The sequence below is a fragment of the Nostocoides jenkinsii Ben 74 genome (assembly GCF_001046875.1).
Lineage (GTDB): Bacteria > Actinomycetota > Actinomycetes > Actinomycetales > Dermatophilaceae > Nostocoides_A > Nostocoides_A jenkinsii.
In genome coordinates this window covers 1-56,367 of the sequence record NZ_HF571038.1, presented here as the reverse complement: position 1 = coordinate 56,367, position 56,367 = coordinate 1, and the positions used below count along the sequence as shown (strand labels likewise).

Annotated in this window: 51 protein-coding genes and 1 pseudogene (1 of these 52 only partly in view); 24 read left to right on the top strand and 28 right to left on the bottom strand. The window is 68.5% G+C overall.

The features are described 5' to 3' along the window. Positions 1–382: the 3' portion of a heat shock protein transcriptional repressor HspR gene (locus tag BN13_RS00250; RefSeq protein WP_048543484.1), read on the top strand. 65 nt of this gene lie to the left of the window's left edge; only the last 382 of its 447 coding nucleotides appear in the window; its start codon lies off the left edge, out of view; its stop codon occupies positions 380–382. Positions 383–401: 19 nt separating this feature from the next. Here the strand turns inward: BN13_RS00250 and BN13_RS00245 are convergent, their stop codons facing one another. After that, on the bottom strand, positions 402–1,199 hold the full coding sequence (locus BN13_RS00245) for a polysaccharide deacetylase family protein (protein WP_048543482.1): 798 nt from the start codon (positions 1,197–1,199) through the stop codon (positions 402–404). 72 nt (positions 1,200–1,271) lie between these two features. Between BN13_RS00245 and BN13_RS00240 the strand changes: the two genes are divergently transcribed. Beyond that, positions 1,272–2,558 carry a glycoside hydrolase family 15 protein gene (locus BN13_RS00240; protein WP_157038345.1) on the top strand — a complete coding sequence of 429 codons (1,287 nt, stop codon included), beginning with the start codon at positions 1,272–1,274 and terminating at the stop codon, positions 2,556–2,558. 65 nt (positions 2,559–2,623) lie between these two features. Here BN13_RS00240 and BN13_RS00235 read toward each other — a convergent pair whose 3' ends face one another. Further along, positions 2,624–3,313, bottom strand: a complete 690-nt coding sequence (locus tag BN13_RS00235; protein WP_084733464.1) for a DUF4230 domain-containing protein — start codon at positions 3,311–3,313, stop codon at positions 2,624–2,626. Positions 3,314–3,353: 40 nt separating this feature from the next. Between BN13_RS00235 and BN13_RS00230 the strand changes: the two genes are divergently transcribed. From BN13_RS00230 to BN13_RS00215, 4 genes are all read left to right on the top strand, one after another. Then, positions 3,354–4,043, top strand: coding sequence for a response regulator transcription factor (locus BN13_RS00230; RefSeq protein ID WP_053079849.1), 690 nt, complete (start codon positions 3,354–3,356; stop codon positions 4,041–4,043). Beyond that, on the top strand, positions 4,040–5,044 hold the full coding sequence (locus tag BN13_RS00225; protein WP_048543473.1) for a sensor histidine kinase: 1,005 nt from the start codon (positions 4,040–4,042) through the stop codon (positions 5,042–5,044). Before BN13_RS00230 ends, BN13_RS00225 begins: the two co-directional genes overlap by 4 nt. 104 nt (positions 5,045–5,148) lie before the next feature. Then, positions 5,149–5,643, top strand: a complete 495-nt coding sequence (locus BN13_RS00220; RefSeq protein WP_048543471.1) for a thioredoxin family protein — start codon at positions 5,149–5,151, stop codon at positions 5,641–5,643. Between the two features lie 3 nt (positions 5,644–5,646). After that, positions 5,647–6,381 (top strand): cytochrome c biogenesis protein CcdA, encoded by a 735-nt coding sequence (locus BN13_RS00215; protein WP_235433878.1) that lies wholly within the window; start codon positions 5,647–5,649, stop codon positions 6,379–6,381. Here the strand turns inward: BN13_RS00215 and BN13_RS00210 are convergent. Beyond that, complete coding sequence (locus BN13_RS00210; protein WP_048543469.1) at positions 6,372–6,974, bottom strand: MOSC domain-containing protein; 603 nt, start codon at positions 6,972–6,974, stop codon at positions 6,372–6,374. The two genes, BN13_RS00215 and BN13_RS00210, sit on opposite strands and share 10 nt — an antisense overlap. A 51-nt stretch (positions 6,975–7,025) precedes the next feature. Here BN13_RS00210 and BN13_RS00205 point away from each other — a divergent pair, with 51 nt between their 5' ends. From BN13_RS00205 to BN13_RS00195, 3 genes are all read left to right on the top strand, one after another. Continuing rightward, on the top strand, positions 7,026–7,301 hold the full coding sequence (locus BN13_RS00205) for a hypothetical protein (protein WP_048543467.1): 276 nt from the start codon (positions 7,026–7,028) through the stop codon (positions 7,299–7,301). Between the two features lie 89 nt (positions 7,302–7,390). Further along, positions 7,391–9,073: an FAD-dependent oxidoreductase gene (locus tag BN13_RS00200; RefSeq protein ID WP_235433877.1), complete on the top strand. Its 1,683-nt coding sequence runs from the start codon at positions 7,391–7,393 to the stop codon at positions 9,071–9,073. An 84-nt stretch (positions 9,074–9,157) separates the two neighbouring features. Next, positions 9,158–10,561 (top strand): glycoside-pentoside-hexuronide (GPH):cation symporter, encoded by a 1,404-nt coding sequence (locus BN13_RS00195; protein WP_048543465.1) that lies wholly within the window; start codon positions 9,158–9,160, stop codon positions 10,559–10,561. Positions 10,562–10,597: 36 nt separating this feature from the next. Here BN13_RS00195 and BN13_RS00190 read toward each other — a convergent pair whose 3' ends face one another. The 4 genes from BN13_RS00190 to BN13_RS00175 all read right to left on the bottom strand — a co-directional run bounded on the left by BN13_RS00190 (position 10,598) and on the right by BN13_RS00175 (position 14,093). Beyond that, positions 10,598–10,801 carry a PIN domain-containing protein gene (locus BN13_RS00190; RefSeq protein ID WP_053079671.1) on the bottom strand — a complete coding sequence of 68 codons (204 nt, stop codon included), beginning with the start codon at positions 10,799–10,801 and terminating at the stop codon, positions 10,598–10,600. A 24-nt stretch (positions 10,802–10,825) separates the two neighbouring features. Continuing rightward, positions 10,826–11,215: a DUF779 domain-containing protein gene (locus tag BN13_RS00185; RefSeq protein ID WP_201329028.1), complete on the bottom strand. Its 390-nt coding sequence runs from the start codon at positions 11,213–11,215 to the stop codon at positions 10,826–10,828. Between the two features lie 109 nt (positions 11,216–11,324). Beyond that, a complete protein-coding gene (gene adh / locus BN13_RS00180; RefSeq protein ID WP_048543463.1) occupies positions 11,325–12,848 on the bottom strand; it encodes an aldehyde dehydrogenase in 1,524 nt (507 codons plus the stop codon). Between the two features lie 105 nt (positions 12,849–12,953). Beyond that, positions 12,954–14,093, bottom strand: coding sequence for a helix-turn-helix domain-containing protein (locus tag BN13_RS00175; RefSeq protein ID WP_048543462.1), 1,140 nt, complete (start codon positions 14,091–14,093; stop codon positions 12,954–12,956). 195 nt (positions 14,094–14,288) lie between these two features. Between BN13_RS00175 and clpB the strand changes: the two genes are divergently transcribed. Further along, on the top strand, positions 14,289–16,847 hold the full coding sequence (clpB, locus tag BN13_RS00170) for an ATP-dependent chaperone ClpB (protein WP_048543460.1): 2,559 nt from the start codon (positions 14,289–14,291) through the stop codon (positions 16,845–16,847). Positions 16,848–16,871: 24 nt separating this feature from the next. On the opposite strand, the gene BN13_RS00165 is transcribed toward clpB, so the two are convergent. Both BN13_RS00165 and BN13_RS00160 read right to left on the bottom strand, forming a co-directional pair. Further along, positions 16,872–17,837, bottom strand: a complete 966-nt coding sequence (locus BN13_RS00165; RefSeq protein ID WP_084733463.1) for an NAD-dependent epimerase/dehydratase family protein — start codon at positions 17,835–17,837, stop codon at positions 16,872–16,874. A gap of 30 nt (positions 17,838–17,867) precedes the next feature. Beyond that, positions 17,868–21,035 (bottom strand): hypothetical protein, encoded by a 3,168-nt coding sequence (locus BN13_RS00160; protein WP_157038344.1) that lies wholly within the window; start codon positions 21,033–21,035, stop codon positions 17,868–17,870. A gap of 87 nt (positions 21,036–21,122) precedes the next feature. Between BN13_RS00160 and BN13_RS00155 the strand changes: the two genes are divergently transcribed. The 3 genes from BN13_RS00155 (at position 21,123) to BN13_RS18420 (ending at position 24,331) form a co-directional block, all read left to right on the top strand. Next, positions 21,123–21,815, top strand: coding sequence for an LppX_LprAFG lipoprotein (locus tag BN13_RS00155; protein WP_157038343.1), 693 nt, complete (start codon positions 21,123–21,125; stop codon positions 21,813–21,815). Between the two features lie 64 nt (positions 21,816–21,879). Next, positions 21,880–23,601, top strand: a complete 1,722-nt coding sequence (locus tag BN13_RS00150) for an MFS transporter (RefSeq protein ID WP_084733462.1) — start codon at positions 21,880–21,882, stop codon at positions 23,599–23,601. A gap of 79 nt (positions 23,602–23,680) precedes the next feature. Next, positions 23,681–24,331, top strand: a complete 651-nt coding sequence (locus tag BN13_RS18420) for an META domain-containing protein (protein WP_162199886.1) — start codon at positions 23,681–23,683, stop codon at positions 24,329–24,331. Between the two features lie 72 nt (positions 24,332–24,403). Here the strand turns inward: BN13_RS18420 and BN13_RS20110 are convergent, their stop codons facing one another. Next, positions 24,404–24,565 (bottom strand): hypothetical protein, encoded by a 162-nt coding sequence (locus BN13_RS20110; protein ID WP_235433876.1) that lies wholly within the window; start codon positions 24,563–24,565, stop codon positions 24,404–24,406. A 61-nt stretch (positions 24,566–24,626) separates the two neighbouring features. Beyond that, positions 24,627–24,929, bottom strand: a pseudogene (locus tag BN13_RS20835) (LLM class flavin-dependent oxidoreductase); the annotation flags it as partial. 52 nt (positions 24,930–24,981) lie between these two features. Here BN13_RS20835 and BN13_RS00140 point away from each other — a divergent pair. Beyond that, a complete protein-coding gene (locus BN13_RS00140; RefSeq protein ID WP_048543453.1) occupies positions 24,982–25,902 on the top strand; it encodes an intradiol ring-cleavage dioxygenase in 921 nt (306 codons plus the stop codon). A 9-nt stretch (positions 25,903–25,911) separates the two neighbouring features. Here BN13_RS00140 and BN13_RS00135 read toward each other — a convergent pair whose 3' ends face one another. Together BN13_RS00135 and BN13_RS00130 are read right to left on the bottom strand one after the other, a co-directional pair. After that, positions 25,912–26,778, bottom strand: a complete 867-nt coding sequence (locus tag BN13_RS00135; RefSeq protein ID WP_235433875.1) for an alpha/beta fold hydrolase — start codon at positions 26,776–26,778, stop codon at positions 25,912–25,914. Beyond that, on the bottom strand, positions 26,771–27,580 hold the full coding sequence (locus BN13_RS00130; RefSeq protein ID WP_048543451.1) for an exodeoxyribonuclease III: 810 nt from the start codon (positions 27,578–27,580) through the stop codon (positions 26,771–26,773). Before BN13_RS00130 ends, BN13_RS00135 begins: the two co-directional genes overlap by 8 nt. A gap of 50 nt (positions 27,581–27,630) precedes the next feature. On the opposite strand from BN13_RS00130, the gene BN13_RS00125 reads away from it, so the two are divergent. The 3 genes from BN13_RS00125 (at position 27,631) to BN13_RS00115 (ending at position 29,898) form a co-directional block, all read left to right on the top strand. Further along, positions 27,631–28,488, top strand: coding sequence for an SDR family NAD(P)-dependent oxidoreductase (locus BN13_RS00125; protein WP_407667830.1), 858 nt, complete (start codon positions 27,631–27,633; stop codon positions 28,486–28,488). Between the two features lie 87 nt (positions 28,489–28,575). Continuing rightward, on the top strand, positions 28,576–29,190 hold the full coding sequence (pyrE, locus tag BN13_RS00120; RefSeq protein ID WP_235433874.1) for an orotate phosphoribosyltransferase: 615 nt from the start codon (positions 28,576–28,578) through the stop codon (positions 29,188–29,190). Between the two features lie 39 nt (positions 29,191–29,229). Further along, positions 29,230–29,898 (top strand): LemA family protein, encoded by a 669-nt coding sequence (locus BN13_RS00115; protein WP_084733460.1) that lies wholly within the window; start codon positions 29,230–29,232, stop codon positions 29,896–29,898. A 49-nt stretch (positions 29,899–29,947) separates the two neighbouring features. Here BN13_RS00115 and BN13_RS00110 read toward each other — a convergent pair whose 3' ends face one another. Together BN13_RS00110 and BN13_RS00105 are read right to left on the bottom strand one after the other, a co-directional pair. Continuing rightward, positions 29,948–30,748 carry a PIG-L deacetylase family protein gene (locus BN13_RS00110; RefSeq protein WP_048543449.1) on the bottom strand — a complete coding sequence of 267 codons (801 nt, stop codon included), beginning with the start codon at positions 30,746–30,748 and terminating at the stop codon, positions 29,948–29,950. 19 nt (positions 30,749–30,767) lie between these two features. Beyond that, entirely contained in the window at positions 30,768–31,187 is a 420-nt protein-coding gene (locus BN13_RS00105; protein ID WP_048543447.1) for a MarR family winged helix-turn-helix transcriptional regulator, read from the bottom strand. 100 nt (positions 31,188–31,287) lie between these two features. Between BN13_RS00105 and BN13_RS00100 the strand changes: the two genes are divergently transcribed. Further along, positions 31,288–33,156: an ABC transporter ATP-binding protein gene (locus tag BN13_RS00100; protein WP_048543445.1), complete on the top strand. Its 1,869-nt coding sequence runs from the start codon at positions 31,288–31,290 to the stop codon at positions 33,154–33,156. A 56-nt stretch (positions 33,157–33,212) separates the two neighbouring features. On the opposite strand, the gene BN13_RS00095 is transcribed toward BN13_RS00100, so the two are convergent. Genes BN13_RS00095 through purB form a run of 4 tightly spaced genes read right to left on the bottom strand, consistent with a single transcriptional unit; the run spans position 33,213 to position 37,688 of the window. Next, the gene (locus tag BN13_RS00095; protein ID WP_048543443.1) at positions 33,213–34,397 is read right to left on the bottom strand and encodes an acyl-CoA dehydrogenase family protein; all 1,185 of its coding nucleotides are present in this window, start codon (positions 34,395–34,397) and stop codon (positions 33,213–33,215) included. A gap of 1 nt (position 34,398) precedes the next feature. Further along, complete coding sequence (locus tag BN13_RS00090; RefSeq protein WP_048543441.1) at positions 34,399–35,571, bottom strand: CaiB/BaiF CoA transferase family protein; 1,173 nt, start codon at positions 35,569–35,571, stop codon at positions 34,399–34,401. A 33-nt stretch (positions 35,572–35,604) separates the two neighbouring features. After that, entirely contained in the window at positions 35,605–36,240 is a 636-nt protein-coding gene (locus tag BN13_RS00085) for a VOC family protein (RefSeq protein ID WP_048543440.1), read from the bottom strand. 20 nt (positions 36,241–36,260) lie between these two features. Continuing rightward, on the bottom strand, positions 36,261–37,688 hold the full coding sequence (gene purB / locus BN13_RS00080; protein WP_048543438.1) for an adenylosuccinate lyase: 1,428 nt from the start codon (positions 37,686–37,688) through the stop codon (positions 36,261–36,263). Between the two features lie 78 nt (positions 37,689–37,766). On the opposite strand from purB, the gene BN13_RS00075 reads away from it, so the two are divergent. After that, on the top strand, positions 37,767–38,804 hold the full coding sequence (locus BN13_RS00075) for an alcohol dehydrogenase catalytic domain-containing protein (protein ID WP_321162884.1): 1,038 nt from the start codon (positions 37,767–37,769) through the stop codon (positions 38,802–38,804). A gap of 191 nt (positions 38,805–38,995) precedes the next feature. Here the strand turns inward: BN13_RS00075 and BN13_RS00070 are convergent, their stop codons facing one another. After that, the gene (locus BN13_RS00070; RefSeq protein ID WP_048543436.1) at positions 38,996–39,796 is read right to left on the bottom strand and encodes a VOC family protein; all 801 of its coding nucleotides are present in this window, start codon (positions 39,794–39,796) and stop codon (positions 38,996–38,998) included. A gap of 145 nt (positions 39,797–39,941) precedes the next feature. On the opposite strand from BN13_RS00070, the gene BN13_RS00065 reads away from it, so the two are divergent. Together BN13_RS00065 and BN13_RS00060 are read left to right on the top strand one after the other, a co-directional pair. Next, on the top strand, positions 39,942–40,448 hold the full coding sequence (locus tag BN13_RS00065) for an SRPBCC family protein (RefSeq protein ID WP_048543434.1): 507 nt from the start codon (positions 39,942–39,944) through the stop codon (positions 40,446–40,448). A 31-nt stretch (positions 40,449–40,479) separates the two neighbouring features. Continuing rightward, positions 40,480–41,238, top strand: coding sequence for a GNAT family N-acetyltransferase (locus tag BN13_RS00060; RefSeq protein ID WP_162199885.1), 759 nt, complete (start codon positions 40,480–40,482; stop codon positions 41,236–41,238). Positions 41,239–41,256: 18 nt separating this feature from the next. On the opposite strand, the gene BN13_RS00055 is transcribed toward BN13_RS00060, so the two are convergent. From BN13_RS00055 to BN13_RS00030, 6 genes are all read right to left on the bottom strand, one after another. Then, entirely contained in the window at positions 41,257–41,757 is a 501-nt protein-coding gene (locus BN13_RS00055) for a low molecular weight protein-tyrosine-phosphatase (protein WP_048543432.1), read from the bottom strand. Positions 41,758–41,806: 49 nt separating this feature from the next. Continuing rightward, the gene (gene cydC / locus BN13_RS00050) at positions 41,807–43,438 is read right to left on the bottom strand and encodes a thiol reductant ABC exporter subunit CydC (protein WP_048543431.1); all 1,632 of its coding nucleotides are present in this window, start codon (positions 43,436–43,438) and stop codon (positions 41,807–41,809) included. Continuing rightward, a complete protein-coding gene (gene cydD, locus BN13_RS00045) occupies positions 43,435–45,108 on the bottom strand; it encodes a thiol reductant ABC exporter subunit CydD (protein WP_048548624.1) in 1,674 nt (557 codons plus the stop codon). Before cydD ends, cydC begins: the two co-directional genes overlap by 4 nt. A gap of 5 nt (positions 45,109–45,113) precedes the next feature. Next, positions 45,114–46,166, bottom strand: coding sequence for a cytochrome d ubiquinol oxidase subunit II (gene cydB, locus BN13_RS00040; protein WP_048543430.1), 1,053 nt, complete (start codon positions 46,164–46,166; stop codon positions 45,114–45,116). Positions 46,167–46,183: 17 nt separating this feature from the next. After that, positions 46,184–47,620: a cytochrome ubiquinol oxidase subunit I gene (locus tag BN13_RS00035; protein ID WP_048543429.1), complete on the bottom strand. Its 1,437-nt coding sequence runs from the start codon at positions 47,618–47,620 to the stop codon at positions 46,184–46,186. A 148-nt stretch (positions 47,621–47,768) separates the two neighbouring features. Then, positions 47,769–49,964 (bottom strand): molybdopterin-dependent oxidoreductase, encoded by a 2,196-nt coding sequence (locus BN13_RS00030; RefSeq protein WP_048543428.1) that lies wholly within the window; start codon positions 49,962–49,964, stop codon positions 47,769–47,771. 55 nt (positions 49,965–50,019) lie between these two features. Between BN13_RS00030 and BN13_RS19020 the strand changes: the two genes are divergently transcribed. The 3 genes from BN13_RS19020 to BN13_RS00015 all read left to right on the top strand — a co-directional run bounded on the left by BN13_RS19020 (position 50,020) and on the right by BN13_RS00015 (position 54,173). Further along, complete coding sequence (locus BN13_RS19020; protein ID WP_048543427.1) at positions 50,020–50,412, top strand: hypothetical protein; 393 nt, start codon at positions 50,020–50,022, stop codon at positions 50,410–50,412. A gap of 560 nt (positions 50,413–50,972) precedes the next feature. After that, complete coding sequence (locus BN13_RS00020) at positions 50,973–53,069, top strand: HNH endonuclease signature motif containing protein (RefSeq protein WP_048543426.1); 2,097 nt, start codon at positions 50,973–50,975, stop codon at positions 53,067–53,069. A 213-nt stretch (positions 53,070–53,282) separates the two neighbouring features. Continuing rightward, complete coding sequence (locus BN13_RS00015) at positions 53,283–54,173, top strand: alpha/beta fold hydrolase (RefSeq protein WP_048543425.1); 891 nt, start codon at positions 53,283–53,285, stop codon at positions 54,171–54,173. Between the two features lie 42 nt (positions 54,174–54,215). Here BN13_RS00015 and BN13_RS00010 read toward each other — a convergent pair whose 3' ends face one another. Both BN13_RS00010 and galE read right to left on the bottom strand, forming a co-directional pair. Further along, positions 54,216–55,046 (bottom strand): alpha/beta hydrolase, encoded by an 831-nt coding sequence (locus BN13_RS00010; RefSeq protein WP_048543424.1) that lies wholly within the window; start codon positions 55,044–55,046, stop codon positions 54,216–54,218. 116 nt (positions 55,047–55,162) lie between these two features. Next, positions 55,163–56,182 carry a UDP-glucose 4-epimerase GalE gene (gene galE, locus BN13_RS00005; protein ID WP_048543423.1) on the bottom strand — a complete coding sequence of 340 codons (1,020 nt, stop codon included), beginning with the start codon at positions 56,180–56,182 and terminating at the stop codon, positions 55,163–55,165. Between the last annotated feature and the right edge of the window lie 185 nt (positions 56,183–56,367).

Sequence of the window (56,367 nt, the reverse complement as noted above, 5' to 3'; positions counted from 1 at the left end):
GCTCGCGGGTATGCACGCCCAGACGCTCCGGCAGTATGACCGGCTTGGCCTCGTCACCCCTTCACGCACGCAGGGCGGCGGTCGCCGCTATTCGGCGCGCGATGTTGCCCGACTCCGGGAGGTGCAGCGGCTCTCCCAGGAGGAGGGGGTGAGCCTCGCGGGCATACATCGCATCCTCGCCCTGGAAAATCAGGTCGACGCCCTCCGCGGCCGTGTCGAGGAGTTGTCGGCGGCGCTCATGGCGGCCCAAATGAGCTCCGGCAGTAGGATTTTTGCGGTCGGCCCGGCCGGGGACGCGGTGATGATGCGGCCCGGGCAGCGGCCGAGGCAGCATACGTCTCAAGCACTGGTCCGCTGGTCGCGCTCGATCCTGGACGTCTGACCGGGGGTTGGACCCGCGGTCAGGCGCCGACCCCGCCGAGCAACTCGCTCACCGTCACAAACCGCCAGCCTTCGGATTGCATCTTGTCGATGAGCGGCGCCAGGATGCGCACGGAGTGAATGCGGTCGGGCGTGCCCGTGTCGTGCCCGAGGAAGATCGTCCCCGGCCGCATCTGGCCGATGGAATCCTGCAACAGCCCGTCCGGGTCGGTGTGAAACGAACTCTCCCGGAAGCGCCCTCCCCACAGCACCGTCGTCATCCCCGCCGCCGCCGCGGCCAGGAGTGCTGCCCCGGAGGAATGCCCATAGGGCGGCCGAAACAGGGTGGGCGTTTTGCCGTATGCCGTGGCCATCGCCTCGCTGCATCGGCCGATCTCGTTCTGGGCGGCAGCGAGATCGAGCCGGGCGAGGTCGGTGTGGCTGTAGGTGTGATTGCCGAGTTCATGGCGGGCCAGCGAGTCAGCGTGCAGGGACCCGTGTGCCGCGACATTGTCGCCGCGAAGGAAGAACGTGGCCGGCACGCCTGCCGAGTCGAGCGCCGCGAGGACGAGCGGGGTCCACTCGGGGTGCGGACCGTCGTCAAAGGTCAAGGCGACGACCCGCTCGGAGGTGGGCGCGCCCCATACAAGCCGCAGGTCGGTCGCGATGGGCGTGTCCGGGTCGGGGGCCGGGAGGAGCGAGGCCGGGCCCCCATAGAACGGGAGCGGACTCTCGTTCTCCAGCGCGCGCCGAGCCGCCAGGGTGCCGCCGACGCCGGCCGCCGCGGCACCGGCTGCAATGACCGCGTCGCGCCGCCGCACTCCGCGCCCCTCTGCCATGTCGTGAAGGTTAGATCACCGTCTCGCCGAGTCCATTGCATCGGTGCGGACCCCCGGGTTAGGTTCCCGAGCATGGGGCAGTCACCGACGCGGCGAGGGGTCATGCTCGGCGTCGGGGCGATCGGAGTGGGGCTCGCCGGGCAGGCCTATCGGGAGCGGCACGGCTGGGTCGGCCTGCTCTCCGAGACGGTCGCCATCAGCGGTGATGGTCAGCGCCACCTGCTCCATGCCGCGGATCTTCCACGGCTTCGACCCGGCAGCCGCTGCCTGGATACGGCCTCGATGCTCGTGCGTGCCGCCGAGCGGCGCCATCTGGACGCGCTGCCCGACTGGGTGCACCGCGGCGGTGAGCACCAGGATCTGCTGATCAGCGCCCTGCTCGATCTGTGGGTGCTGTCCGAGGGGCTGCCGGCGAGCGTCGCCGCCTGGTCCCCATACTGGCGGTTCGTATGGGCGCGCGACGCCGCCCACGTGGCCGTCGCCTTCGCGGCCATCGGCCAGCTCGATCGGGCGTTGGCGCAACTGGTCTTCCTCGCGCGCGTGCAGGAGGAGTCGGGGTGGTTCGCTCCGCGCTACGACCCCTGGACCGAGGCTCCGCCGGACAACCGCACCCGCCAGCTCGACTCGACGGCGTGGGTGGTGTGGGCGGCTGATCGGCTGTGTGCCCTGCACCCGGACGAGACGGACCGCATCCACCACATCTCCGGTCGTATGGTGCGCCGTTCCACCGCGCTGCTGGCCAGCCTTCTCGACGACTCGGGTTTGCCCCCGGCCACGCCTGACTATTGGGAGGTCAAGGCGCCGGCCCTCTCCTTGGGCATCGCAGCGCCCGTGGTGGCCGCTCTCGATGCCGCCGCGCGCCTTGGCGACGTCTGGACCGACCGTCGGCTCGCCGACCTCGCCGGCGAGGCGGGCGCGCGGTGCCGCGCGGAGGTGACACGGTCATACGAGCCCAGGGGATGGCCGCGCTATCTCGGCGGGCGGGGATTGGACGCGTCGATGACCTTCATGGCGCCGCCCTATCAGGCGACCACGCCGCCGGGTTTGTCGGCGGCGCTGGATCGCTATCGTCGGCTGGCCCGCCGGCCGGCGGGCGGTGTCGCACCCGGGTCGACGTGGCGCAATGATGGCATCAGCTGGACCCCGGCCACGGCCGTGCTGGCGCAGGCCTACGCGCATACCGGCAGAGCGGGATCGGCGCGAACGCTGTTGACCTGGTTGGAGAATCACCGCACGGCGGCCGGGTCGTTGCCGGAGAAGGTCTTGCACAACGGCGAGCCCGCGGCGGTCGCGCCACTGGCCTGGACCGCCGCCGTAGTGGTCACGACGATCGGCCACCTGCGGTCACGGCCTGACTAAGCCTTGGGTGTCCGGATTCACGTATCGACGATGCGGAGGAATACACCCACGATTCCTTCCCCGGCCTACGGCAACGCGCCGGGCTCGTCGGCATACACGATGGTCACTGTCGCGAAGCCCAACTGATGGCCGAGCGCCGTCAGGAAGTCGCGACCGTTCTCGCGCGCTGTCGCTTGGAGCCCGGACTCCGCAGCCGCCTGCTGCAATGCCTGAACGGCCGCCTGGTCGAGGGCCTGGCGTTGCTCCAAGGGGGCGCTGGCGAAGAAGTCGCCGACGCGCGTACCGATGCCGCGCTGCTGGGCCACGATGCGCGACTTGGTCAGGTCGATCTTGGGTGTGGTGAGCGCCGGCGTCGGCACCGTGATCGTCAACGTCCCGGCGGCCTTGTCGGCCGTGATATTCCTGTCCTGCAAGGCTTTCAGATCGATCAGCGCATCGATCGATCCTTGATAGATGGCGACGCCGCTGTTCTCATCGATGACATCCGGGACGATCTTGCGGAGCAATCCCTTGTCCTCGTCGAAGCCGTAATACACCGGTACGGAGAACGACCCGGTCGCCGCCCGCAGCTCCGCCGTTTTGCGGATCTCGAGCAGGGTCGTGTCGCCGGGGGCGGGCGCCGCATCGGTGCCGAACAATGCATCGCGCAGCGAGCCCAGCGCTCCGGCAAACAGGATCGACAGCGCCAAGACGCCCACGGCGACCACCGCGAGCGGCATCCACGTCCGTTGACGCAGGGAGGGAGGGCTCGTCATACGCCCCACTGTGCCAGGCCGATCGCCTAGCGTGGCTGTCGTGGTGCGCGTGCTACTCGTCGAGGACGACGCGACGGTCCGTGAGGCCCTCGCTCGGCACTTGACCCACGCCGGTATGACCGTGACCGTCGCCCCCACCGGTCCCGACGCGCTGGAGTCGTATGCCGCGCAGCCGGCCGATGTCGTCCTGCTCGACTTGATGCTCCCCGGCCTTGGTGGTCTGGAGGTATGTCGGCGGCTGCGCGGCATCCGTCCGGATTTGCCGGTGCTCATGGTGACCGCACGCGGTGAGGAGCACGAGCGAGTCCAGGGCCTGCAGGTCGGCGCGGATGACTATGTGGTCAAGCCGTTCAGTGCCCGAGAGGTGGAGTTGCGGATTCGGGCGGTCCTTCGACGACGGGAGCCCAGCGGGCCAGCGGTTTCTCCTGCCCTCGCAGACGGCGATCTGAGCCTGGACCCGGCCGCCCGGGCGGCGCGGCGCGGCGATGCGCCCCTGGCGTTGACCGCCCGCGAGTTCGACCTGCTCGCCCACTTCATGCGTTACCCCGGACGCGTCTTCTCGCGTGAGGAACTACTGGAACGCGTGTGGGGTTGGCATGTCGGCGACGAATCGACGGTGACGGTGCACGTGCGGCGGCTACGCGAAAAGATCGAGGTCGACCCGGGCGCGCCGATCGCCCTCGTGACGGTATTCGGCAAGGGCTATCGCTGGGATGGGCTGACCCGGTGAACCCACAGGCCGGCGCTGTCGCGGTGTCCATCGGCGTCACGGGTCTCGTCGCGGTCCTCGGCGCCCTCGCGCTGATCCGGGCCGCGGAGCGACGCCCGTCGATCGCCGCCCTCGGCGCCCCGATCGTCCTTGTCGCGTCCCTCGCCGCCGGAGTCGCGGCCGCGACGCGGTCAATGCTGGTCGCCAAAGACGACTACCGCACACTGCTTTTCGTGCTGCTCGCCGGTGCACCGATGGCGCTTCTCGTCGGTATGGTGCTGGCCCGCCGCGTCCAGCGCTGGGAGCGGCGCGCGGCGCGAGAGAGCGCCGAGCAGCAGCGCCTCGCCGAGGTGGAAGCGTCTCGACGCGACACGATCGGCTGGCTGTCGCACGACCTGCGCACCCCAATCACGGGCATCCGGCTGCTCGCCGAAGGGCTCGCCGATCGGCATGCCGAGGACGCCGGCACCAGTGCTGACCTGAACCGGCTGGTTCGAGAGGTCGACCGCGTCGATGCCCTGGTCGGGGACATCGCCGAGATGAGTCGCTTGCAGGGCCCGGGGCCCAGGGTCCGGTCCGCGGTCGACCTGACCGATGTCCTCTCCGATGCCGTGGCGGCGGTCAGCGCCGAGGCCGAGGCGGCAAAGGTCTCGATCATCGCGGGCGCCGTCACCGGTGCGACGGTGCTGGGCGACGTCCGGGCGTTGACGCGCGCGGTCACCAATCTCGTGCGAAACGCAGTGCAACATACGCCGGCAGGGGAACAGGTGGTTGTGTCCATCGAGGGCACACGCGTTGACGTCGAGGACCGGTGCGGCGGCATACGGGAAGAGGATCTGGACCGCCTCATGGAGGCGGGTTGGCGCGGGGATTCCGCGCGGTCCCGGTCTGGTGCCGGATTCGGGCTGGCCATCGCAGCCGCGGTCGCCCGCGACCACGACGGTGAGTTGACCGTGACCAATCTTGCGAGCGGCAACGGCTGCCTGGCCCGCCTGTCGGTCGGAGACCTTACGGACCGCTGACGGTCCGGCGCTCGGCCTGGCACCTGGCCCCCTCGTCGCGATGAACTGGCGGAGCCCGCACCTCACATCCGTGCCTCGCGCACTTCGTGGAAGGACCACCCGCCATGCCTGCTCTGCTGTCCCGTAGCCACATCGTCGCCACCGCGCTCGTCCTTAGCCTCGCCGGCAGCATCTCCGCGTGCTCGGGGGGCGACATGACGGACAGCGACAGTCACGCCATGACCAGCTCCGCTGGAGCGAGCTCGACCAGCACCGCAGGGGCGTCGGACGCGTCGAGCATGACGATGGCGAAAGGCGCTTACCTCTCCCTTGCGGACTACGAGAAGCAGATGGCGGACCGATCGGGCAGCACGGTCGTCTACTTCTTCCACGCCTCCTGGTGCCCCGATTGCAAGGCAACCGACGCCGCGCTGATGTCGCAGGGGGTGCCGGACGGGCTGACCGTCGTCAAGGTCGACTACGACACGGCGACGGAGCTGAAGAAGAAGTATGACGTGACCATCCAGCACACCTTCGTCGCCGTGGATTCCTCCGGGATGGCAACCAAGAAGTGGACCGGTGCCAAGGATGGCGCTGCCATCAAAGCGATGGCCGGCTAGGGCGTGCTCGCCACCCTGGGTGCTCTGCTCGGCGCCGTCCTCGCGGGCGCCTTGACGACGTTGGCGCCCTGCTCGCTCTCGCTGGTCCCCGTGATCGTCGGCGGCTCGATCAGTGACCTCCCGGGTCGGCCTTGGCTCCGGCCGCTCGTCGTGGCCGCCTCGTTGGGGGCGTCGGTGATTGCTTTCACCCTGCTCCTCCGCGCGGGTACCGCGCTCATCGACGTGCCAACTGACGTCTGGCGCTGGCTCAGCGGCGGCTTGCTGGTGACGCTCGGGTTCCTCGCCGCCGTGCCCGAGGTGTGGGAGCGACTCATGGTCGCTTCCGGAGTCAACGCACGCTCCGCGACGGCGCTTTCTCGCTCGCGAGCCCGAACCGGCCTCGGCGGAGCCATGCTCACCGGTGCCGCCCTCGGCCCGGTCTTCACCTCGTGCAGCCCCCTCTACGGATACGTGGTCGTCACGGTCTTACCCGCCGATCTCGGCCGTGGCCTCGCCCTACTTCTGGCGTATGCCGCGGGCCTCGTCGGCGTCCTGCTGGCCGTTGCCGTCCTCGGCCGCTCCCTGGTGCAGCGGCTGCGGTGGGCGAGTGATCCCCATACGCCCTGGCGCCGGGCGCTCGGACTGCTCTTCATCGGGATCGGCGTCCTGATCGGTACCGGTGGCATGCTGGCCGTCGAGACATGGCTAGTCGAGAACAGCCCGCTGCGACCCTGGGAGTGGGGACCCGGTCAGCCCTGAGCGTCCCCTGGCCGGCGCACGGTGACCGGGTCACCGGGGCGAACCTCGCCGGGCTGGACCACGCGCGCGTTAAGTCCGCGTAGGCGCCGGGGGCGGCCGGTCCGGCCGTTGACGAAGCGCATCGCCTCCTCACCGAAGCGCTCGATGAATTTGGCGCACCCGGTGTGCGGCTGGTCGGTGACCTGGATGACGGCGGTCGGGGCCGTCGGGTCGCCGAAGCTCAGATAGGTCCACGCGGGCAAATTCTCTTCGGAGAGATCGAGATCCACATAGAGCTGGTCACCCGCGAGCGGTTCGATCGCCGGGTCGTCGGCGAGGAAGGCCACCATCCGGTGGCTCATGACGTTCAACTGCATGTCGGGGTGGGACGAGCCGTCCTCGGTGCGCTTGGACCCACGCTCGATCCAGGTGTCCCCCTCCAGGCCGTATGCCGCGTCGAGCCTCCCGACGTCCAGCACCTCCCGCTCGCCCACGGCGGGGCGACGCACCACGAGGTTGAGCGTGCCGGTGTCCTTCGGTGCGGCGTCCAGAACGGGGACGAAGTCGAGCAACTCGTCGGTGGTGCGGTAGCGAGCGGAGCGGGTGGGGGCCATGGGCACAGGGTGTCAAAGTTGGCTGAGTGGCGATGGTTAGGGTGTCGTCCCATGTCCGAACATCTCTTGGTCTTCCCCGAGCGCGACGACGCTGACGAGGTCGCCGAGGAATTACGCGAGGAAGGCTTCACCGAAGTTCGCGTCATCCGCCAACCACTGGCGGGGGAGGACGACGCCGAGTCGGATGAGTGGGCTGTCTACGTCCGGGAAGCCAATGTCGCCGACGAGACGGGTCCGGTCGCCAAGGGGCTGGCCGATCGCTTTCAGGCCGTGGTCGACGACCGTGGCGGCTGGTACGACCCGGAGCCGACGCCCCGCTATTCCTGATCAGTCCGACCACCCACCTGCTTGACGGTGGGGTTGCGCGGACGTGGAGGTTCGCGACGGCGGCGGCGGCGCGGCATACGATCACGGCTGTGACTGAGGTGGCGCAGGGGACCCGGCCGGCGATCGTGCTCGTCTCGGCGGAGCATTGCGAGCGACTCGCCGACGAGTTCGGCAGGTATGGCCGCGACTACGACCTCGTGACCGCGCGCTCGGCCGATGAGGCGATGGCCGCGACCATGCGGGTGGTCCGGCGCGGGGGCGAGATCGCGATGTTCGTGGCGGAGTCACGGCTGCCAGACATGCACGCGATGGTCGGCATCAGCATGTTGCGGTCGGCGATGCCGACGGCGCGGCGGGTCATCGTCGCCGAATGGGCCAACTTCCGCGAGGACTCGGTCGCGCTACGGCCGGGCCTGGCGAAGGGGAAGTTCGACGCCTTCCTGCTGATGCCGCGCGGCGCTCGGGACGAAGATTTCCACACCGCCATCTGCGAATTGCTGTCGGAGTGGGGCGCGACGGTCCCTGTGCCCTTAGTCGATTCGGTGCAGATCGTCTCCGACACCAGCGGCGGCCTGACGCTGGCGTTGCGCGACTACCTCGACCGGGTCGGCTCGCCGAACCGCCTCTATGGCACCAACACGGAGGTCGGCCGCGACCTGATCGCGGCCTTCCCCGGGGAGCCGACCTTCCCGTTGCTGCGCCTCTACAACACCACCGATGTCTTCGCGCCGACGTCCGTGCGCGATATCGCCTCCCGGCTGTATGGCCGTCCGGCCGACATCGACGTCGACACGATCGTCGATCTCATGGTCATCGGCGGTGGTCCCGCAGGTCTCGCGACGGCCGTGTACGGCGCAAGCGAAGGCCTCTCCACCGTCCTGATCGAGTCGGAAGCCATTGGGGGACAGGCCGGTACGTCTTCGATGATCCGCAACTACCTGGGCTTCCCGCGAGGCATCTCCGGCGGCAAGCTGGCTCAGCGGGCGCGGACGCAGGCGTTGCGCTTCGGGACCCGGTTCTTCACCGGCTGGCCTGTGACCGCGATCCGACCCGGGGAGCCGGGGGAGCCGCATACGGTCGTCACCGACGGCGGGGAGGTGCGGGCTCGCACCATCGTGATCGCGACGGGCGTGGACTACCGGCGGATCGGCATACCCGTGATCGATGAGTTGGTTGGGCGCGGCGTGAACTATGGCGCGGCGATGACGGCGGCGCGCGAGATGGAGGATCAGCCGGTCTTCGTCGTCGGTGGAGGCAACTCGGCGGGGCAGGCCGCGGTGCACCTCGCCCGCTTCGCCCGTTCGGTGACGATCCTGATCCGGCGCGCGGATCTGAGCGCGACGATGTCCCGCTACCTGATCGACGAGATCGACCACAACCCGCGAATTGCGGTGCGGGGCAACGTAACCGTGGTCGACGGCGGCGGCGAGGAGTCGCTGGAGTGGATCGAGGTCGAGGACACCCGCAGTGGGGCGCGGGAGCGACTGGCAGCGCGCGGCCTGTTCCTGCTGCTCGGCGCCGAGCCGCACTGCGAGTTCCTGCCCGAGCAGGTGCGCATGGACGAGCACGGGTTCGTGCTCACCGGGCGAGAGGTGCCGATGGAAGAGTGGGTCGACAACTGCCCGCCCGAGGCTCTAGCCACGTCGGTGCCTGGCATCTTCGCCGTCGGCGACATCCGCTCCGGCTCGATGAAGCGGGTGGCGAGCGCCGCCGGGGAGGGGGCGAGCGTCATACCCCTGGTTCACCGCTTCCTCGAAGCCCCCGCCGACTGACGACTCCCGGGTCGGGACCGTCCGGGGCGGGCAGACGTTCCTTGGCCCGCCCAAGCCGTCCTACCGACCGGTAATCTGCCCGCCATGAGTGCTCAGACCCCCGCCGACCTGCGCACATCCGTGTCGCCGGACTTTCGTCGCAACCAGTGGACGTATGGGGTGGGGACCCTCGGGCGGGATGCGGTCTACACCCTGTTCAGCTTCTATCTCGTCGTCTATCTGACCGACGTGCTCGACCTGCCCGACTCCACCATGTGGTGGGTCTCCGGGGTGTTGTTGGGCGCGCGACTGCTCGATGCGGTCCTGGATCCGGTGGTCGGGGCGCTCGTCGACAGCACCCGGAGCCGGTATGGGCAGTTCAAGCCCTGGCTGCTCTTCGGTGGCCTCGCGTCCGGCGCGGCGACGATCCTGCTGTTCGCCGACGTCGGCCTGAGCGGTGGCGCTTTCGTCGCCGTCTTCGGGATCGTCGTCCTCCTTTGGGGGCTGATGTGGTCGGCCCACGACATTGCCTACTGGGGCATGTTGCCCGCCCTGTCCATCAACCCGGGCGAGCGCGAGCGCTTGGCGGCCGTCGCCAAGACCTTCGCCTCGATCGGACAGTTCGCGGCTGTCGCGGGGGTGCCTGTCGCCGTCGCCGCCCTCGCCAGCGGCGTCGAAGGCGGCACGACGGGCTCATGGCGGACCGTCGCGATCGTCCTCGCGGTGGTCATGGTCGCCCTCATGTTGGTGCCGATCCTCGCCGTCCGGGAGCGGACCGATGTCGATCTCGACGGCGAACGCACGGGGCTCCGGGAACTCCTGCGCGCGCTCTTCCGCAACGACCAATTGCTCTGGGCCGCAACGGCATACCTGCTCTTCATGCTCGGCTATGGCACGACCGGAGCGTTCGGTTGGTACTTCTTCAAGTACGCCTATGGCGACGAGGCCGTCTTTCCGGTCTTTGCGCTCTTCGTCGGTCTCGGCCAAATCGCCGGCCTTGCCACCTTCCCGCTCGCCCGCCGACGGTGGTCCCGCGGCCAGCTCTTCACCTGGTCGACAGCGCTCATCGTCGTGACGTATGCCGTGTTCTTCGTTGCGCCGATGAATATCGTCGTCCTCGGCGGGCTCGCGTTCGTGATGTTCTTCCTGGCGAGCTTCATCATGCTGCTCATGCTCGTCTTCCAGGCCGACACGATCGAGTATGGGCAGTGGAAGCTCGGCCGCCGCAACAACGCCGTGACCTTCGCCCTGCAGCCGTTCATCAACAAGACCTCGGCCGCGATGAACACCTGGATCGTGTCCGCGACGGTGATCATCGCGGGGATCAACGAGGCGGATACCGCCGCCGATGTCACCCCCGGCGGGATCACGATGATGAAGGTCGCAATGCTGCTCATCCCGGCGCTTCTCATTATCGCTGGGTATGCCGTGTGGCGCCGCAAGTTCGTCATCGACGAGGGCTTCCACGCCCGCATCGTCGCCGAGTTAGAGCCCGAACTGCGCGCCTAGGACAGTTGAGCCCGACTCCGGGCATCGCCCGCGCGGTCAGAGAACGCGAGTCACCGGCTGCCCCGTGATCGTGGAAATGGCAACGTAGTCTCGATCGTCGGTCAGTTGGTTCACACCGGCCGCTTCGGCGGTTGCGGCGATGACCAAATCAACCGCTTTCGCCGAGCGATGCTGGCCCAATTCCGTGAGGAACAGCTGCACCTCCTGGGCGCGCTCGAAGGCGCGCTCGTGTATCGGCATCCAGGCAAAGGCATCGCGCCCGGGTCAGAGCAGTCCGAGGCCGATCAGTTCATCCTCGGTGAAGATTCGGGATCGGATCAGGAAGCGCACCCCTTCGGGTGCCTCGAGGGAGAAGCCGCTGCCGCGACCGGGGACCACATCGACGGTCAGATGGGTGTGCTTCCAGTACTCGTATTGCGACTGGCTCATATAGAAGGGGATGGGTTCTTCGATCCCGTCGATCTGCAATTGCTGCAGCAGCACGTCGACATCGCCGACGATGAAGTCGCCGAGCGGGTAACACATCGGGGCGCTGCCGTCGCAGCAGCCGCCGGACTGATGGAACATCACCGGACCATGCCGGCTCACCAGGCTGCGCAGCAGGTCCTGCGCGGCCGGCGTGCAGGCGACCTTCTCGATCGTGTCCTGAGTCACGGGGGATCACCCTTCCGGTGAAATGCCGATGCTGGTGGCCGGCACGGGTCTCGCGCCGGCCACCAGCATCAGGTCTAACTGGTGGGGCTGTCGAACAGCGAACTGTCGATCAGAAGAAGCCCAGAGCGTCCGGGCTGTAGGAGACCAGCAGATTCTTGGTCTGCTGGTAGTGGTCGAGCATCATCTTGTGGTTCTCACGTCCGATGCCCGACTGCTTGTAGCCACCGAAGGCGGCATGCGCGGGGTACTGGTGGTAGCAGTTGGTCCAGACTCGACCGGCCTTGATCCCGCGACCCATGCGGTAGGCGATGCCGCTGTCGCGCGACCAGACGCCGGCGCCAAGGCCGTAGAGGGTGTTGTTGGCGATCTTCAGGGCGTCGGCCTCGTCGTCGAAGGTGGTCACCGAGACGACCGGACCGAAGATCTCCTCCTGGAAGATGCGCATCGAGTTGTCGCCCTGGAAGACGGTGGGCTGGACGTAGTAGCCGCCGGAGAGGTCTCCGCCCAGATCGGCGGCGTCACCGCCGGTGAGCACCTTGGCGCCCTCCTGCTTGCCGATCTCCAGGTAGCTCTTGATCTTCTCCAACTGGTCGTTGGAGGCCTGCGCACCCATGGTGGTCTCGGTGTCGAGCGGGTTGCCCATCTTGATCTGCTCGACCCGAGCCACGGCGTCCTTGATGAAGTCGCTGTAGATGGTGCTCTGGATCAGCGAACGCGAGGGGCAGGTGCAGATCTCGCCCTGGTTGAGGGCGAACATCGCGAAGCCCTCGAGCGATTTGTTGTAGAAGGCGTCGTTCTGGGAGGCGACGTCTTCGAAGAAGATGTTGGGCGACTTGCCACCCAGTTCCAGGGTGACCGGGATCAGGTTCTGGCTGGCGTACTGCATGATCAGACGCCCGGTGGTGGTCTCCCCGGTGAAGGCGATCTTGGCGATCCGCGGGCTGGAGGCCAACGGCTTGCCCGCCTCGGTGCCGAAACCGTTGACGATATTGAGCACACCGGCCGGCAACAGGTCGCCGATCAACTCGGCCAGCTTCAGGATCGACCACGGGGTCTGCTCGGCGGGCTTGAGCACGACGGCGTTGCCGCCGGCCAGGGCCGGGGCGAGCTTCCATACCGCCATCAGAATCGGGAAGTTCCACGGGATGATCTGGCCGACCACGCCCAGCGGCTCGTGGAAGTGGTAGGCGACCGTGTTCTCGTCGATCTCGCTGATGCTGCCCTCTTGGGCGCGCAAGGCGCCGGCGAAATAGCGGAAGTGATCGATCGCCAGGGGAATGTCAGCGGCCAGGGTCTCGCGGACGGCCTTGCCATTGTCCCAGCTCTCGATGACCGCGAGGTCTTCGAGGTTCTGCTCCATCCGGTCCGCGATGCGCAGCAGAATGTTGGAGCGGTCGGTGGCCGAGGTGCGTCCCCAGGCGTCCGCGGCATTGTGGGCGGCATCCAAGGCCGCCTCGATGTCCGCAGCATTGCCCCGGGCGACCTGCGTGAATACCTGTCCGGTCTGCGGGGCGTAGTTGTCGAAGTACTCCCCCGAGCTCGGCGGGACGAACTCGCCGCCGATGTAGTGGCCGTAGCGGTCGCTGACCTTGATATTGGATCCGGCGGATCCCGGCCGTTCAAATACAGCCATCGCTGCTCCCATCGTCGTTGGTAGGTGACGACGATGATGACTAGCCCACCGTTGCAACAACGTTGCATCCCTGGTGGGGAGGGGTGCGCTGCCGAGGGGGCTCGCTCAGAGCAGGCGGTGCACATTCGCCCGCGCGACGGCCGCGAGCGGTGAGGTCATCGGCAGCATCAGGGCAAGTGCCTCCCACGCCCGGGCGTCCTGGGACCCCCACGGCTGACGCGTCCAGGCGGAGAGCAGGTCGGCTCGTCCGCTGGTGCGCACCCCGGCGGCGACCGCCTCATGGATCTCGTCGCGCAGGTCGGCGATCGCCGGTGCCAGGGAGCGCGGCAGCAGTGGCCCGGAGTATGCCTGCGCCGCCGCGGCGATATCGCCCTCCGCCAGTCGATCCAGGACGGTGGCCCAGTCGGCCCGCACGGGCTCGAGCAGGCGATAGGGGCGCGATCCGAGCAGGTCCTCGCCGAGCACGGCACGCAGCCGCAACAACTCGGCGCGGATCGTGGACTCACTGGCCTCGGATTCGTAGAGACCGCAAGCCAATTCGCTGCCGGTGAGGCCGCCCGGGTGGTTGACCAGCAGGGCGACGATCTCGCTGTGCCGCGGGCTGAGCGACAGCGTGCGGGCGCCGGTGGTGACCACGGCACTGTCGACGCCGAGGGCGCTCACCCGTGGCCGGTTCGCGCCCGGATTCTCGCTGCGCAGCAGTTCGATCTCGGCGAGTCGAGCCGCAGCCCGCAGCATTGCCATCGTCTGCGGCACGATCAGTTCGTCCGCGCCGGTGACATCGACCGCGCCGATGATCCCGCCATGACGCAGGTCGCGGATCGGCACTGCCACGCAGGACCAGCGGTGCACCGACTCCATGAAGTGCTCCTCCTGGCGCACAACCACCGGCGTCCCCAAGGCGAGTGAGGTCCCGGGGGCGTTGGTGCCCACCAGCCGCTCGTCCCAGGAGGCTCCCTCGGCGAAGCCGATCTGCTCCACTCGGGAGAGGGCGGAGTTGCTGCCGCGCACGAAGAGCAACTGGCCATACTCATCCGCGACCGCGAGCACGGCGTCGCAGTCCAGCACGGCCTGCTCGAGCACGTCATAGAGGACCGGCATCGCCTGCCAGAGGGGATGGGCCCGACGGTAGTCCTGCAGGGCATCGCCGGGGATGGCCAGCGGCGCCTGAGTGATCGAGGGTCGCACACCGGCTGCCTGCGATCGACGCCAGGACTCGGCGACGACTGGACGGACGATGGCCATGCCCAAGTGAATAACGAGAGGCCGCTCCAGGGGAACGGTTTGGCCAGGAAAGCCCTACTTGAGCTTTCTCGACGACCGCTGTGGAACCCATGGCCCAGCCCCCGCTAGCGGTGCCAACTTGAGCGGAATAGACTCAACTTAACGATCGTTGCCCTGAGTGAACCCATTACCCTGCTTCAAAGGAGTCCTTTCTTCATGGAACTCAAGCCGACCACCAAGGTTGCCGAGATCCTGGCGATCGCCCAGCGTTCGGCCCAGACGGCCGGCAATCCCGAGATCACCCCTGCCCACCTGGCGCTGGCCGCGGTCGAGGTGCCCGAGACCACCGTGCCCGCCCTGCTGGCCGCCGGTGGCACCAGCCCCGAGGCGGTGGCCGCTGCCGCCCGCGTCGAGATCGCCAAACTGCCCAAGGTCAGCGGATCGAGCAATGGACCCGGCTTCGGCCAGTCCGTCCTGCCCGTGCTCAACCAGGCCGACACCCTGATGAAGGCGTGGGGCGACACCTATATGTCCGTCGACGCGCTGGTCCTCGCGCTCGCCGAAAAAGGTGCTCTCAAGGGTGTCGACGCAAAGGCCGTCGAGGCGCAGATCGAGCATCTGCGCGCCGGCCGGAAGGTCACGACCGAGAACCCGGATGCCACCAGCGAGGCACTCGACAAATACTCCACCGACCTGACCCAGGCCGCCCGCGACGGCAAGCTCGACCCGGTCATCGGCCGCGACACCGAGATCCGCCGCGTCGTCCAGGTCCTCTCGCGGCGCACCAAGAACAATCCCGTCCTCATCGGCGAGCCCGGCGTCGGCAAGACCGCCGTCGTCGAAGGACTAGCGCAGCGCATTGTCGACGGTGACGTCCCGGAATCGTTGCGGGACAAGCGACTTCTCTCCCTCGACCTCGGGGCGATGGTTGCTGGCGCGAAGTATCGCGGCGAGTTCGAGGAGCGGCTCAAGGCCGTTCTGGAGGAGATCAAGGCCAGCGACGGCCAGATCATCACCTTCATCGACGAACTGCACACCGTCGTCGGCGCAGGGGCCACTGGCGAAGGCGCGATGGACGCGGGCAACATGCTCAAGCCGCTCCTCGCCCGCGGCGAGCTGCGGCTTGTCGGCGCGACGACTCTCGACGAATACCGCAAGCACATCGAGAAAGACCCCGCCCTGGAGCGCCGCTTCCAGCAGGTCTTCGTCGGCGAGCCGAGCGTCGAAGACACCATCGCGATCCTGCGCGGCCTGAAGGAACGCTACGAAGCGCACCACAAGGTCGAGATCGAGGACAGCGCCCTCGTGGCCGCGGCCTCGCTGTCCGACCGCTACATCAGCGGCCGGCAACTGCCGGACAAGGCCATCGACCTCGTCGACGAGGCGGCCTCACGCCTGCGGATGGAGATCGACTCCAGCCCGGTCGAGATCGACCAGCTACGGCGGTCCGTCGACCGGATGAAGATGGAAGAACTCCACCTCGCCCGCGAGACTGACGACGCCTCCAAGGAGCGGCTGGCCAAGCTGCGCAAGGACCTCGCCGACTCCACCGAGGAGTTGGGCGCCCTCGAATCCCGTTGGGAGGCAGAGAAGTCTGGCCTCAACAAGGTCGGTGACCTCAAGGTTCGCCTCGACGACCTGCGCACGCAGGCCGAGCGGCTGCAGCGGGAGGGCAACTACGAGCAGGCGTCGCGGCTGATGTATGGCGAGATTCCCGCCCTCGAGAAGGACCTCGCCAAGGCCAATGAGGACGAGATCGCCCGTGGCACAGCGGATTTGATGGTCAAGGAGCGCGTTGGCCCCGACGACATCGCCGAGGTCATCTCCGCGTGGACCGGCATCCCCGCAGGTCGGCTCCTTCAAGGCGAGACCGAGAAGCTGCTGTCGATGGAGTCGATCATCGGCGCGCGCCTGATCGGCCAGGGCGGCGCCGTACAGGCGGTCTCCGATGCGGTGCGCCGCAGCCGGGCCGGCCTCGCCGATCCCGACCGCCCGACCGGCTCCTTCCTCTTCCTCGGCCCGACCGGTGTCGGCAAGACCGAGCTCGCCAAGTCGTTGGCGGACTTCCTCTTTGACGACGAGCGCGCCATGGTCCGCATCGACATGAGCGAGTATGCCGAGCGGCACGCCGTCGCGCGCCTCATCGGCGCGCCCCCCGGCTATGTCGGGTACGACGAGGGCGGGCAGCTGACCGAGGCGGTGCGCCGACGGCCATACAGCGTGGTCTTGCTGGATGAGGTGGAGAAGGCGCACCCGGAGACCTTCGACATCCTGCTGCAGGTGCTCGACGACGGGCGCCTGACCGACGGGCAGGGCCGCACGGTGGATTTCCGCAATGTCATCCTCGTGCTGACCTCCAATATCGGCAGCCAGTTCCTCATCGACCCGACCCTGTCGCAGGAGCAGAAGAAGGACGCCGTCATGTCGAGCGTCCGCGCCGCCTTCAAACCGGAGTTCCTCAACCGGCTCGATGACGTCATCCTCTTCGACGCCCTGAGCCAGGACGAGTTGGCGCACATCGTCGACCTGCAGGTGCGCCAGCTGGCGACCCGCCTGCGCGACCGGCGCATCACCCTCGACGTCACCGACGCTGCCCGCGACTGGCTGGCCAAGACCGGCTACGACCCGGCGTATGGCGCTCGCCCCCTTCGCCGCCTGGTGCAGCGCGAGATCGGCGACCGGCTGGCCCGCGCGGTCCTCGCCGGCCAGGTCCGCGATGGCGACACCGTCACGGTCGGTCTCGACGCCGCCGGGGACACGCTCACGCTCGCCTGAGGGCGCGGCATACGCTCGCCGAGATCAGGCGAGCGACGCCGCGACGGTTGCGCGGACGGCATCGTCCAGTGAGCGGGGGGTCAGGCCCAACACCGGGGCGTATGCCGCGGGGTCCAGCCCGAGGTCCCGCGCCAGAATGTCTCGGGCGAGCCGACTCGTGGTGAGACCCGCGCCGGCGCCGGTCAGGCGCCGGCGCGCCTGCTCCCCGCGCAGCCCCGCGGCGAGCAGTCCGGTCGGAATTGTCACCACCGGACGGCGTGGCCGATCGAGCGCCTCGACGATCACCCGGTTGAGGCGCTCGAAGGTGTAGTTGTCGGTGACGACCGGGTGATCCCCGGCCGGGATCCACCCCTCGACCAGGCCCGAAACGGCCTGCGCGACATCGAGATTGGTTGCCGCGGCGTTCCGTCCGGCCGGCGAGAACACAACCGGGAACCGGCGGGCCGGGTCGATGAGATAGGACTTCCACATCGGCACGATCCCCGGCAGAGAACCAAAGACGAAGGGAATCTCCAGCACCGACGTGCTCGCGGCGCCCGCATCGGCGTGAACGCGCCGCTGTTGGTCCGCCCGCGCCTTGATATAGGGATGGCGCGCACTCAGTTGCCACACCGGGTGGAGTCGGTCGAAGGCAGTGAAGTAGGACCCGAGGACAACGAATCGCGCCACGCCGCAGCGCCGCACGGCATACGCCACCCGCTCGGTCGGCGCGACGAGAAGGCGTTGGAAGAAGGTCGTGGCGGGACGCGGAATGCGTACGCGCTCATCGGGTCCCAGGCAATACACGACTGCATCGGCGCCGGCCAAGCAGGCGTCCAAGTCACTGTCGCTCGCCGCCACCACATCCAATGAGTCGTATGCCGCGGCCGGGGCCTCCGGGCACGGCGCACCTTCGCGGGAGTAGCCGACAACCGCGTGACCCCTCCGCGCTAACTCGGCCACGATCGTGCGCCCGAGGAAACCGGTGGAGCCGAGCACTACCGCACGCATCAGGCAGCGACCTTTCGTCAGTGACTCGGCCTACTCACCAAAGAGGCTGCCGAGGTCTGTCAGGCTGCCATACCCCTTCTCTTGCATCACGCCAAGCCCGCTCGCGGGGCTCTGATCGGCCGGGGTGTCACCCTTACGCGCAAGACGGGGCTGGTTCTTCGCAGCCCTTTCCAGCGCTTTGTAACTCGCTTCGGACAGAACCCACCCCAGCGGGGCAGAGGTCGAGGGTGCAGTGGCCTGATAGGCGACATAAGTCGTCGTTGGTCGCCATTTGTTCACCGCGGTGATCGCGGCAGCGCTGCCGCGACCGGCAAAGAGTTGGTCGGCCGCGAACAACTGCTGCACCCGACGCAATTGCGCGTCGGCGCCAAACAGGACCTTGGTGCCCCCGAGGTAGGTCTTCGGCGGGACCAAGAACTCCTGAGTGCGGCTGCTGGGCCGGGCGGCCAGGTCACTTCCGCGGCCGTTGTCGAAATACACCAGCACCGGCACCCACAGGGTGCCGGAGCGCATCGAAAGCACGCGCGAGTTGTGGTTCCGGACCAGCGGGAGCCACTGCGGCGCGAGATCCGCCACGGTCCCGACTCCGGTGTTCTCGATATAGCCGCCGTCAACGAGTTGCTGGTTGGCGGCCGCGGAGCACAAGGCCGCGGACGGGGTCACGAACGGGAAACGCGCCGCCAGCATCGCCGCCGTGCTGGTACTCAGCGAGATGCCGCACGCGTCCGTCAGGCGAACCACGTCCAGGCTCGCTGGCGACCGGCCCGTGGCGGTGCAGTCATCGATAGGGCTCTTGGCCGGTGTGCCCGATGAAGGGTCCTTGATCCCGCTCAATTCGACCTGCGACACGAGGGCCCGGCATCGATTCGTGGCCGAGGTCGAGTTGAGGACCAGCGCGCCCGTGATGCCAGACGGCGCTGCCGTGCTGAGGAACGGCGACTCCAGTTTGGGGACCGCTCGTTCCCACGCCATCTCCATCTGCCCCGCGCGATCAAGCCAGCGCCAATCAGCTCCCACGCGGGCCGGGATTGGGACGCCGGTCGCGGCATACACGATGTCTGTAACGGTCAGGCCGACCGTCGCCACGGACAGCGCCTCGGGCCCGCTCATGCTCTCGGTTGCGGCTGCTGCGTGACCGGGCGGGAGGACGCTGGCGACGGCCAGGCCCACCGCGCCCCCACTGGCGCCGGACGACATGAGGGCCGTGGTGCATCCTGGCTTCCCCATGCTGGCGAGCCTGTCGAGGGCGAGCGATGTCCACACGGCGGCGCGGATCCCGCCGCCTTCCGCGGCATACACAAAGAGGGGGCGAACGTTGTAGTTCGTGTCCGGTAGGGGAATGTCGCAGGTGTTGGCGCGGGCCCAGTTCGCCAGCACCTGGCTCCAGGAATGACGTTGCGTCGGAACGAAATCGGGGAGGGTTCGGATGCCGTGGACGTCATCGCCGCCGCCCCGCACCGTGCCGAGAATTGTGGCAAGGATCAGCAATGTGGTCACGGGGGCCGAGGCTCGACGGACCAGGGGGAGCCAAAAGAACTCGGGCGCCCCTCCTTGTTGGAGGATGACGACGACCGTTCCGACGAGGCCCGAGATGATCGTGACGCCGACGAGAAAGGTCGCGATCGGGCCGAGGATCTGCGAGACATCCGCTGCGTACGAGCCGAAGGGAATCACCGCGAGCACCAAAATGCCGAGGAGGACTGGAGCCAGCCACTGTCGTGACGTCGTAAGCCCAGGAGTCAGGATGCGCAAGATGGCCGCCCAGACTCTGCGCGCTGGCATGGGCGCGCTCGAGGCGTGATTGAGGCGGTCGATGGCGAAGGCAGCGATCGGCCAGCCGAACACGCAGATGACGATGCCGAGGGCGAGGAGCCACGATGCCATGGCCGGTCGGTCCCCGAGGGCCACTTCGCCGGCGAATGCGCGGATGAGTCCAACGCCCGGGAGCATGATCAGGGCGATGGCCAGGCCGTCACCCAGGGCAATCGCTCGTTGTGCTTGTTCGATCGACGCTGACGGCTTTGTCTTGCGGGACACCCACGTTGGGAGGTCGCTCGCGGTTGTCATGCGACCGGTGGCGTCAGGGCAAAAGGTGTAATTGACCCATCGCACGGCGGTTGACACGGCAGCGATGACGAAGGGGACGCTCGCGAACAGCGCAACGCGCGACGAAGTGGGCGACACGCCACGTGCGTTGGCGATACCAGCGAGCAGGAGGACGGCCACCGGGCTGGCCCACCAGAGCCAAAGGACGGGTTTCGTATGGGGATCGGGCACCGTGGCACTGGCCCGCATCACGACGTTGTGGCTGCGCATGCGCCCGAGCACGAAGATCGTGCCAGCCACGAGCACGGTTGCCACGCTCGCCCACAGCAGGTGCGCCCAGCCACGCTGCTCGGCCCAGCGTCGCTCAATATCCGGGATCTGCTCCAGCAGGTCAGGTCCCTTGCCCAAGCCGAGTAGCGCCAACGGCAGCACGATCAGCAGTGAAAAGCGTTGGGCGTATGCGGCTTTCGCCCACCCGACGGCCACTCTTGCCGGAGCCAAGCCGAGCTCCCAGCGAGTCCTTCGGTCCTCGTTATGCGCGCGAACGGCAAGAACGCTGGCACCAAGGATCAGTACCCACTTGAGTGCGGTGATGCCCGGAAGCACAGTGGCGGCTTCGGACGCCTTGAGAGCGATCAGCATCGCCGCGTTCTCGGTGACGTCGACGGCAGCTGCGAGCAGGACCACCGATCCGACCCGCGCCCAGCGGGCCGATCTCTCCCAGGTCGCCTCACCCGTGGGAGTCAGCTCGATCACGCTGACATTCGCCCGCCGACGAAGAAGCAAACCAACCGTGCCGTAGAGCGCAATGAAACAGAGGTCGAGCGCGGCATACGTCGTGATCCACGCGTGGCTCGGAAGGTCGGAGCGGCTTTGGAGGAGACTTTGCCAGTCGGACACGGTCTCTCCCCAGGCAAATGGGGCGCCGGGGCTCGTCAACGAGGTGGGGCTGGTGGTGCGTCCGCCGGGCAATAGCACCTGATCGAGCAAGCCGTTGACCTCACTCAGGGCCACGTAGGTCCCCACGATCATCCACGCGAGCGCGCCGCGCAGCCAGGGAAGGCGAGGAAGGGGGACGGGCAGGAGGGGGATGGGCAGGCGGGGGACGGGCAGCGGCATACCGGCACTCCTGTCGTCGACGGGCAGCGACATCGTCTCGCTTCGGGCGGCGTCTGTCTCCCCTTTGGGAGTACCGGTCGTAACCGTGGGCCGTCGGTGGTGCCGGGTATCGTCATCGCCATGCGTCGACGCCTCGCTCTTGCCACAGCGCTGCTGTGCCTCCCGCTCGCCCTGGTTGGGTGCGAGGACAAGACGGTCGCGGCCGACCCGGCTGCGGCGCTGGCCAAGGCCAAGACCACCCTCGACACAGCCAAGGCCGTCACGCTCAAACTGACATCGAGCGCCTCGATCCCTTCGGGGCACAACGGTGTTTCGGGCGCGGAGGGCACTGGCCTCATCGATGCCACGACGCCGAAGTTCAAGGGCAAGGTCAGCGCGGTCGTCAATGGCACGCCGGCCACGGTCGACATGGTCGCGATCGGCGACAAGACGTGGATGTCGCTGTTCACACCCAAGCTCGTCCCGGTCGACCTCGAAGACCTCGGCGCGCCCAACCCGGGCAATCTCTTCAAGCCCGACGCCGGCCTGTCGAGCCTGCTGACCAAGGCGACGAATCCGGTCGCCGGGGCGGATCAGCGCTACGGCAAGGAAATCCTGACCACCTACACCGCGAAGGTCCCGGGCAGCGTCATCAAAAGCTTGCTTTACCTCGGCGACGACGCGGCGACCTTCGATGCGACCTTCGGCATCGAGAAGACGAGCGGCCAACTGCGGCAGGCCAAGCTGACGGGGGAGTTCTATACCGGGACGCCCGCGACCTACACCGTCGTCCTCACGGATTACGGGAAGACCATTGCCATCCCGGAGCCCTGACGCGTCTGCCGGGCCCGCTGGCCCGTCCGGCTCGGCCGGCTCGATTGGTGCGGCTGGCTCGGGCGTGACCGAGGCGAGCACGCGTGCCCGAACGCTGCTGACCTTCGCCGCCATCGCCGTCGCGTTGGCGGCCGCCGACACCTATGTGGTCGTGCTCGCCCTGACCGACATGATGCAAGGCGTCGGTCTCGGCATCGAGAGCCTCCAGCGCGCGGCTCCGATCATCTCGGGCTTCCTCCTGGGGTATGTCGCGGTGCTCCCCCTTATCGGCCGCCTCGCCGACCTTCTCGATCGCCAGCGCGTTCTGCTGGGATGCCTGGCGATCTTCGTAGTCGGCTCCGGCGTCACTGCCCTGGCCGTGGACCTGTCCGTGCTAGTCGCCGGCCGCGTCATCCAGGGCATCGGTGGCGGCGGCCTGGTCCCGGCCACGCTGGCCATCGTCGCGGCGCTCTGGCCGGAGGACCGCCGCGGCCTCCCGCTGGGGATCGTCGGCGGAGTCCAAGAGCTCGGCTCCGTCCTGGGCCCCATCCTGGGCGCCCTCATCCTCGCCGTCGCCGACTGGCGGGCAATCTTCTGGCTCAACGCTTTTGGTGGAATCGTCTTGGCGCTGCTGATCGCGCGCGTGGGCGGGCGGGGCCGTGATTCCGGTAGCACAGCGAGTGGGGAGGTGGCTTCCAGGGGGCGAGCGCGCGGCATACGTCGAGTAGTTGTTGGGGCGGCACTCGTCGTTCTCGGCCTGGCGCTCTGGGCACCCGATTTCCTGGCCAGCAGCGTGAGCCTGGGTGGCCCGTTCGTGCCGTTCGGGACGAGCACCGCGCGCTTGATGACGCCGATCGGCGTCGTCGGGCTCGTCCTGGCCGCCGCCGCGCTCGTCCTGGTCGTTCGGCACGCCTGGCCCGTCCTGCGCCGCGCCGACCCGATCGGCGCCGGGCTGCTCGGCGGGGCGCTGGGGTGCATCGTGTTGACCTTTGCCGCGTCCGACCCGGAACGCGAGATCGTCGGCCCGCTCGGCTTTGCGCTGGTGCCGCTGGCCGTCATCTGTGCCCTCGCGTATGCCGCGGTCCACCGCCGCTCGCCCGATCCCGTCATCCCGCGCGGAGTCCTGCGCGGTCGAACGGTGTGGTCGCTACTGGTGTCCTTGCTGGTCGGGGTTGCCCTCGTCGCCGTGGTCGTCGACGTGCCGCTGCTCGCCCGGCTGATTCACGAGCAGGTGCCGGGCGGGTCGAGTCCGGCGACGGAGGGCGCGTTCATCCTGGTGCGCTTCCTGCTCGCGGTCCCGGTCGGCGCCGTCGTCGGAGGAGCGCTTTTGCGCCGGCTGGGGGATGGGCTCGTGTCCGGTCTGGGTCTCGTGCTGGCCACGATCGGGCTCGCCGTGATGACCACCTACGGCCGGGGTTCCTTCGCCGACTTCTCCTCGTATGCCGTGCTCGCCCTCGCCGGATTCGGCATCGGTCTCGCGCTGGCCCCGGTCAACAACGCCGCGCTCGCGGACGCCCCCCAGGACGCCCACGGCACGGCGTCCGCGCTGGTCGTGGTCGCCCGGATGGTCGGGATGGTCGTCGGGATCGCGCTGCTGACGGCGATCGGCCTGCACCATTACTACGGGGTGGTGGCGGCGCTGCCCGATCCGTCGGATCGCGTCGCCCTCGTCGACGCCGGCATCGCCCAAGTCCACGCCGTTTTGTATGGCGCGACCGTCGCCGCCGCGCTCGGCGCACTCGCCTCGATCAAACTCGGGCTGCAGCGACGTGGCCCCGTGGACGGGGCGCGCACCTTCGGCTTGTGAGGCTGGCGTTCTTGAGAGGTGGCGGGCCTGGAACCGGGGGCACGCGGCATACGTCCAAAGACGCATGAGAAGCCGCCACTTGGGAACCAGCATCGTCGTGGCCGTTGGAATGCTGCTCATGTCGGGCTGCGGACAGCAGTCCGGCACGGGCGCCACGAGTGGAGGCGTTAGTGGTGGCGCGAGTGGGGATGCGGGAGACAACTCAGGCGGCATGAACGCGGTGACGAAGCTCAGCGACGTCACCGGGAACTACACGGATGCGGATCACCCCAACCGGCCGGCGGCGATGCTGAAAGACACCATCGTCACCCTGCAGATCCTCGATCACAGCATTCGGATGTCGGCCGGGTGCAACACTCTCGCGGGCGACGTGCGGGTGGAGGACTCACAGCTGGTCGTTGACGGCGTCGGCCTGGCAATGACCGAGATGGCGTGTGACACAAAGCTGATGGATCAGGACGCGTGGTTGGCGAAGGCGATGACGCAGCGCCCGACGATTGAGCGCTCCGGTCCCTACCTTGCCCTGAATTGGGGCGACGGGGGGTGGCTCGGGTTCACCCGCTCCGACTGGCAGGTCCTGCCGGGTGGCACGGCCGATCCGGACAAGCCGGTGTCGAACTCCGCCACGACAGAGCCCGGGCCAAAGGATCCGTCGCCGGCTGCCCCAACGCCGTCCTCAGTTGCCCCCGCCGAACCGGGCGCGAGCACCTCGCCTACGTCGTCCCCGTAAGCCCGTCGTCCCAGGAAGCCCGTCGTCCCAGGAAGCCCGCGTCGTAGTAGGCCCGCGTCGTCGACGTGAGCCTCACTCCCAGACGTCGGCGATCGCGCGCAGTGTCTCGGGAGTGCCATCCACAAGCAGGGTCGTCACGGGCGACTCCCGCCAGGCGGCGAGGTCGTCGCGGATCTTCTCCTTCGGACCGACCAAAGCGATCTTTTCGATGAGGGACACCGGGATTGCGGCCATGGCCTCGGCCTTGCGCCCTGCCAGATAGTGCTCCTGAACCGCCGCGCACTTCGCGCTTGGCGAAGCCGTCCGCGAGCGCGCGCTCGGCCTCCGCCGAGGCGTATGGCGAGAACCACGCCGGGATCCAGCCGTCGGCGATCTCGGCGGAGAGCGCGACATTCTTCGGTCCCTGGGCGGCGAGCAGGATCGGGATGGTCGGGCGGGCCGGGTGCAACGCAATCCGGTCGGCGAGATCGGGATCCGGCGCCGTGCCCCAATAGCCGATGCCGAGTCCGAGCTTCGCCGCAGGTCCTTTCGCCGCCGAACGTTCGTGCTCAGTCTGCCAAATCCTTTGTGCGCCATAGGTGTCACACAGGAGATGCACAGGGGTTCGGGGAAACTAGAGTCAACGCACCCCACCTCTCGAAAGGACCAGCGTGGATCAGCCCAGCTTCGAAGGTCGCCCCCTCCCTCGACCCGAGGAAGAGGTTTTCGATCAAGGCCTGGCCTTCGACCTCGAGACCATGAATCGCCGCCGCGCACTCCGCTATCTCGGCATCGGTGCCAGCGCTGCGGCCCTGGCCGCATGTGGTGGCACAACCGACTCGGCGAGCACGTCGAGCACATCGGCCGTGGGCGCCAGCTCGTCGTCGAGCACGTCGACCACCACGAGCACGACGGCATCCGGCGACTTGACCGAAATCCCCGATGAGACGGCGGGCCCCTATCCCGGTGACGGCTCCAACGGCCCGAATGTCCTCACCGAGGACGGGGTCGTTCGTCAGGACATCACGACCAGCTTCGGCGACTACTCCGGCACCGCCGAGGGCGTTCCCGCCACGATCGAGTTGACGATCCTCGACATGGCCAATGGCAACGCCGCGTTCGCCGGGGTCGCGGTCTATGTGTGGCACTGCAACCGGGACGGCAACTACTCGTTGTATTCCGACGGGATCACCGACCAGAACTACCTGCGCGGGGTTCAGGTCGCGGACGACTCCGGCAAGGTCAGCTTCACCTCGATCTTCCCGGCGTGCTACTCCGGCCGCTGGCCGCACATCCACTTTGAGGTCTATCCCGACCAGGCCAGCATCACCGACTCCAGCAAGGCCATCGCCACCTCGCAGATCGCCATCCCGCAGGCGCAGTGCGAGGAGGTGTATGCGACGACCGGTTATGAGCAGTCCGTGACGAACCTCTCGCAGCTGTCGCTCGCCACGGACAACGTGTTCAGTGACGACTCCGGTGCAACCCAGCTGGCCACGATGAGCGGCAGTGTGGACAAGGGCTACACCATCGCTCTGACTGCCGCGGTCGACACCACGACCGAGCCGACCGGGGGTTCGGCGCCCAAGTAGGCGCCGCCCTTAGACGGTGAGGTCGGCAACGATCGCCGCGACGACATCGTCGGTAGCCTCGTAGCCCAGCATGTGGCCCTTCCCCGGGAACTCGATCAACTCCGACCCGGGGATGGCCGCATGCAAGGCGCGGGCGTATGGCGGTGGGGTCAGCCGATCCTTGCTCCCCACCATGATTGTGGTCGGGACCTCGGCGAGCGCCGCCAGCGATGCCCGCTCGTCAAGGGCCCGCAACGCGCTGAAGTAGCTGCCCATGTCGCGGATCTTCGTCCCGGCGATGGCGCGGCGGACGAGCTTGACGTCGCGCGGGTCCGCGTCGTCGCCGAAGTTCAAGTGCCGCTGATGTCCCTCCCGCACGAAAACCCCGGCGGGCACGCGGGGACCGCGGGCCGCGATGGACATCACCCCCATCTCGACCCGGCCGACCAGGCCGGGGCGAGAGACCTCGGACGCGGCGGTGCCGAGGAGGACGACCCCAGCGCAGCGCGAGCGAAGGTCGTCACGGTGGCGCCCGGCATACGCCATCACGGTCATCCCGCCCATCGAATGTCCGCACAGCACAACGCGATTCGGGATGGTCGCGGTGATGACGTCGGCGAGATCGTCGCCGAGACGACCGATCGAGGGCGCTCCGGTTCCGGGAGTGGACTCGCCGTGGCCACGCTGGTCATAGGCGACGACGCGGACGGCGGCCTGCTCGTGAATGCCGCGGATCACCCGCGACCACAGCGTGCGGTTGAGGGTCCAGCCGTGGGCGAGAACAACGCTCGGCAGGGACTCGTCCACGACGCCGCTGGGGTAGTAGACCTCGCCGACGATCCGGCCACCATCGGCCACGGGCAGGGTGAATCGTTCGCTGCGGAAGCGGTCACTCACTGGTGACCTCCACGGAGGCATCCATGGCGACCTCCACGACGACGGGCGCGTGGTCGGAGGCGCCCTTGCCCTTGCGCTCCTCCCGATCGATCATCGCGGCGGTGACCCGGGACGCGACGTCCGGGCTCGCGAGGAGGAAGTCGATCCGCATACCGCGGCCTTTTTGGAAGCGCAGTTGCTGGTAGTCCCAGTAGGTGTAGACCTTGGGGCCCGGCAGCAGCGGCCGCACGACATCGACGTAGCCGGCGTCGAGGATCGCCTGGAAAGCGGCACGCTCGCGGGGGCTCACGTGCGACTTGTCCTCGTAGAACTCCATCGACCAAACGTCCTCGTCGCGCGGCGCGATATTCCAGTCGCCCATGAGCATCGTCGGGCCGGCTGTCAGCCAGTCGGCGGTCTCGTCACGCAGCCGCCTCAGCCACTCGATCTTGTAATCCATGTGCGGGTCGAGCAGGTGCCGACCGTTCGGGACATAGAGGCTGTTGATGCGTATGCCGCCGCACGTCGCCGCGAGATGCCGCGCCTCCGGCCCGTCCGCTTCGCCCCAGATCGGGGCGCCGTCGAAGCCCGCCCGGACGTCGGCGAGGCCCACGCGGGAGGCGATGGCCACGCCATTCCACTGGTTGTAGCCGTGGTGGGCGACCTCGTAACCCAACTCTTCGAAGCGGAAGAACGGGAACTGATCCTCGCGGGTCTTGGTCTCCTGAATCGCCAAAACGTCGACGTCCGTGCGCTCCAGCCACGCGACGACGCGCTCGATGCGGGAGCGGATCGAGTTGACATTCCAGGTGGCGATCCGCATCTCGTCACCGTATCCGAGGGCCGTCCCACCGGCGGCGTAGGGTGCGCGCCATGACGGAACGGGACCAGACCACGGGGGAGAACACGGCAGCGGCCCGGAGGACGATGACCCGAACGACGATGACCCGGACGACGATGACCCGAACAACGGCGCTGGTGACGGGAGCGACTGCGGGGATCGGGCACGAGTTCGCCACCCAGTTGGCCGCCCGAGGTCACGACCTCGTTCTCGTGGCCCGGGACACCGCCCGACTGGAGGAGACCGCGGGGCGGCTGCGCGCGGCATACGGCATCGGGGTGGAGGTGCTGGCCGCGGACCTGAGTGATCGAGCGCAGACCGAGGTCGTGGCCGCGCGCCTGGCCGAGGTCCATCGACCGGTGGATCTGCTCATCAACAACGCCGGGTTCGGGCTGAATGCTCGTTTCCTCGACGTGGACGTGGCCGCCGAGGAGGAGAGCTTGGATGTCATGTGCCGGGCCGTGCTCGTGCTCACGCACGCGGCCGCAAGGGCCATGGTGAGCCGGGGTAGCGGCCGGATCATCAATATCTCCTCAGTGGCGAGTTTCATTGCGGCGAGCCCGTATTCGGCGGCGAAGGCGTGGGTGACCGTGTTCACCGAGTCGCTGGCGCATCAACTGGCGGGGACGGGGGTGAGTGCGACGGTGGTCTGTCCGGGATTCGTGCGGACGGAGTTCCATCAGCGCGCGGAGATGGACACGCGATCCTTGCCGAAGCCGCTGTGGTTGAGCGCTTCCGACGTGGTGCGCGAGGCGCTCGCGGATGCCGAGCGCGGAGTCGTCGTCTCCATCCCGAGCCGCCGCTATCGGGCCGTGGTCATGTTGTTGCGCGTTCTGCCGCGCGCCGTGGCGCGCGACCCGCGCGTGGTCAGTCGCCACCGTCGGACGTGACGCTCGCGTCGTGAGCCTGGCGTTCGTGAGGTTGGCGTTCGCGAGGTTGGCGTTCGTGAGGTGGGCGACGTGACATACGTTGGTCGTATGCCGCACACCACCAACACGGGAATCCCCGACTCTGGAATCCCCGACACGGGAATCCCCCACTCCGACGTAGCCGCCGATCGGGCTCGTCTGCTCGAGATCGTCAAGGACAAAGCCATCGTGCACGGTCGAGTCACGCTGTCCTCGGGGCGGGATGCGGACTACTACGTCGACCTGCGCCGGATCACCCTCGATGGCGAGGCGGCCCCCCTGGTCGGCCGGGTGATGCGTGAGTTGGTGCGGGATCTCGATTTCGAGGCCGTGGGTGGGTTGACGTTGGGGGCCGACCCGGTGGCGACGTCGATGCTGCATGCGGCTGCGGCGGCGGGGGAGCGGCTGGATGCCTTCGTCGTCCGGAAGGCCGGCAAGGCGCACGGATTGCAGCAGCGGATTGAGGGGCCGGCCATCGCCGGGCGTCGGGTCCTGATCGTCGAGGACACCTCCACCACCGGGGCGTCGCCGCTGGAGGCCGCCGAGGCGGCGCGCGAGGCCGGGGCCGAGGTCGTGGCCGTGGCCACGATTACCGATCGGGCGACGGGTGCCGCCGAGAAGTTCGCGGCCGCCGGATTGGAATACCGGCACGTCTATGGCCTAAGCGAGCTTGGGCTGGCCTGAACCCGGGCCTTCTGCGGGTCGCGCCATTAGGATCGCGGCATGCTCATCGCCTTGCTCGTCATTCTCGGCGTCATCGTCCTCGCGGTTTTGTGGGCGGTCGGTGTCTACAACGGCCTGATCAAGCTGCGCAATCTGGTGCAGGAGGCCTGGCGCCAGATCGACGTCGAACTCAAGCGCCGCCATGACCTGATCGGCAATCTCGTCGAGACGGTCAAGGGGTATGCCGCGCATGAGCGGGGCACGCTCGAAGACGTGATGAAGGCGCGCAGCTCGGCCATGGCCGGCGGCCAGTCGCCCGGTCAGCAGGCGCAGTCCGAGGGCATGCTGTCCGCCGCTCTCGGTCGCTTGATCGCCGTCGCGGAGGCCTACCCGGACCTGAAGGCCAATGGCAACTTCACCGCGCTGATGAATGAACTCACCTCGACCGAAGACCGGATCGCTTCTGCCCGGCGCTACTACAACGCCAACGTGCGCGAACTCAACACCAAGGTCGAGACGGTGCCGAGCAACTTTGTGGCGGGGATGTTCAACGTCGGCAAGGCCGACTACTTCGAGGTCGAGGGCATCGAGCGCGACCCGGTGAAGGTCGACTTCGGGCAGAGCACCTACAACATCCCGCCGCCCAGCGGCTACGGCCAGCCGCAGGACAGTGCCCAGCAGATCCCGAACCCGCCCGCGCCGGGGCAGCTGCCGCCAAGCCAGGGCTGACGCGACGCTGAGCCGAGGCGCGGTCAGGCGCGTCTGAGTCGGGGCGCGGTCAGGCGCGGCTGAACGGCCACCCTGGGCGGAGGCCAGGCCCGACCGCGGGCTCGATGAAGTACTCGGTGCCGAAGGTCTGGGCGAAAACCGGCTCCGGCATCCCGAGTAGGCCCTCGATGTCGGTCTTTTGGCTGCGATGGGATTCGAGCGCCGCCCGCTTGTGCGGGAGATAGTCGGCCACATCGACGGCCCAGGTGATCTCGAATTCGTTGGTGCCGAACGGATTTCCGTCGTCCATGGGCTTGTCCGGATCCCACGCCTGGTCGCCGAAACCGGCCTCGATCGCCTGCTGATAGAGGCGGCGCATGGCGTCGCGGTTCATCGTCGATTCCAGCACCCGTGGCGGTCGCGCGGCGAGCTTCGACGCCGCATGCAGGACGTGGTGGACCTTGACGTGGTCCGGGTGTCCGTAGCCGCCATGCCAGTCATACCCGACGACGACGTCGGCGTCCTCGCGGTCCAAGATGGCCGCGAGTTTCAGGCCGGCCTCGGTCAGGTTCGCCTGGTGAAAGGCGTGGGTATGCGCGTTCTGCTCCCACCCGGTCATACCCGAGTCCGAGTAGCCGAGCCATTCGACGCGGGCGGTGCCCAGGGCCTCGGCGGAGTGCATGGCCTCCGCGCGGCGCCGATCGATGAGGGTCTCGCCCTGGGCGAGGTCCTCCGGGACCTCGCCATGCTCGCCATTGGTGGCGAAGACGACGACGACGCGATGTCCTTCGGCGCTGGCCCGGGCCATCGAGCCGGAGGTCTGCGAGGCCTCGTCGTCGGGGTGGGCGTGAAAGAAGACGATGGTCGACACGGGTCTATTGTCCTAGCGTTTAGTGTCCTGGCTCGCCGAGGGTGCTCAGGATGCGGTGGAGGGCCGCGCGATCGGCGTCCGAGAGCCGGCCGAAGAAGACTTCGGCCTGAGCTCGGCGGGCGGCCGCCACCTGCTCGGCGACCTCGATGCCGGATGCCGTGATGCTCACCAACGTGGCCCGGCGATCGTCGGGATCGGGGGAGCGGTCGACCAGCCCTCGCTCCTGCAGGGCGTCGGCGACTTCGGTCGCCGAGCGCGGCACGACGTGCAGTCGCTCGGCCAGGGCCGACAGCCGCATGGGGCCGTCGCTCCCGATGATCCGCAGTGCCCGGCCTTGGTGCGGGGCAAGCCCGAGATCGGCGCCGTGCTGCGCCCACGTGTGGCGAAGCAGTCGAAACGTCCGCGCCAAGAGGGCGTCGAGCGGCTCATCGGGGGGCATGGGAGCAGCATACGCACAATTTGCGAGGTGACCACATAGTGAGGTAACCTCACGGAACTAGTGAGGCAACCTCACGAATTTCTATGGAAAGGAGGGCCTCATGTCCGAGGACTTCTCCTCTGGCGGTGTTGGTGCCGGTGTTGGTGGCGGCGGTCGTGCTGGCCGCGGCCCGATGAAAGTCGACCCGCGCGATCGAGCTCAACTGGAGCTCTCGCCGGTCGCGCCCCGCCGCATTCTGGCACTCTTCGCGCCACACCGTCTGCCGATCGCCATCGTCGTGGCGATCATCGTCGTGTCGTCGACGGTCGCGCTGGCGCAGCCCTTCTTAGTCAAGGCCATCATCGATGATGCCCTGCCGCACAGTGACATTCGGCTCCTGGTGCTGGCCGTGGCCGGCATGCTCGTCGTCACCGTCGTGACCGCCCTGCTGGGCGTCGCGCAGACGTGGATCTCGACGCGCGTCGGCCAGCAAGTCATGCATCGGCTACGCACCGACGTCTTCGCGCACTTGCAGAAGCAGTCGATGGGCTTCTTCACGCGCACCCGCGGCGGCGAGGTCCAGTCGCGGATCATCCAGGACATCGGCGGGATGCAGTCGGTCGCTACTTCGACCGCCACGTCGATCGCCTCGAACCTGACGACTGCCGTGGGCACCGCTATCGCGATGGTTGCGCTGAGCTGGCGGCTGTCGCTGCTGTCGTTGCTTGTCCTGCCGCCGGCCGTGTGGCTGACGCGGCGAGTTGCGTTGCTGCGCAGGGAGATCACGGCTGCGTTGCAGCGGCGGTTGGCCGACATGCACGTCCAGGTCGACGAGGGACTGTCGGTCAGCGGGGTGCTGTTGACTAAGACGCTGGGCGCCGGGTCAGCGGCGACGGATCGGTTCGCCACAACCTCGGCCGAGCTCGTGGAACTGGAGTTGCGCTCGCAACTGGCCGGCCGCTGGCGCATGGCGACGATGTCGATCGTCTTTGCGACGATCCCGGCCCTGCTCTATCTGGCGGCGGGCTTCCCGGCGACAAGCGGCGGGATGACGATCGGCACCCTCGTCGCCTTCACTGCCCTGCAAGCCGGGATCTTTCGGCCGGTCATGGGCTTGCTCAACGTTGGCGTGCAATGGGTGAGCTCGATGGCGTTGTTCAGTCGGATCTTCGGCTACCTCGACCTCGTGACCGATGTCCCGGCGCCGGTAGCCCCCGTGACGATCGATCCGGCTCGGGTGCAGGGTGAGGTCGTCTTCGACGACGTTTCCTTCGCGTATGCCGCGGGCTCGCCCCCCGCTGTCGACCGCGTCTCCCTTGTGGTCCCCGCCGGCAGCAGCCTGGCGCTGGTAGGCGACACCGGCTCCGGGAAGTCGACCCTGGCCTCGCTGGTCTCGCGCCTGCGCGACCCGGCCAGCGGGTCGGTGTCCATCGACGGCATCGACCTGCGCCGCCTGGACGAGGCGAGCATCGCCAGCATCGTCGGGGTGGTCTCGCAGGAGACCTATCTCGTGCACGACACGATTCGCGCCAACTTGATGCTCGCCCGGCCGGAGGCGACGAAGTCGCAGCTGTGGCAGGCGTTGGCAGCGGCGCAGGTCGCCGATCTGGTCGCCGGGCTCCCGGAGGGTTTGGAGACCGTCGTCGGTTCGCGCGGCCACCGATTCTCCGGTGGTGAGAAGCAGCGGCTGGCGGTGGCGCGCACCATACTGCGCGATCCGAAGGTGCTCGTCCTTGACGAGGCTACGTCGGCGCTCGACAACCGCACCGAGCGCGCGCTGCAGGCAGCGCTGGATCAGCTCAGCCTCGGCCGGACGACCATCACCATCGCCCACCGGCTCTCGACCGTCCGCGATGCCGACCAGATCGCCGTGCTCCAAGCGGGCCGCGTCGTGGAGGTGGGCACCCACGAGTCTTTGCTCGACCGGGGCGGACGCTACGCCGACCTGGTCGCGGCGAGCGAGCGCGCGGAATACGCCCTGGTCGGGTGAGCGGGGCCGGGGTGAGCCGAGCCGGAGCTGGCTTGCCAGACGGAGCCGGAACGGGGTCAGCGGAAGGCGGGGAGGCCGGTGAGGGCCTGGCCGATGACCAGGGTGTGCATCTCGACGGTGCCCTCGTAGGTCAGCACCGACTCCAGGTTGTTCATGTGCCGGATCACCGGGAACTCCAGCGAAATTCCGTTGGCGCCCAGGATGGTTCGGGCAGTGCGGCAGATGTCCAGGGCGGCGCGGACGTTGTTCAGCTTGCCCAGGCTGACCTGCTCCGGGCGCAGGGTGTGGGCGTCCTTGCGGCGGCCCAGGTGGTGCGCGAGCAGGAAGCCCTTGCTGTATTCGAGGTACATCTCGGCGAGCTTCTGCTGCGTCAGCTGGAACCCGCCGATCGGGCGGCCGAACTGCTCGCGCTGCTCGGCATACGTGATCGCTGACTCCAGCGCCGAGCGGGCCGCGCCCAGGGAGCCCCAGACGATGCCGAAGCGCGCTTCGTTGAGGCAGGAGAGCGGGCCCTTCAACCCGCGCACGTCCGGGAAGACCGCGTCGCCCGGCAGGCGGACGTTGTCGAGCACCAACTCGCTGGTCACCGACGCCCGCAGCGACATCTTGTGCTTGATCACCGGCGCCGAGAACCCGGGTGTGTCGGTCGGAACGGCGAAGCCGCGGATGCCCTCGTCGGTCTGGGCCCACACCACGGCGACGTCGGCGATCGCCCCATTGGTGATCCACATCTTGGCGCCATTGAGAACCCAGTCGTCGCCGTCGCGCCGGGCGTTGGTGCGCATGTTGCCTGGGTCGGAGCCGTGGTCGGGCTCAGTCAGGCCGAAGCAGCCGATCGCCTCACCGGTGGCCATCCGCGGCAGCCACTCGATCTTCTGCTCCTCGGTGCCCCAACGCCAGATCGCGTACATCGCCAGCGACCCCTGCACCGACACCAGCGACCGCACCCCGGAGTCGCTTGCTTCGAGTTCCAGGCACGCCAGCCCGTAGTCCACAGCGGACATCCCCGCGCACCCATAGCCGGTCAGGTGCATCCCGAGCAGCCCCATCGCGCCGAGTTCCCGGGTCAGCCCGCGCGGGTCGTCGATCTCCCCGCGCTCGAACCAGTCGGCCACGAACGGGTCGATCCGCCGCGCGCACAGTTCCCGGACGGCGTCGCGGATCGCGCGCTCCTCCTCACTCAGAAGGTCGTCCAGGCCCGCGAGGTCGAGGCGGTCGTGCAGGGAGGCAACGGAGGTCATGTCAGGCTCCTGGTGGTCGAGAGGGCAGGGGTATTGGGAGGGGCCCGGCGAGCCAGTCCTCCACCAGGGCCGTGTGCTCGCCAAGGCCGGGCGGGGGCGCAGCTGGTTCGACGGGCCTGCCGGAGAACAGGATTGGATTGCGGACCTGATCCGGGTGCCTGTCGCCGACGGAAAATGTCGGCTCCAGGTCGAGGGCCCGGGCCCGGGCGAATGCGCCGGCCAGGTCGTTGACCGGGCCGGCCGCCACGCCGACGGCCAGCAGCCGTTCTTCCCAGCGCGCCGCTGTGTCGGTGCGCAGCCGCTCCTCCAGCCGGGCGATCAGCTCGGGGCGGTTGGCGACCCGCTCGGCGTTCGTGGCAAAGCGCGGGTCCTGCGCGAGGTGCGGGAGGTCCAGCGCGCCGGCCAGTCGGGCGAACTGGGCGTCGTTGCCGCATGCGACCGCCAGATGGGCGTCCGCACACTGCATGGGTTCGTATGGCGCGATGCTGGGGTGCGCATTTCCCAACGCCTTCGGCGCCACTCCCGTCGTGAGATAGCCGCTGGCCTGGTTGATGAGGGATCCGAGCAGGCTGGACAGCAGGTTCACTTCGATGTGCTCACCGACACCGGTTCGCTCGCGCGCCGCCAACGCCGCCAGAATGCCGATCGTCGCGTCCTTGCCGGTCAGCACGTCGACGAGCGCGACCCCGGCCTTCTGCCCCTCGCCAGCCGGCTCGCCGGTGATGCTCATCAGGCCACCGATCGCCTGGGCCACGAAGTCGTAGCCCGGCAGCGCTGCCCCTGCGCCGGAACCGAATCCCGTCACGGAGGCATAGATGATGCCGGGGTTGGTGGCGCGGACATCGGCATACGCCAAGCCGAACTTCGCCATCGTGCCGGTCAGGAAGTTCTCGACCAGCACATCCGCGCGGCCCGCCAGCGCGCGGGCTTCGGCGAGGTCGCCGGGATCGGTCAGATCCCAGGCGACGCTGAGTTTCCCGCGATTCACTGCCTCGAAATACGCGGACGACTGCTCGGTCCATGGCGGTCCCCAGATCCGGGTGTCATCCCCGGTGCCGGGACGCTCGACCTTGACGACGGTGGCGCCAAGGTCGGCGAGATACATCGTCGCCAGCGGGCCGGCCAGGACACGGCTGAAGTCGGCAACCAGCAGGCCGGACAGGGGTCCTGGCATCGGCGCGTCCTCGGTGTGCCCGCCGGGCTTCGGTCAGACCGTGACCTTGCCGTCAGGGGTGTTGAACGTCACGGCCATCAGGCCGGGGGTCCCGTGCGGGGCCACGAAGGTGAAGTGGATGACGGATGACGTGGTCTCGGCGGGCAGGCCCAGCCAGTCCTTCACCCGCTCGGGGTCGCCGCCGATCTCCAGCGACTCGATGGTCACGTCGGTGTGCGCGTCGTCGGAGGGGTGCGGGCTGTTCTCGTCCCACTCCACGAAATAGGGCAACTGCGGGTCGGCCTGCAGCCCCTTGATGCCGATCTGACGCCACTTGAACTCGCGGCCATCAGGCATGCGGCGGTTGCCGTCTACGGCCGAACGACCGAGCCGGCCTTCGACATCGTGCAGGTCGTCCACGCGGACGACCCAGCCGAGCCAGCCGCCGCCCATCTCGCTGCGGGCGCGCACGGCTTGCCCGAAGGGCGCCTTGTCGGCGGCCGGGTGATCGAGCACCTCAACGACCTCGATATAGCGCTCGTGGGCGAGCGGCAGGATCATATTGCGCGTGCCGAAGCGCGGGTGAATGCCACCCTCGACGGCCGTGACTCTCAACTCGGCGGCGAGTCGCTCGGTCGTGGCCTGAAGGCCGTCCGGTTCCGCGGCATACGAGACATGGTCCACGCGCATATGGCCATCGTTACACAGGTTTAGGGGTGCTTTTGACCATGTCCAACCGAGTCCAAGTGGGACACCAACTCCGGGGCGAGGCCCACATATTCACTCGGACTCAGGGCGCGCAATCGGGCGGCAACGTCCTCGGGCAACCCCAGTCCGTCGATGAAGGCGCGCAGGTCGACCGGCCCGATTCGCCGGCCGCGGGTCAGTTCCTTCAGTCGCTCGTAGGGGTTCGCCATCCCCTCGTGGCCCTGCGCAGCCAGCGCCCGCATGGCCGACTGGATCGGCTCGGCGAGCACCTCCCAATTGGCGTCCAGATCGGCCGCCATCACCTCGGGGGCCGCGTCGAGACCGGCCAAGCCTCGATGCACATTGTCGAGCGCGAGGAGTGAATGCCCTACGGCCGAGCCGATATTGCGCTGCATCGAGGAGTCGGTCAGGTCTCGCTGCAATCGCGACGTGACCAAGGTTGAGGCCAGCACATCCAGGAGCGCATTGCTGACCTCGAGATTGGCCTCGGCATTCTCGAACCGGATCGGGTTCACCTTGTGCGGCATCGTGCTCGACCCGATGGTCCCCTGCCCGCGCACCTGCGCGAAGTAGCCGAGGGAGATATAGCTCCAGACATCGGTGCAGAGGTTGTGGAGGATGCGATTGAAGCGGGCCAGATCGGCATACAGCTCCGCCTGCCAGTCGTGGCTCTCGATCTGAGTCGTCAGCGGGTTCCAGGTCAGGCCGAGGCTTTCGACGAATTCCCGGCTGATCCCCTGCCAGTCGGCCGTGGGGACGGCGGCGAGATGCGCGCCATACGTCCCGGTGGCGCCGTTGAACTTGCCGAGGAACTCGGCTCCTTCGATCCGGCGCAGCTGCCGCCCCAATCGCCAGGCGAGGACGGCGAGTTCCTTGCCCATCGTCGTCGGCGTCGCGGGCTGTCCGTGCGTATGCGCGAGCAGCGGCACCGCGCGCAACTCGCGTGCCATGTCCTCGACCTGGGCGACGAGCGCCTGAGCCTTGGGCAGCCAGACCTGCTGGATCGCACCACGAACCATCAGGGCGTAGGAGAGGTTGTTGACATCCTCGGAGGTGCAGCCGAAGTGGATCAGCTCGCCGAGCCGCTCGCTGCTCGCAGGGGCGATGGCGGCGAGGCGCTCCTTGAGGAAGTACTCGATCGCCTTGACGTCGTGCTGCGTGACGCGCTCGATCTCACCGAGGGCGGCGATGTCATCGGCCCCGAAATCGGTGACGAGCCGCCGAAGCTGCTCTTGCTCCTGTTTCGTCAGCGTCGGCGCCCCGGGGATGATGTCGTTCTGCGTCAGGTGAATCAGCCACTCCACCTCGACCCGGAGGCGCTCGCGATTGAGCGCCGGCTCGGAGAGGTGATCGATGAGCGGGGCAATCACGGGGCGGTAGCGGCCGTCGAGGGCACCCAGGGCGACGGAATCGTCGGCGAGGCTCGGCATACCCCCATCCTGCCAGGGGCGTATGCCGCGCCGTCACCCGCGACCGAGCGGTGGTTGGTCGCGTCAGAGGATGGGTGCGTGAAGATCACTGCCGCCCTGCTTGAGGCCCACGGTCATCAGCGCCCGTACGACACGTCTCGCCCGTTGTCGATCGAGGAGGTGGAGTTGGCGCCGCCCGGTCCGACCGAGGTGCTGGTCGCCCTGGAGGCGGCCGGGATCTGTCACTCCGACCTCTCCGTCATCGATGGAACGCGCCCCCGGCCGGTGCCGATGGTCCTGGGGCACGAGGGCGCCGGGCGGGTCGTCGAGGTGGGCGCCGAGGTGGCCGGAGGGGTCGACGGGGTCCGGTTCGGGGACCGGGTCGTGATGACCCTTCTGCCGCGCTGCGGTCGGTGTGCGGGCTGCGCGACGGAGGGGATCCGCCCGTGCGTACCGGGGTCCGCGAGCAATGCCGAGGGCACGCTGTTGGCGGGTGGGCGTCGCCTCGCGTGGCGGCCGCAGGCGCAGCTGGGGTTGACGCCCGTGCACCACCATCTCGGGGTCTCCGCCTTCGCCACGTATGCCGTGGTGGACGCGCGCTCGCTCGTGGTCGTCGAGGACGACATTCCGCCCGCCGTGGCCGCGCTACTGGGCTGTGCCGTTTTGACCGGCGGCGGCGCGGTCCTCAACGCCGGCCGGCCGAAGCCGGGCGAGCGGCTGGCCGTCGTCGGGTTGGGCGGTGTCGGGATGTCGGCCGTCCTGACCGCCGCCGGACTGGGCGATGTCAGCGTGACCGGGATCGACCCGGTCGCAGCCAAGCGCGACCAGGCGCGGCACCTCGGCGCCCATGCGGAGGCAGCCCCCGAGGCAGCCGAGATGGGCGCCTTCGACGTGGTGATCGAGGCCGCGGGCACCGCGCGGGCGTTCGAAACGGCATACCGGCTGCTTGCCCCGGGGGGACGATTGGTGACGGTCGGGCTGCCAGCCCCCGACGCCACCGCCCGATCGCGCCGCTGGATCTGGTCGCCGGCGGGCGCTCGATCATTGGCAGCTACCTCGGCTCGGCCGTGCCCGCCCGCGACATCCCGAGATTCGCACGCCGGTGGCGCGAGGGACGGCTGCGCGTCGAGGAGTTGATCAGCCACGAACTCCCGCTCGCGGAGATCAACCTCGGTATGGAGCGCCTCGCCGCCGGTCAGGCCCTGCGCCAGATAGTGCGCTTTCCGTAGCCGAGCGTCAGGGGCCCAGCTCGATCAGTCCCAGCTCGATCAGTCCCGGCCCGGTCAGACCTGACTCAATCAGTCCCGGACCGATCAGACCTGGCTCGATCAATCCTCGTCCGGCGGAGCCTGCAGGGCGATGAGGCCGAAGAACTCACCCTGCGGACCGGCGACGACCGAGGCGCGACCGACAGGCATGTCCATCGGCGGCATCATGGCCTGGCCACCGAGTTCGGCGACCAGCGCGGTGCTGGCGTCGACGTCGTCGACGGCGAACCAGGTCAGCCAGTGCGTCGGCGCCTCGGGCGCATCCGGCATCGCGGTGTCATCGCAGATGCCGCCGACCCCGTCTTCACTGCCGGGCAGGGAGAAGGTGGCGTAGCCGTTCTCGCTGCCGCCCATCATGCCCTGGTAGCTGTAGCCGAAGACCTCGCCATAGAAGCGTTTGGCCTCGTCGTACTGACGGGTGTGGAGTTCGTTCCAGCACAGCGTTCCCGGCTCGTTGCAAATGCCGACACCGTTGTGCGACATGGCCTGCCAGACCCCGAACGCGCCGCCGGTGGAGTCGAGTCCGACGAACATGCGCCCCACGTCGGCGACGTCGAAGGGCGGCATCATCACCTGGCCACCGGCGGCCGTGATCTTGTCCGCGACGGCATCTGCCGAGTCCGCGGCGAGATAGGTCGTCCACACCGACGGCATGGGCATCCCCTCGGGCTTGGGGCCGATGCCGGCGGCTGCTTTGCCGTACTTCATCGCCATGAGGTAGCCGCCGAACTCCTCCGGGCCGTCCTCGATCTGCCAGCCGAACAACCGTCCATAGAACTCGCGGGCGGCCTTGGTGTCGTCGACCTGGCAGTCGACCCAGCACGGCGTGCCTTCGGGCCAAGCGGAATCACGGGTGGGCATCTGGTGGACCTCCGATAGCGGGAGTGAGCGGGGCAGCGGTGTCGTGCCGTGGGGCATCTTGCACCCTGGTGCCGCGCCCGTCGAGTGGTCCCGCGTGGTTCCCAGCAGATTCTCAGTGAGGCAAATTCTCAGTGAGAATGACGACATGGGTCAGCCTGTGCGTCCGCTCTCCGTCAGCGTCGACATCGCCGCACCTCCTGAGGCCGTATGGCGAGTGGTCGCCGACGTCCGACGCACCGGCGAGTGGTCCCCCGAGTGCCGCAAGGTGGTGGCGCGCGGGCAGGTCGGGCTCGGGTCGCGCTTCGTCGGCGTCAACCGGCGCGGTGTGGTGGTCTGGCCGACCAATGCCAAAGTGGTCCGGTTCGAGCCCAATCGCGTTCTCGCGTATCGGATTGCCGAGAACGGCTCGACCTGGACGTATGCCCTGGAGCCGATCACGGGCGGCACCCGGCTGACGGAGACCCGCACCGCCGAGGCGGGCCTCTCCCGGTTCGCCTCGATCTTCACCGGCGCGTTGCTGGGCGGCAATGACGGTCACTCCGACGAACTCGAAGCCGGTATGACGCAGAGCCTGGCGACGATCAAGAAGGTCGTCGAGGCGGGACCGGCCGCTCCCGGTGATGCGCGTCCGGGCCATGCCGGGACGTGGTGAACAGGGTTCGAATGGCCGGGGTCGCGTCGTGGTGAGCGGGGTCCTGCGTGAACTGACGACCCGCGACGATCTGGTCGCGGCCTGCCCTGGCGATGCCTTCGCGCGCTGGGACCCGCCCGACCGGCTTGCTGCCGGGTTCGCGCTCGATGAGGCGGTGGCCTACCTGCGGCGCTCGCACTCGGGCCGGCTCACGATGAACGTCTGGGGGCCGGACATCGGCCCGCTCCTCGTGCGGCTGCGCGACGGCGCAGTCTTGTCCGACCTCGGTGCTGCCTGGATTTCGGTGCCGCGCGACCAGATCGACGTTCTGGAGCGCACCGTGTCGGTGCGCGGGGGCGGCGAGTGGGACTGGATGTGGACCGACACACCGCCGGGGACGACGTCCGCGGATGACCGGTTGATCACGCTGGACGACACCACGGATGCGGCCGAGATCACCAATTTGCTGGCGGAGAACCCGCGGTCCGAGGGCTACCCGGGCACGGGTCGCGCGGAGGTGTGGCTCGGCATACGGGATGATGGTGGTGCCCTGGCCTCGTGTGGTGCGGTGCACCGATTGGACTCGGGCACAGCGCATCTCGCGGGAATCCACACGGCCGAGCGAGTCCGCGGCCGGGGTCTCGGGCGCGCCGTGACCGCGGGACTCACCCGGTGGGTGCTGGCCCGCGAGCCGGTCGTGACCCTGGGGATGTATGCCGATTCCGCCGCCGCGAGGCGCGTCTACCACTCGCTCGGCTTCCGGACCGACAAGGAGTGGAGTTCGAAGATCCTGGTTCGTCGCGGGACCTGACGAGGCGTTGACCCGAAGTCAGCGCTCGGCCAGGGCCGCCTCCACGTGCGCGAGAATGCCGGGGATGGCGGCCTGAAGTTCGGCATACGTCTGATCGAAGGCGTTATCGGTCCACCCGTACCACGGGTCGTCTACGTCCAAGGTGCCCGCCGCAACCGCCGCCGGGTCGAAGGACCGGATGAGGCGGACGTGATCGGGCTCCCCACCCGCGAGCCGGCGCAGCGCGCGCAGGTGCCCACTGTCCGCGGCCAGGACGAGATCGCGGTCGGCGAGCCAGGATTTCTCGATCCGGCGGGCCCGGTGTGACGACCCGCCCCAATCCGCGTGTGCGTTCCGGCGCAACACCGCAAGCGTCCGCGGGTCGGCGGGGTTGCCGCTCTCCTCCGCCGAGATTCCTGCCGAGTCCACCTCGACCCGATCAGCCAGGCCGGCGTCGTCGAGGGCCTCGCGCAGCAGGAACTCCAGCATCGGCGAGCGGCAGATGTTGCCCGTGCAGACAACGCAGATTCGATACGTCACGGGCTCAGTCTTTCGTATGGCCGTGGGCCCGGCTCCCCGGCCTCGGCGCTCAGCCGGTCAGGCGCAGAGTCCGCGCGAAGCCGTCCCGCCCGTCCTCTCGGTGGCTGACCATCACCAGCGTTCGATCCGGCGAGGACGCCACCAGATCGGCGATCACGGCCCGGGCGGTGGCGGAGTCGAGGTGCGCTACCGGCTCGTCGAGCAGGATGACGGGCCGCTCCGACAGCAACGCCCGCGCCAAGCCGAGGCGCGCACGCTCACCGCCGGAAATGCCGCGGCCCCCGACCCCGAGCCGAGTCTCCAGTCCATCCGGGAGCCCCGTGACCCAGGTCCCGAGACCCGCCGCCTCGAGCGCAGCGATCAAGTCCGTATCGTCCGCGTCGTCTCGGGCAAAGCGGAGGTTCTCGCGCAGGGTGGAGGCGAAGACGTGCGGGGTGTCGTCCACGATCGCGATCCGGCCGCGCGCGGCCGGGAGCGGTTCCGACAGCACGTCCCGCCTACCGACTCCGTCATTGCCGACGCGATAGGTCCCGGCCTCGGGGTCGAGGTGGCGGGCAAGCACGGCCAGCAGGGTGGACTTCCCGCAACCGTTGGGGCCGCTGACGGCCAGGTGAGTGCCGGGCGGAAGGTCGAGGTCGAGGGGTCGCAGGGCCACGGGACGCTCGGGCGACCAGCGGGCGCTGATGCCGCGCAGTTCCAGCCCCTGCCCGGTGTCGGGGGATGCCACCCCGCTCGGCTCCGCCACGGCGGGCACCTGACTTAGTACGCGCGCCAACCTCCGCGCGCTACCCCGGGACCGCGCCAGCGCTCGGGCCGCCTCTGCCAGCGGAGTGAGGGCGTCGGCCACCGCCACGGGCGCCAACACCAACATCGCGTTCACGGCGGGCGTATGCCGCGTGCTCCCCTCAAGCAGGAGCGCCACGATCGCGACCGCACCACCCACGGCCACCAGGATCGCTCCGGCGGCGAGCGCGCGACCCCGGGCCTGTCGCAGCACGAGGGCTCGCCAATTGGCTTGGCGGACATCGAGTTCCGCGATCAAGTCGGGCCCGGCACCGATGGCGGCGATCTCCCCGGCCTGGGCAGTGAGGGTGTCCGCGATGCGGGTCACGTCGGCGCGTGCGTCACCCAACTCCACCTGACCGCGGGTCTCCACGCGCACCGCCACAAGGGAGATCGCCAGGACCGCCAACCCGAGGGCGATCACGACGAGCCCGACGCGCGCGTCGAATGCGGTTGTGACCGCCGAGGTGATGCCCCAGGCAACCAGTGTCGAAACGGCGGGCACGGTGACCCGGATCTGGGCGCCGACAATGTCGTCGAGATCGTCGACGACACCGGTGAGGAGGTCGGCTCGGCCCCGCTGCCCAAGGCGGGCGGGGGTGAGCGGGATGAGCGCGGCATACGTCTGGACGCGGCGGCGAGCCAGGTCGGCGAGGGCGGCGTCGTGGGTCCGAAGGCGCTCCCAATAGCGGAAGGCGGGGCGCGCCATACCGAATGCCCGAACGCCGACGATGGCGGTCATCAGGGTGAGGATGACCGGCATCTCGCTGGCCTTGACGATCAGCCAGCCCGAGGTGACGGTCAGCGCGACGCCGCTGGCGAGGGCGAGCCCGCCGATGATCCCGGCAAGCAACAGGGGTCGGGTGAGCCGCCCCGTGCTGAGGTCCGGACCGGTCACCGGGCACCCCCCTTCGGACGTATGCCGCGCCCGCGCCCCCCGAGGGCAGCGCCGGTCAGGTGGACGTGGTGTTGCGCATGGTCGAGCAGCTCGTGGCGGTGGGTGATGGCGATGACGCACGCGCGTTGCGCGAGAAGGGAAATCGCGGAGTGCGCCAACTCCGCGCTGGCATCATCGAGATGGGCGGTGGGCTCATCGAGCAGGATCACCGTCTCGGGGGCGAGCAGGGCGCGCGCAAGGCCGATCCGCGCGCCTTGGCCGGCCGAGAGGCCGAAGCCGTCGTCTCCGACCACCGTGTCGAGGCCGTTCGGGAGGGCGGCGACGAAGCCGTCGAGGCCCACCTGACGCAGGGCGGCCCACTGGGCGTCCGGGCCGGCGCCATTGCCCAGGGCGAGGCAGGCGCGCAGGGTGCCGGTGGGGAGGAAGGGGCGCTGCGTGACGAGGTGGCATCGTGGCGCGGTCACTCGGCCGGTGTCGGGTTGGCGCAGGCCGGCGATGAGTTCGACGACGGTGGTCTTGCCGACCCCGGAGGCTCCGGTCAAGACGGTCAAGCCGGCGTCGGCGACCAGGCTCAGGTCACGGATGACTGGTTCGGCGGCGCCGGGGTAGGTATAGGTCACGGCGTCTACCGCGACGCGCGCCAGTTGGGCGGTCGTGGGGTTGGTCGCGGGGCTGCTCGTGGGGCTGTTGCAGGTGGGGGCGCCTCCGGGTTTCCGATCAATCGGGATGGTGCCCAGTTCACCCAGCTCACCCAGGATCGCGGCGATCGCGGTGGCGCCATCGGCGGCGCTGTGGAACTCCTGGCCGACTCGTCGGATCGGCCAATACGCCTCCGGCGCAAGCAAGATCGCGAGCAGGGCGCTGTCGAGCGGCATCGACCCGTGCGCGAGCCGGACGCCGCACAGGACGGCGACAATCGCCACGGAAATGGTGGCCAGCAATTCCAGCGCGCCGGTGGAGAGGAAGGCCAGCCGCAGCGTGCGGACGGTCGTCAGGCGGTGGCGGTCGCTGACCTGCCGGATCCCGTCGAGTTGGCGTTCGGCGCGGCCATAGTTCACCAGCGTGGGCAGCCCGCGAACAACATCGAGGAAGTGCCCGGAGAGGTCGGCGAGGGACCGCCAGCGGCGTTGGGTCTCCTCGGCGGTCGTACGGCCGATGAGTGCGGCAAAGAGCGGCAGGAGGGGCAGGGTCAGCACGACGACCAGGGCGCTGGCCCAGTCCACGAACAGCAGCGCCAGCACGGCCCCGGCGGGGACGACCGCGGCGGCGACGAGGGCGGGGAGGAAGCGCGCGGCATACGGCTCGATGCTGGTGCAGCCGGCGGTGGCGAGGGTGAGGCGGGCGGCGGGATCGTCGGTTGTCGCCCGCCCGGCCCGTGTCCAGGCGCCGAGCAGGCGGCGTCGCAACGCGGTCGAGACGTCGGCGCCGGCGCGGGCCGCGGCATACTCCCCGATCGTGGTCAGCAGGCCGCGGACGACGAACAGCAGGACGAGCCAGCCGAGCGCGGCGCCGAGCGGGGCATCGGTGGCGAGCGCGACCACGACCCCGGTGAGGGCGAACGCTGTCGCGATCGTCGTCGCGCCCTGCGCAATGCCGACCGCCCCGAGGACCGCCAGCGGGCGGCGGACCTCGGGGACGGCGCGCAGGAGCGCGGGGTCGAACGGACGCAACGAGGTCAGCGACTCGCGCGGGCCGGCAGGTGGGTCGGGTCCTGCGCCGGTGGGATGTGCGCGGTCGAGATGCGCTTGCGGAAGATCCAGTAGCTCCACGCTTGGTAGGCGAGCACGATCGGGGTGAAGACCAGGGCCGCGATCGTCATGATCTTCAGGGTGTAGTCCGTGCTCGACGCATTGTGGATCGTCAGGCTGAAGGCGTCATTCGTCGAGCTCGGCATGACATTGGGATAGAGCAGGAAGAAGTACGTCGCGACCGCGGCAGCGATGGTCAGGGCCGTGCCGGTGAACGCCTGTCCTTCCTTGCCGCGCGTGTTGGCCCAGATCGAGAAGAGCAGCGCGCCGGCGGCGATGGCGGTGGTGAGCCAGCTCCATACCGAGCCCTTGCTGATGCCGAGGACGAGCAGGAGGACGACGGCGAGGCCGGCGGCGACCAACCCGGTCTTGGTGGCCAGTGCGCGCGCATCGGCGCGGATTGGGCCGTCGGTCTTCAGCGCCACGAAGTAGGCCCCGTGGGTCAGGAAGAGCGCGACGAAGACCAGGCCACCGAGCAACCCGATCGGGTTGAGCAGGGTGAAGAGGTTGCCGGTGTATTCCATGTTCTCGTCGATCGGGACGCCGCGGACGATATTGGTCAGGGCGACGCCCCACAGCAGGGCCGGCAAGAACGAGCCGACGATGATTGCCTTGTCCCAGTTGGCCTTCCACGCCGCATCGGCGCGCTTGCCGCGGTAGTCGAAGCCCATGTTGCGGACGATGAGCGCGACGAGGATGAGCAGCAGCGGGAGGTAGAAACCGCTGAACAGCGTGGCGTACCAGTGCGGGAAGGCGGCGAAGGTGGCGCCACCGGCGGTGAGCACCCATACCTCGTTGCCGTCCCAGACCGGCCCGATGCTGTTGAGGAGGACGCGGCGGCGCTTCTCGGTGTCGTCGGCGTCGCGGCCCTTCCCGAGGATGGGGAAGAGCATGCCGACACCGAAGTCGAAGCCCTCCAGGACGAAGTAGCCAGTCCACAGCACGGCGATGAGGAGGAACCAGATCACTGCGAGGTCCATGTCTGAATCTCCTTATCTCAGTAGGCGAACTGCAGTTCGGTGTCGTCGGTCATCTGATCCGGCGACTTGGGCTGCTCGAAGGGCTCGGCGCCCTTCTTGATGTAGTCGGTGTAGAGCTTGATCTCGACGACTGCGAGGGCGGCATACAGCAGCGTGTAGACGATCATCGAGATCCAGACTTCGGCCGAGCTGACGCTCGGGGAGACGCCGGTGGCGGTCGTCATCAGACCGTTGACGAGCCACGGCTGGCGGCCCATCTCGGTGAAAATCCAGCCGAAGCTGTTGGCGAAGACCGGGGCGAGGGGCGCGCCGAAGATCACCAGGCTCCACCACCTACTGCGTGGGGTGCCGCCCTTGCGGGTCGACCACAGCACCGCGGCTGCGGCCGCCATCGTCACGAAGCCGAGGCCCATCATGAAGCGGAAGGACCAATACGTGACCGGGATGTATGGCGTGTAGGTCGCGTCCTTGACGAGGGTGCTGGAGTCGGAGCCGTACGTCGCGATCAGTTGCTCGCGCAGCGGGTTGATGCCCTCGACGGGCTTGTCCAGGCTGCCGGTGGCCATGAAGCCGAGGACACACGGGACCTTGATGGCGAACTTCTCCTTCGTGCCATCGGGGGTGCCGATGGTGAATACGGAGAACGGGGCGCAGGTGTCGCTGGTCTCATAAAGTGCCTCTGCGGCAGCCATTTTCATCGGCTGCACTTCGGTCATGATCTTGCCCTGGAGGTCACCGGAGAAGATCACGCCGAGGCTGGCGATCAGGGTCACGATGGCGCCAACGCGGGCCGAGCGACGATAGAGGGAGTTGTCGGCGGCTGGCCGGCTGCGACGCATCAGCCAGACGGAGACCCCCATGACCATGGCGCCGCCGACCATATATGCCGAGGTGATGACGTGCGGGAAGGTCACGAGCTGGACCTTGTTGGTGAGCACGGCCAGGAAGTCGGTCATCTCGGCGCGGCCCGTCGTGGGGTTGTACTTGTAGCCAACCGGGTTCTGCATGAACGAGTTCGCCGCGAGGATGAAGTATGCGGACAGCACCGTGCCGATGTGCACGGCGAGCATGGTCAGCGCGTGCAGCTTCTCCGGCAGCTTGCCCCAGCCGAAGATCCACAGGCCGAGGAAGGTGGATTCGAGGAAGAAGGCGAGCAGGGCCTCAAAGGCGAGTGGGGCGCCGAAGATGTCCCCGACGAAGCGGCTGTAGTCCGACCAGTTCATGCCGAACTGGAACTCCTGGACGATGCCGGTCACCAGGCCGAGCGCGAAGTTGATCGTGAACAGCTTGCCGAAGAACTTCGTCAGGCGCAGGTAGTCAGGGTTGTGCGTGCGGACCCACTGGATGTGGAAGTAGGCCACGATCGCACTCATCCCGATGGTGATCGGGACGAAAAGGAAGTGGTAGACGGTCGTGATGGCGAACTGCCACCTGGCCAGGTCTAGGGCGTCCATCGCGTACTCCGGGAGAACGATTTTGGATATGACGCTCTGACCCTAAGAAGGCCTTTTGATCGCCTCATGTGAGGCGAACCTTCGTGAGGCGGACCTTCGTGACCGATCAGACAGGCGGGGTTACTCCACGGGGCTTGACAGGGGGCGGCTAGTCGGCCCGAGATACGCCCACAGGTATGCCATTGAGGATCGCATTCCCGGTGATTGCCTCGGTGCGCTGCGGGTCGCTGAGTTCGTTAAACGACACTCCCGCAAGGGTTTTCGCGTGTTCAAGCCGTATGCCGTCCGCCTTTCCGTGGCCATATCCGTGCGGCAGGCAGACCACTCCGGGCATGACGTCGTCGGTCACCTGGCAGTCGATGCTGACCTTGCCCGAAGCCGATGTGAGATTGACGACATCTCCATCGTTGATGGCGCGGTCGGCAGCATCGGCGGGGTTGATGAACAGGCGGTGGCGGGGCTTGCCGCTGGTCAGGCGCGGGACGTTATGCAGCCACGAATTGTTGTCCCGTTGGGCGCGGCGACCGATGAGGAGGAGGTCGTCACTTGTGCCGGTTGCTGGAGTCTTGGTCGCGTCGAGGACGGTGAGCGCGTCGAGGATCAGCGGCTGGTCCAGGTGGACGAGTTTGTCCTCGGTGTAGAGGCGCTCCGGGAGGCGGCGTTCGAGAGGGCCGAGGTCGGCGCCGCCGGGGGTCTCGGCGAGTTTCTTTACGGACAGGCCGGTGCTGAGGGCCTCGAGGAGGAGGTCGACCTGCTGCTTGGGGGTGGAGCGGAAGCGGGCCTGGGTTTCGATGGTTTTCGGGAGGTCTTTGACGGTGGCGGCTGTGGCCGTGGCCAAGCCGCTCAGTCCCTGCGCGTCGGCGAAGGCGCGCTTTTCGCGAAGCGTGATGATCCGCAGGGCCAGTTCCTTGGCGATCTCCCAGTCGTGGCGGGCCTCCTTCGGCTTGTCGAAGAGGGCGCTCGACCAGCGCGCGGTGTTGCGGACCGCGAGCAGGTGAAAGACGAGATCGTAGTGGTCGCGCTCAAGGGGACCGGTCGGCGGGAGGATGACGTCGGCATACCGGCTGGTCTCGGTGATGTAGAAGTCGATCGCGACCATGAAATCGAGCCCGGCGAGGGCGTCGCCGAGGTCGTCGCCGGCAGGGGTGGACGAGACAGGATTGCCGGCAAGGCAGACGAGCGCCTTGATCTGGCCGTCACCTGGTGTTGAGATCTCTTCCGCGAGAACGGAAACGGGCAGTTCGCCGCCGAACTCCGGCAGGCCGCGGACGCGGGAGGACCACGCGCCGAGGTGGCCGGGGCCGAGCATCCGCTTGCCGATGAGGTCGATCGCGGGGGTGGTGAACATCGTGCCGCCGGGGCGGTCGAGATTGCCGGTGAGGGCGTTGATGCACTGCACGGCCCATTGGCAAATGGCTCCGTGCTCCTGGGTGGAGACGCCCATCCGGCCGTGCACGGCGGCGCTCTCGGCACCCGCGATCTGCCGGGCGAGGGCGATGATGTCGGCGGCCGGCATACCGCTCATCGTTTCCGCGCGCTCGGGGGTGAACGGGGCGACGGCGGCGGCGACCTCGGCGAGGCCACGGACATACTCGGCGGGCTTGGTCAGGCCCTCGGAGGTGAGGACATTGAGGATCGCGAGGAGCACATAAGCATCGGTGCCGGGACGGATGAAGTGGTGCGCGTCCGCGACCTTGGCCGTCTCGGTGCGCCGGGGGTCGAGGACGACGAGCCGGCCGCCGCGGGCCTTGAGTTCGCGCAGGCGACCGGGGAAGTCCGGGACGGTCATCATCGAGCCATTGCTGGCCATCGGGTTATTGCCGATGAGGACGAGCAGCTGGGTGCGGTCGATGTCCGGGACGGGCAGCAGGAATTGGTGGCCATAGAGCAGCATCGCGTTGAGGTGATGCGGGAGCTGGTCGACGCTGGTGGCGCTGAAGGTGTTGCGGGACTTGATGGTTCGCACGAGGTTCACCCCGTGGGTGAGCGCCCCGAGGCTGTGGACATTGGGATTGCCGAGGTATGCCGCGACCGCGTCCGCCCCGTGCTCCGCCTGGACCTCGACAATGCGCTCCGCGACGAGATCGAAGGCCTCGTCCCAACCGATCGGCTCCCACGTCGCGTCCGTGCCAGGCGCGCCCACCCGGCGGACGGGGGTGCGGAGGCGGTCAGGGTCGGTGTGAATGTCCTGTAGGGCAATGGCTTTGGGGCAAATATGGCCACGCGAGAGCGGGTCCTGCTTGTGGCCGCGGATGCTCACCACGGTCGGCCCGTCGACCTTGACCTCCAGCCCGCAGCTTGCCTCGCATAGGACACAGGTGATGTAGCGGGTCTCCTCGGCCATACGCGGCAGTCTGGCAGAGCCGCCCGACTTGGTGCCCGCGTCTACGCGTGGACGCGTGGACGCCGCCCCCGCCTATGCGCCGATGAGCCTCGCCGACCTCGGCGCGCATTTGGCCGGGGCGTCCGATGACGACCACCGGTGGCGCCTCCTCGCCGAATTCCTCGAAGAGTTTCGCTGGGCGCCGCCGGGTGAGCGCCTTCACCTCTTGAGCGCCGCTCCGCCGTCGACACAAGACCGCCGCTGGGACGTCCTTCTGGCGGCGCTCGCCGAACATCTAGCGGCGCGCGAGGGCCGGGCGGCGCCGGCCTGGGCGGACGGGAAGATCCTCGAGCAGTTCTGGTTCCCCTTCAACACCGACGCGGCCCGTGTCGACGCCTTCGTCCACGCCCCGGCAGCCTTCCGATCTCGGGGCGTCTTTCTGGCGGCTCGAGAGCTCGAGGTCGCATGACCGGGCCGCTCCTGGATCGGGCGGCGATCGAGGCGGCCCTGACCCGCCTGGGGGAACGGCTCGTCCGGCGTGGGGTCGTCGCCGATCTGTATGTCTTCGGCGGGGCTGCAATGACGCTTGCGTATGACCGCCAGCTTTCCACTCTCGATATAGATGCCGTCTGGCAGCCTCATGAGATTCGTCATCGACGAGGCCCAGGAGGTAGCACGCGAGTTGGGTCTGCCCACCTGGTGGCTCAGCGAGCAAGCCACGCATAGGTGTGGACGCAGATTGATGAGGACGCGCCGCGGGTCTTCGACCACCCGGGCTTGCGCGTGAGCGTCCGCAGCCCATTTGTTGCTATGAAAGTGGTGGCTGGCCGCCGGCGCGGCGAGAGGGGATGCCAGGGCGCCCGGATAGCGCTGTTTCGCGGCTCCGTTGGGTCGGAGATTCCTTGGGCTGATGACGTTGAAAATCGTTATGCCGCATCGGATTTCATAGGAGTGCAGGGTGGCAATTCGTACGACAATACGATAGAATGAACCGAAAATGCGAAGCCGCAGAGAGGAGGTGAGCCGGACATGGTTGTGTCGGATGTTGCAAGCCTCCTGGAGGATGCGAAGCGTGTCGCCGACCAGCTGTATGCCGCCGGCTCCCGCCCCTCGGTGGCTGCCGACCGCGCCAGCTGGGTGCAGATAGTCGAAGACCTCCAGTCCGTCATCAATACCCTCGCGGGCGCGCAAGATCAAGTCATGGTCCGAGCGGTGGCGATTGACGAGGACTGGGATGAGGACGGTGTGGTTGTCGAGACTCATCGCGCGCTCGGTCATGTGAGCCTCGACGGTCCCGACTTGGTCGCGATGCGCCTGCGCCTCCCGCACGCGGCGGTGTCTCGGCGGGTTGAGACGGCGGTGCGCGTGGCCGCCGGGCGCCAGCCGCAGTTTGTCGAAGACACCGTGGGTATGCCGAAGGCACCCGAGGCTGGCCCGGGTCAGCCGACGGGGCTGGGTGGGTTGGCGGCGGCGATGCGCTGCGGGCGACTCGATGGATACCGGGCCAGTGTGATCGCGGATGAGTTGGCGGACGCACCCGCGGAAGCCGCGGCCCTCGTTATTGAGCGGCTGGACGCCGAGTTCGACCTCGCCACTGGAGCGCAGCTGCGCGCCCGGACCCGGAAGTACCTCGCCCAGGTCGATCAGTCCGCGCTCAGGCTGCGGATGGCTCGCGCCCGAGCCGACATCCGACTTGAGCGGTGGGTGAACGACCCGGGTGTCGACACGTGGCGGGCCAACCTACCCGCCGAACTCGCCCTCCCCGCGTGGGCCGCAGTCGATCAGTTGGCGCGGGACTACGTGAAAGCAGGGACGTATGCCCGTATGGAGACCGCCCGCGCCCACGCCCTATGTGACTTGATCACCGGCCAGGCGACGATCGAGGTCAATGTCGTAGTGACCGTCCCCGCCTCGGCGCTCCCAGAGGATGGCGACAGTCCGAATGCGTCGACCCCTGGCCCGAGCCGCCCGAGCTCCGACCCGAGCCGCCCGGGCTCCGACCCGAGGAAGCCGGACCTGGGCGAGCCGGAGCTGAGCGTGCCAATCCTGGATCGCGGTGTCTCGGATCAGGGAGTGCCAGTTTCGAATGAGTCGGGCGGGGACGAGCGGGGGTTGAACTCCGCCGAGGCCAGTGGTTCCGAAGTCCGGGGCCGAGGCGCTCGCGCCTGCGAGCTCGGGTCCGGTGAATTCGGTCCGGCCACGTCTGCTGATTCTCGCGGGGCCGGCGCAATCGTCGACCCTAGCGCAGACGACGCGGACGGGGGCCCCGCACTGTTGGAAGTCACGCCCATCGGACGCAACGACACGGTGTTCCTCGATCGAGATTGGTTGGCCGGGAGCGCCTTCGTCACCCGCCGCGTCCAGAAGTGCGACTCGCGTACGGGTGCGCTCCTGCCCGATGACTGGCTGGGGATGAGCAACGGACCGTGCAAGCGTGGCAAGCCTGCTTCTGATATTCGGCCACCACACCCACGTCAGCCGAGCGATCCCAACCCGGGCGAGGCCCTTTCTCCGGAACCCGCCCGCTACCGGCCCGCGGGCAAGCTCATCGACCTGATCAAAGCCCGCGACGGGCGATGCCGGTTCCCCGGCTGTTCCATCAACGCCCGCTTCTGCGACGTGGACCACGTCCGCGCATGGCCCGAGGGGCCGACCCACGCCGACAACCTGATGTGCCTATGCCGCCGCCATCACCGCGTCAAGCAGTCCGCTGGCTGGCGCGTCCGTCTCACGCCGGGGGCTCGTGCCGTATGGCGCGACCCCGCGGGCAGAGAGCAGGTCACCTTGCCCGTGGACCGCCTCAGTGCAACGTCCGTCACGCTCGACACGGCAACCTCGCTGGCGTTCAACACGGCCGAGAGCGAGGCTTGCACCGACAGGACAGTCGACAAGACAGTCGACAAGACAGCCGAGGCGAAGAGCGAGGCGGACATGGTCACGTTGAGTGTCGGCGAATACACGTTGCAGCACCTGCTGGCGCACGCCCGCGGCAACACCGAGCCTCTGATCCGCGTCTTCTCCAACGACCGCCAAACCCACGCTTTCCGCATCACCGTTCTCGTCGACCGATGGGACTTCGCCGGAGGCCCTGCGGGGCCACGGCACTACGACGAACCGCCGTTCTAGCCACTGGGTGAGCAGGCCGCCATGAACCTCGCGACGCCGAAGATTGGCGGTGACGAGTCCGGCGGGCAAGGACTGCGATGACGACCGGCGGGGGCAAGATCGGCGGGCAAGGTCGGTGATGAAGACCGGCGGGCAAGGTCGGCGGTGGAGAAGGCGACGACAAAGATCGCTGGTGAAGATCCCCAGCGCGCGCGAAAGGGGCACGATCGGGGGATGGACGTCTTCGCGGCATACAGCGACCACCGGCTCACCCGGCCCGACGGGCGGGTGGTCGCCTGGACCGAGTGGGGCGAGCCGGGCGGTGTGCCGCTGTTCCGCATACCGGGCACGCCCGGGTGCCGTTGGTCGGTCCGAGCCGACACCTCACCGTGGGCGCTGCGCGGGCTGCGGGTGATCACGACGGAGCGCCCGGGATTCGGCGCGTCGACGCCATTGCCGGGGCGCGGATTCCGCGCGCATGCCGACGACCTCGCGGCGATTCTCGACCACCTGGGCATTGAGCGGGTGCACCTGATCGGGGCCAGCGGCGCGGCTCCGCACGAACTCGCCTTCGCCCAGTCGTACCCCGCCCGGGTCCGTGCTGCGACAATCCTCGTCGGCACGGCTCCCTTGGCGGAGAACGAGATCGAGACGATGATCCCGCTAAACCAGCAGTCGCACCGGCTGTGCCGGGCGGGGCTTCGTGATGACGAGGCCGCCCTCCTCGGGCCGGTCCGCGAGGCGATCCTCGCCGATCCGCTCGCGGCCTTCCGCGCGATCATGGAGCACGCGCCGGCCGACGATCAGGCGGTGATGCGCGACCCCAACTGGCAGGCCACCTTCGCCCGCGCCCAGACCGAAGCCCTCGGCGCCAGACTCGACGGTTGGGTCGATGAGTCCCTGGCGATGAGCCAGAACTGGGACGAGATCCACCCCGAGGCGATCGGTACCGACATCACCTGGCAGCACGCCGCGGCCGACGCCAACTGCCCACACGCCGCCGCCCGCCGACTGGTCGACCGACTGCCGAATGCCCGGTTCATCGCCTGGCCCGACGACGTCGGTCACCTCTACGGCTACCGCCACGAGGGCGAGATCCTCGACGAACTCCTGGCGCGGGGCTGAGCCCCGGCGGGGACGAAACCTCGACTGCCACTCTTCCCGGGCTCAGGCGTTGCGGTCCAAGAAGTCGACAACCCGCTCGATGTATGCCGCGCGGTCCTGGAAGTAGCCGCCGCAATGGTCCGCGCCGGCAAAGATGTGGAGGGTCGGCTTGGGGAGGCCGGCCGCGGCATACAGCCGGTGCGCGTGCTCCACGGGAATGATGCGGTCCTGGTCACCGTGCATCAGCAGCACCGGGCGCGGGGCGAGGTCGGCGATCCGCTCGATCGGGGCTACGTCGTGGAAGCGGTAGCCGTAGCGGAGACGGGTGGCGCGGTCGGTGAGTTGCAGCATGGGGAAGGGCGGCAGGCGCAGACGCGAGATGGCGTGCGCGACGACGCCCCGCATGTCGGCAAAGGGGGAGTCGAGGACGAAGGCGCCCACCCGCGGCTCGTCCGCGCCGACGAGGACGCTGACCGCGGCACCCATGGAGAACCCGACGAGAACGAGAGTGGCGTCGGGGCGGCGGGACGCGGCATACGCAATGGCAGCGCGCAGGTCCGCTTGCTCATAGTGTGCGAGGGATTGGGGCCCGTCCTCGGAGTCCCCGTTGCCGCGGAAGTCGAAGAGGAGCACCGTGTTGCCCGCCCGCCACAAGCCCGGCCCGATCCCGAGCATGTCGGCCTTGTTGCCGCGATGCCCGTGGCTGACGATGATGACGCGCTCGCTATCGGGGCGATCGAGCCACCACCCGGCCAGGCGCGTGCCATCGGCGGCGGCGAAGGTGACGTCCTCACTGTCCGCGCCCACCTCGAACGGGCTGAACCGATAATCCGGCCACGGCCGCTGCGGACCGCTGATCTTGCCCGCAGCAACCGCCGCGGCGGCCCCAGCCACCGCGGCCAACCCGGCCCCCGTGCCACCTGCAGCGAGCAGCCCAGCCAGCCCCGGTCGAAATAGGCCCGATCGCAACAGCCCCGGGCGCACGCTCGGACGGCCTCGATGCGCCAAGGTCAGTCCTCGTAACCCGTGGGGTTGGCCGACTGCCAGCGCCACGTATCGACACAGACGTCGTCGATCGTCTTGACCGTGCGCCAGTTCAACTCGGCATTCGCCTTCGCCGGGTCGGCCCAGGACCGAGCTTGATCACCTGCCCGTCGCGGCCCGATCTCGTATGGCAGCTCACGCCCGACTGCGCGCTCGAAGGCGTGCAGCATCGCCAAGACGCTCGTGCCTTGTCCCACACCGAGATTCCACACCGACACCGGCTCCTCGGTGCTTGCCAGCTTGGTCAGCGCAGCCACGTGACCGGCGGCGAGATCCTCGACATGGATGTAGTCGCGCTCGCAGGTCCCGTCTTCCGTGGGGTAGTCGTCGCCGAACACCACCAACTTGTCGCGCCGCCCGATGGCGACCTGCGCGATGAACGGCAACAGGTTGTTGGGGATCCCCTGCGGGTCCTCGCCGATCGTGCCCGAAGGATGCGCGCCGACCGGATTGAAGTAGCGCAGGATGCCGATCCGCAAAGTCGGGTCGGCGTGCGCCACGTCGGTCAGGACGTGTTCGTTCATTACCTTGGTCCGGCCGTACGGGCTGGTGGACACCAGCGGCGCGTAGTCCTCGCGGAACGGCAGAGGGGCGTGATCGCCATACACCGTCGCGGAGGAAGAGAAGACGAGCAGCTTGACCCCGTGGCGGCGCATCGCGCGCACGAGGGAGAAGGTGGAGTCGAGATTGTTCTCGTAGTACTCCAGCGGGATCTGCGCACTCTCCCCTACGGCCTTGAGCCCGGCGAAGTGGATCACCGCGTCGAACGACTCATCGGCGAACAGTCGCTCCGTCTTGTCCCGATCGGTCAGGTCGAAGGCGTGCACGGGAAGGTGCGTCCCGGTCAGCGCCTCCAGCCGCCCGATGACGGCCGGCTTGCTGTTGGCGAAAGAGTCGACGATCACCACGTCGTGCCCCGCCGCGACCAGTTGCACCACCGTGTGGGACCCGATGTAGCCGGCGCCGCCGGAGACAAGAACGCGCATGCGCCAACCGTATGCCGTTCACTCACCTCGCGGGCGGCCCGAACCACCTCTAGGGTGACGCCGTGGCACGGGGGGCGAAGGGCTGGGCGGCAGCGGTCGTCTCGCTCGCGCTACTGACCGCGGGAATCGGGGCGGTGAGCGCGCGGTATGCCGAGCGCGTCACCCCCGACCCGCCGGCCAGCGCG

Excerpts from the sequence above, each read along its gene's own strand:
- BN13_RS00105 (WP_048543447.1), bottom strand. The coding sequence starts at position 31,187 with ATGCCCCCCGATGAGCCGCTCGACGCCCTCTTGGCGCGGACGTTTCGA.
- BN13_RS00015 (WP_048543425.1), top strand. The coding sequence starts at position 53,283 with ATGGACGTCTTCGCGGCATACAGCGACCACCGGCTCACCCGGCCCGAC.
- BN13_RS00115 (WP_084733460.1), top strand. The coding sequence starts at position 29,230 with ATGCTCATCGCCTTGCTCGTCATTCTCGGCGTCATCGTCCTCGCGGTT.
- BN13_RS00235 (WP_084733464.1), bottom strand. The coding sequence starts at position 3,313 with ATGACGAGCCCTCCCTCCCTGCGTCAACGGACGTGGATGCCGCTCGCG.
- BN13_RS20110 (WP_235433876.1), bottom strand. The coding sequence starts at position 24,565 with ATGGCCGCAATCCCGGTGTCCCTCATCGAAAAGATCGCTTTGGTCGGT.
- galE (WP_048543423.1), bottom strand. The coding sequence starts at position 56,182 with ATGCGCGTTCTTGTCTCCGGCGGCGCCGGCTACATCGGGTCCCACACG.
- BN13_RS00020 (WP_048543426.1), top strand. The coding sequence starts at position 50,973 with ATGGTTGTGTCGGATGTTGCAAGCCTCCTGGAGGATGCGAAGCGTGTC.
- BN13_RS00155 (WP_157038343.1), top strand. The coding sequence starts at position 21,123 with ATGCGTCGACGCCTCGCTCTTGCCACAGCGCTGCTGTGCCTCCCGCTC.
- purB (WP_048543438.1), bottom strand. The coding sequence starts at position 37,688 with ATGCCGAGCCTCGCCGACGATTCCGTCGCCCTGGGTGCCCTCGACGGC.
- BN13_RS00205 (WP_048543467.1), top strand. The coding sequence starts at position 7,026 with ATGTCCGAACATCTCTTGGTCTTCCCCGAGCGCGACGACGCTGACGAG.
- BN13_RS00030 (WP_048543428.1), bottom strand. The coding sequence starts at position 49,964 with ATGGCCGAGGAGACCCGCTACATCACCTGTGTCCTATGCGAGGCAAGC.
- BN13_RS00125 (WP_407667830.1), top strand. The coding sequence starts at position 27,631 with ATGACGGAACGGGACCAGACCACGGGGGAGAACACGGCAGCGGCCCGG.
- BN13_RS00065 (WP_048543434.1), top strand. The coding sequence starts at position 39,942 with ATGGGTCAGCCTGTGCGTCCGCTCTCCGTCAGCGTCGACATCGCCGCA.
- pyrE (WP_235433874.1), top strand. The coding sequence starts at position 28,576 with ATGCCGCACACCACCAACACGGGAATCCCCGACTCTGGAATCCCCGAC.
- BN13_RS00070 (WP_048543436.1), bottom strand. The coding sequence starts at position 39,796 with ATGCCCACCCGTGATTCCGCTTGGCCCGAAGGCACGCCGTGCTGGGTC.
- BN13_RS00035 (WP_048543429.1), bottom strand. The coding sequence starts at position 47,620 with ATGGACGCCCTAGACCTGGCCAGGTGGCAGTTCGCCATCACGACCGTC.
- cydB (WP_048543430.1), bottom strand. The coding sequence starts at position 46,166 with ATGGACCTCGCAGTGATCTGGTTCCTCCTCATCGCCGTGCTGTGGACT.
- BN13_RS00165 (WP_084733463.1), bottom strand. The coding sequence starts at position 17,837 with ATGCGTGCGGTAGTGCTCGGCTCCACCGGTTTCCTCGGGCGCACGATC.
- BN13_RS00085 (WP_048543440.1), bottom strand. The coding sequence starts at position 36,240 with ATGCGCGTGGACCATGTCTCGTATGCCGCGGAACCGGACGGCCTTCAG.
- BN13_RS00220 (WP_048543471.1), top strand. The coding sequence starts at position 5,149 with ATGCCTGCTCTGCTGTCCCGTAGCCACATCGTCGCCACCGCGCTCGTC.
- adh (WP_048543463.1), bottom strand. The coding sequence starts at position 12,848 with ATGGCTGTATTTGAACGGCCGGGATCCGCCGGATCCAATATCAAGGTC.
- BN13_RS00175 (WP_048543462.1), bottom strand. The coding sequence starts at position 14,093 with ATGGCCATCGTCCGTCCAGTCGTCGCCGAGTCCTGGCGTCGATCGCAG.
- BN13_RS00210 (WP_048543469.1), bottom strand. The coding sequence starts at position 6,974 with ATGGCCCCCACCCGCTCCGCTCGCTACCGCACCACCGACGAGTTGCTC.
- clpB (WP_048543460.1), top strand. The coding sequence starts at position 14,289 with ATGGAACTCAAGCCGACCACCAAGGTTGCCGAGATCCTGGCGATCGCC.
- BN13_RS00095 (WP_048543443.1), bottom strand. The coding sequence starts at position 34,397 with ATGACCTCCGTTGCCTCCCTGCACGACCGCCTCGACCTCGCGGGCCTG.
- BN13_RS00240 (WP_157038345.1), top strand. The coding sequence starts at position 1,272 with ATGGGGCAGTCACCGACGCGGCGAGGGGTCATGCTCGGCGTCGGGGCG.
- BN13_RS00160 (WP_157038344.1), bottom strand. The coding sequence starts at position 21,035 with ATGTCGCTGCCCGTCGACGACAGGAGTGCCGGTATGCCGCTGCCCGTC.
- BN13_RS00195 (WP_048543465.1), top strand. The coding sequence starts at position 9,158 with ATGAGTGCTCAGACCCCCGCCGACCTGCGCACATCCGTGTCGCCGGAC.
- BN13_RS00190 (WP_053079671.1), bottom strand. The coding sequence starts at position 10,801 with ATGCCGATACACGAGCGCGCCTTCGAGCGCGCCCAGGAGGTGCAGCTG.
- BN13_RS00130 (WP_048543451.1), bottom strand. The coding sequence starts at position 27,580 with ATGCGGATCGCCACCTGGAATGTCAACTCGATCCGCTCCCGCATCGAG.
- BN13_RS00090 (WP_048543441.1), bottom strand. The coding sequence starts at position 35,571 with ATGCCAGGACCCCTGTCCGGCCTGCTGGTTGCCGACTTCAGCCGTGTC.
- BN13_RS00100 (WP_048543445.1), top strand. The coding sequence starts at position 31,288 with ATGTCCGAGGACTTCTCCTCTGGCGGTGTTGGTGCCGGTGTTGGTGGC.
- BN13_RS00245 (WP_048543482.1), bottom strand. The coding sequence starts at position 1,199 with ATGGCAGAGGGGCGCGGAGTGCGGCGGCGCGACGCGGTCATTGCAGCC.